At 61.1% G+C, this 57,671-nt stretch carries 52 protein-coding genes (1 of these 52 cut by a window edge); 31 read left to right on the forward strand and 21 right to left on the reverse strand.

From position 1 onward, the window contains the following. From LVD11_RS10085 to LVD11_RS10110, 6 genes are all read left to right on the forward strand, one after another. Positions 1-1,020, forward strand: partial view of a VacB/RNase II family 3'-5' exoribonuclease gene (locus LVD11_RS10085; protein ID WP_237058621.1) — the 3' portion only. 963 nt of this gene lie to the left of the window's left edge; the window shows 1,020 of its 1,983 coding nt (coding positions 964-1,983); the start codon falls outside the window, past its left edge; its stop codon occupies positions 1,018-1,020. Positions 1,021-1,187: 167 nt separating this feature from the next. Then, positions 1,188-2,663: an aminoacyl-histidine dipeptidase gene (locus tag LVD11_RS10090; protein ID WP_237058623.1), complete on the forward strand. Its 1,476-nt coding sequence runs from the start codon at positions 1,188-1,190 to the stop codon at positions 2,661-2,663. A gap of 105 nt (positions 2,664-2,768) precedes the next feature. Then, a complete protein-coding gene (locus LVD11_RS10095) occupies positions 2,769-3,449 on the forward strand; it encodes a zinc metallopeptidase (protein ID WP_237058625.1) in 681 nt (226 codons plus the stop codon). Between the two features lie 549 nt (positions 3,450-3,998). Then, positions 3,999-6,389: a TonB-dependent receptor domain-containing protein gene (locus LVD11_RS10100; RefSeq protein WP_237058627.1), complete on the forward strand. Its 2,391-nt coding sequence runs from the start codon at positions 3,999-4,001 to the stop codon at positions 6,387-6,389. A gap of 281 nt (positions 6,390-6,670) precedes the next feature. After that, a complete protein-coding gene (gene rdgC / locus LVD11_RS10105; RefSeq protein ID WP_237058629.1) occupies positions 6,671-7,663 on the forward strand; it encodes a recombination-associated protein RdgC in 993 nt (330 codons plus the stop codon). A gap of 310 nt (positions 7,664-7,973) precedes the next feature. After that, positions 7,974-8,528, forward strand: coding sequence for a DUF4136 domain-containing protein (locus LVD11_RS10110; RefSeq protein WP_237059062.1), 555 nt, complete (start codon positions 7,974-7,976; stop codon positions 8,526-8,528). A gap of 44 nt (positions 8,529-8,572) precedes the next feature. Here LVD11_RS10110 and gnd read toward each other — a convergent pair whose 3' ends face one another. Continuing rightward, the gene (gene gnd / locus LVD11_RS10115; protein WP_237058631.1) at positions 8,573-10,099 is read right to left on the reverse strand and encodes an NADP-dependent phosphogluconate dehydrogenase; all 1,527 of its coding nucleotides are present in this window, start codon (positions 10,097-10,099) and stop codon (positions 8,573-8,575) included. Between the two features lie 294 nt (positions 10,100-10,393). Here gnd and LVD11_RS10120 point away from each other — a divergent pair, with 294 nt between their 5' ends. From LVD11_RS10120 to LVD11_RS10130, 3 genes are all read left to right on the forward strand, one after another. Further along, entirely contained in the window at positions 10,394-10,699 is a 306-nt protein-coding gene (locus tag LVD11_RS10120; protein WP_237058633.1) for a hypothetical protein, read from the forward strand. 119 nt (positions 10,700-10,818) lie between these two features. Then, positions 10,819-11,943 carry a hypothetical protein gene (locus tag LVD11_RS10125; protein WP_237058635.1) on the forward strand — a complete coding sequence of 375 codons (1,125 nt, stop codon included), beginning with the start codon at positions 10,819-10,821 and terminating at the stop codon, positions 11,941-11,943. Between the two features lie 352 nt (positions 11,944-12,295). Further along, complete coding sequence (locus LVD11_RS10130) at positions 12,296-13,633, forward strand: erythromycin esterase family protein (protein ID WP_237058637.1); 1,338 nt, start codon at positions 12,296-12,298, stop codon at positions 13,631-13,633. Between the two features lie 26 nt (positions 13,634-13,659). On the opposite strand, the gene LVD11_RS10135 is transcribed toward LVD11_RS10130, so the two are convergent. Beyond that, a complete protein-coding gene (locus LVD11_RS10135; RefSeq protein WP_237058639.1) occupies positions 13,660-14,955 on the reverse strand; it encodes a Xaa-Pro dipeptidase in 1,296 nt (431 codons plus the stop codon). Between the two features lie 423 nt (positions 14,956-15,378). Here LVD11_RS10135 and LVD11_RS10140 point away from each other — a divergent pair, with 423 nt between their 5' ends. The 7 genes from LVD11_RS10140 (at position 15,379) to LVD11_RS10170 (ending at position 22,609) form a co-directional block, all read left to right on the forward strand. Further along, entirely contained in the window at positions 15,379-15,603 is a 225-nt protein-coding gene (locus tag LVD11_RS10140) for a hypothetical protein (protein WP_237058641.1), read from the forward strand. Between the two features lie 191 nt (positions 15,604-15,794). After that, positions 15,795-16,019: a TFIIB-type zinc ribbon-containing protein gene (locus tag LVD11_RS10145; RefSeq protein ID WP_255775540.1), complete on the forward strand. Its 225-nt coding sequence runs from the start codon at positions 15,795-15,797 to the stop codon at positions 16,017-16,019. Between the two features lie 109 nt (positions 16,020-16,128). Next, positions 16,129-17,232 carry a PaaI family thioesterase gene (locus tag LVD11_RS10150; RefSeq protein WP_237058645.1) on the forward strand — a complete coding sequence of 368 codons (1,104 nt, stop codon included), beginning with the start codon at positions 16,129-16,131 and terminating at the stop codon, positions 17,230-17,232. A 415-nt stretch (positions 17,233-17,647) separates the two neighbouring features. Further along, on the forward strand, positions 17,648-19,372 hold the full coding sequence (locus LVD11_RS10155) for a carbohydrate-binding module family 20 domain-containing protein (RefSeq protein ID WP_237058647.1): 1,725 nt from the start codon (positions 17,648-17,650) through the stop codon (positions 19,370-19,372). Between the two features lie 408 nt (positions 19,373-19,780). Continuing rightward, positions 19,781-21,382, forward strand: coding sequence for an AbgT family transporter (locus LVD11_RS10160; RefSeq protein ID WP_237058649.1), 1,602 nt, complete (start codon positions 19,781-19,783; stop codon positions 21,380-21,382). Between the two features lie 111 nt (positions 21,383-21,493). Continuing rightward, positions 21,494-22,030 (forward strand): DUF2058 domain-containing protein, encoded by a 537-nt coding sequence (locus LVD11_RS10165; RefSeq protein ID WP_237058651.1) that lies wholly within the window; start codon positions 21,494-21,496, stop codon positions 22,028-22,030. A 6-nt stretch (positions 22,031-22,036) separates the two neighbouring features. Next, positions 22,037-22,609 (forward strand): DUF1415 domain-containing protein, encoded by a 573-nt coding sequence (locus tag LVD11_RS10170; protein ID WP_237058653.1) that lies wholly within the window; start codon positions 22,037-22,039, stop codon positions 22,607-22,609. On the opposite strand, the gene LVD11_RS10175 is transcribed toward LVD11_RS10170, so the two are convergent. Further along, positions 22,573-23,499, reverse strand: coding sequence for a patatin-like phospholipase family protein (locus LVD11_RS10175; protein WP_237058654.1), 927 nt, complete (start codon positions 23,497-23,499; stop codon positions 22,573-22,575). The genes LVD11_RS10170 and LVD11_RS10175 overlap by 37 nt on opposite strands. Positions 23,500-23,692: 193 nt before the next feature. Between LVD11_RS10175 and LVD11_RS10180 the strand changes: the two genes are divergently transcribed. The 6 genes from LVD11_RS10180 (at position 23,693) to LVD11_RS10205 (ending at position 28,424) form a co-directional block, all read left to right on the forward strand. Beyond that, complete coding sequence (locus LVD11_RS10180) at positions 23,693-24,199, forward strand: PH domain-containing protein (RefSeq protein ID WP_237058656.1); 507 nt, start codon at positions 23,693-23,695, stop codon at positions 24,197-24,199. A 155-nt stretch (positions 24,200-24,354) separates the two neighbouring features. Next, positions 24,355-25,281 (forward strand): alpha/beta fold hydrolase, encoded by a 927-nt coding sequence (locus LVD11_RS10185; protein ID WP_237058659.1) that lies wholly within the window; start codon positions 24,355-24,357, stop codon positions 25,279-25,281. A gap of 287 nt (positions 25,282-25,568) precedes the next feature. After that, positions 25,569-26,003, forward strand: a complete 435-nt coding sequence (locus LVD11_RS10190; protein WP_237058661.1) for a hypothetical protein — start codon at positions 25,569-25,571, stop codon at positions 26,001-26,003. A gap of 33 nt (positions 26,004-26,036) precedes the next feature. Next, positions 26,037-26,825, forward strand: coding sequence for a hypothetical protein (locus tag LVD11_RS10195; protein ID WP_237058663.1), 789 nt, complete (start codon positions 26,037-26,039; stop codon positions 26,823-26,825). A gap of 3 nt (positions 26,826-26,828) precedes the next feature. After that, complete coding sequence (locus LVD11_RS10200; protein ID WP_237058665.1) at positions 26,829-27,050, forward strand: hypothetical protein; 222 nt, start codon at positions 26,829-26,831, stop codon at positions 27,048-27,050. Positions 27,051-27,098: 48 nt separating this feature from the next. Beyond that, complete coding sequence (locus LVD11_RS10205; protein ID WP_237058667.1) at positions 27,099-28,424, forward strand: tetratricopeptide repeat protein; 1,326 nt, start codon at positions 27,099-27,101, stop codon at positions 28,422-28,424. Positions 28,425-28,474: 50 nt separating this feature from the next. Here LVD11_RS10205 and LVD11_RS10210 read toward each other — a convergent pair whose 3' ends face one another. Further along, the gene (locus LVD11_RS10210; protein WP_237058669.1) at positions 28,475-28,954 is read right to left on the reverse strand and encodes a BLUF domain-containing protein; all 480 of its coding nucleotides are present in this window, start codon (positions 28,952-28,954) and stop codon (positions 28,475-28,477) included. Between the two features lie 148 nt (positions 28,955-29,102). Between LVD11_RS10210 and LVD11_RS10215 the strand changes: the two genes are divergently transcribed. The 4 genes from LVD11_RS10215 (at position 29,103) to LVD11_RS10230 (ending at position 33,121) form a co-directional block, all read left to right on the forward strand. Beyond that, on the forward strand, positions 29,103-30,410 hold the full coding sequence (locus LVD11_RS10215; RefSeq protein ID WP_237058671.1) for a hypothetical protein: 1,308 nt from the start codon (positions 29,103-29,105) through the stop codon (positions 30,408-30,410). Positions 30,411-30,552: 142 nt separating this feature from the next. Then, positions 30,553-31,287 (forward strand): esterase/lipase family protein, encoded by a 735-nt coding sequence (locus tag LVD11_RS10220; RefSeq protein WP_237058673.1) that lies wholly within the window; start codon positions 30,553-30,555, stop codon positions 31,285-31,287. 267 nt (positions 31,288-31,554) lie between these two features. Beyond that, complete coding sequence (locus tag LVD11_RS10225) at positions 31,555-32,559, forward strand: mechanosensitive ion channel family protein (RefSeq protein ID WP_237058675.1); 1,005 nt, start codon at positions 31,555-31,557, stop codon at positions 32,557-32,559. A gap of 94 nt (positions 32,560-32,653) precedes the next feature. Further along, positions 32,654-33,121: a GNAT family N-acetyltransferase gene (locus LVD11_RS10230; protein ID WP_237058677.1), complete on the forward strand. Its 468-nt coding sequence runs from the start codon at positions 32,654-32,656 to the stop codon at positions 33,119-33,121. On the opposite strand, the gene LVD11_RS10235 is transcribed toward LVD11_RS10230, so the two are convergent. The 5 genes from LVD11_RS10235 to LVD11_RS10255 all read right to left on the reverse strand — a co-directional run bounded on the left by LVD11_RS10235 (position 33,122) and on the right by LVD11_RS10255 (position 37,215). Beyond that, positions 33,122-34,636, reverse strand: coding sequence for a PepSY-associated TM helix domain-containing protein (locus LVD11_RS10235; protein WP_237058679.1), 1,515 nt, complete (start codon positions 34,634-34,636; stop codon positions 33,122-33,124). A gap of 17 nt (positions 34,637-34,653) precedes the next feature. After that, the gene (locus LVD11_RS10240; RefSeq protein WP_237058681.1) at positions 34,654-35,226 is read right to left on the reverse strand and encodes a hypothetical protein; all 573 of its coding nucleotides are present in this window, start codon (positions 35,224-35,226) and stop codon (positions 34,654-34,656) included. 180 nt (positions 35,227-35,406) lie between these two features. Then, positions 35,407-35,736: a DMT family transporter gene (locus LVD11_RS10245; protein ID WP_237058683.1), complete on the reverse strand. Its 330-nt coding sequence runs from the start codon at positions 35,734-35,736 to the stop codon at positions 35,407-35,409. A 68-nt stretch (positions 35,737-35,804) separates the two neighbouring features. Further along, positions 35,805-36,026 carry an AbgT family transporter gene (locus tag LVD11_RS10250; protein ID WP_255775569.1) on the reverse strand — a complete coding sequence of 74 codons (222 nt, stop codon included), beginning with the start codon at positions 36,024-36,026 and terminating at the stop codon, positions 35,805-35,807. A gap of 181 nt (positions 36,027-36,207) precedes the next feature. Further along, the gene (locus LVD11_RS10255) at positions 36,208-37,215 is read right to left on the reverse strand and encodes a tryptophan--tRNA ligase (protein WP_237058687.1); all 1,008 of its coding nucleotides are present in this window, start codon (positions 37,213-37,215) and stop codon (positions 36,208-36,210) included. A gap of 277 nt (positions 37,216-37,492) precedes the next feature. On the opposite strand from LVD11_RS10255, the gene LVD11_RS10260 reads away from it, so the two are divergent. The 4 genes from LVD11_RS10260 to LVD11_RS10275 all read left to right on the forward strand — a co-directional run bounded on the left by LVD11_RS10260 (position 37,493) and on the right by LVD11_RS10275 (position 40,263). Further along, on the forward strand, positions 37,493-37,957 hold the full coding sequence (locus tag LVD11_RS10260; RefSeq protein WP_237058689.1) for a CYTH domain-containing protein: 465 nt from the start codon (positions 37,493-37,495) through the stop codon (positions 37,955-37,957). Between the two features lie 132 nt (positions 37,958-38,089). Continuing rightward, positions 38,090-38,647 (forward strand): NUDIX domain-containing protein, encoded by a 558-nt coding sequence (locus LVD11_RS10265; RefSeq protein ID WP_237058696.1) that lies wholly within the window; start codon positions 38,090-38,092, stop codon positions 38,645-38,647. A 45-nt stretch (positions 38,648-38,692) separates the two neighbouring features. Beyond that, on the forward strand, positions 38,693-39,373 hold the full coding sequence (locus LVD11_RS10270) for an SOS response-associated peptidase family protein (RefSeq protein WP_237058698.1): 681 nt from the start codon (positions 38,693-38,695) through the stop codon (positions 39,371-39,373). Beyond that, on the forward strand, positions 39,370-40,263 hold the full coding sequence (locus LVD11_RS10275) for a M90 family metallopeptidase (protein ID WP_237058700.1): 894 nt from the start codon (positions 39,370-39,372) through the stop codon (positions 40,261-40,263). The genes LVD11_RS10270 and LVD11_RS10275 overlap by 4 nt, the downstream gene beginning before the upstream one ends. A 170-nt stretch (positions 40,264-40,433) precedes the next feature. Here LVD11_RS10275 and LVD11_RS10280 read toward each other — a convergent pair whose 3' ends face one another. The 4 genes from LVD11_RS10280 to LVD11_RS10295 form a co-directional block, all read right to left on the reverse strand. Next, on the reverse strand, positions 40,434-44,417 hold the full coding sequence (locus LVD11_RS10280) for a translocation/assembly module TamB domain-containing protein (protein ID WP_237058702.1): 3,984 nt from the start codon (positions 44,415-44,417) through the stop codon (positions 40,434-40,436). Between the two features lies 1 nt (position 44,418). Beyond that, on the reverse strand, positions 44,419-46,206 hold the full coding sequence (locus LVD11_RS10285) for an autotransporter assembly complex protein TamA (RefSeq protein WP_237058704.1): 1,788 nt from the start codon (positions 46,204-46,206) through the stop codon (positions 44,419-44,421). Between the two features lie 137 nt (positions 46,207-46,343). After that, complete coding sequence (locus LVD11_RS10290; protein WP_369413312.1) at positions 46,344-46,652, reverse strand: hypothetical protein; 309 nt, start codon at positions 46,650-46,652, stop codon at positions 46,344-46,346. A 232-nt stretch (positions 46,653-46,884) separates the two neighbouring features. Beyond that, on the reverse strand, positions 46,885-48,858 hold the full coding sequence (locus LVD11_RS10295; RefSeq protein ID WP_255775545.1) for an acetoacetate--CoA ligase: 1,974 nt from the start codon (positions 48,856-48,858) through the stop codon (positions 46,885-46,887). Positions 48,859-49,018: 160 nt separating this feature from the next. Here LVD11_RS10295 and LVD11_RS10300 point away from each other — a divergent pair, with 160 nt between their 5' ends. Then, positions 49,019-49,903, forward strand: coding sequence for a LysR family transcriptional regulator (locus tag LVD11_RS10300; RefSeq protein ID WP_237058708.1), 885 nt, complete (start codon positions 49,019-49,021; stop codon positions 49,901-49,903). A 28-nt stretch (positions 49,904-49,931) separates the two neighbouring features. On the opposite strand, the gene LVD11_RS10305 is transcribed toward LVD11_RS10300, so the two are convergent. The 8 genes from LVD11_RS10305 to thiC form a co-directional block, all read right to left on the reverse strand. Next, the gene (locus LVD11_RS10305; protein WP_237058710.1) at positions 49,932-50,402 is read right to left on the reverse strand and encodes a Dps family protein; all 471 of its coding nucleotides are present in this window, start codon (positions 50,400-50,402) and stop codon (positions 49,932-49,934) included. A gap of 413 nt (positions 50,403-50,815) precedes the next feature. Beyond that, positions 50,816-51,244 carry a c-type cytochrome gene (locus LVD11_RS10310; protein WP_237058711.1) on the reverse strand — a complete coding sequence of 143 codons (429 nt, stop codon included), beginning with the start codon at positions 51,242-51,244 and terminating at the stop codon, positions 50,816-50,818. Positions 51,245-51,394: 150 nt separating this feature from the next. Further along, positions 51,395-51,625 carry a ThiF family adenylyltransferase gene (locus LVD11_RS10315; RefSeq protein ID WP_439651290.1) on the reverse strand — a complete coding sequence of 77 codons (231 nt, stop codon included), beginning with the start codon at positions 51,623-51,625 and terminating at the stop codon, positions 51,395-51,397. A gap of 29 nt (positions 51,626-51,654) precedes the next feature. Continuing rightward, positions 51,655-53,184: a thiamine phosphate synthase gene (gene thiE, locus LVD11_RS10320; protein ID WP_237058713.1), complete on the reverse strand. Its 1,530-nt coding sequence runs from the start codon at positions 53,182-53,184 to the stop codon at positions 51,655-51,657. Between the two features lie 214 nt (positions 53,185-53,398). Continuing rightward, entirely contained in the window at positions 53,399-54,205 is an 807-nt protein-coding gene (locus LVD11_RS10325; protein WP_237058714.1) for a thiazole synthase, read from the reverse strand. Position 54,206: 1 nt separating this feature from the next. After that, on the reverse strand, positions 54,207-54,419 hold the full coding sequence (gene thiS / locus LVD11_RS10330; protein ID WP_237058716.1) for a sulfur carrier protein ThiS: 213 nt from the start codon (positions 54,417-54,419) through the stop codon (positions 54,207-54,209). A gap of 78 nt (positions 54,420-54,497) precedes the next feature. After that, on the reverse strand, positions 54,498-55,580 hold the full coding sequence (thiO, locus tag LVD11_RS10335) for a glycine oxidase ThiO (RefSeq protein WP_237058718.1): 1,083 nt from the start codon (positions 55,578-55,580) through the stop codon (positions 54,498-54,500). Positions 55,581-55,632: 52 nt separating this feature from the next. After that, positions 55,633-57,576, reverse strand: a complete 1,944-nt coding sequence (gene thiC / locus LVD11_RS10340; RefSeq protein WP_237058720.1) for a phosphomethylpyrimidine synthase ThiC — start codon at positions 57,574-57,576, stop codon at positions 55,633-55,635. Between the last annotated feature and the right edge of the window lie 95 nt (positions 57,577-57,671).

A 57,671-nucleotide genomic window follows, 5' to 3' on the forward strand; every position in this document is an offset into this window, starting at 1 on the left:
AGCCGCTTTATCGAGGGTGACAACGACGCTGTGCCCGAGGACCAGCAGGAAAGTCTCCGCAACCTGGCTGCCCTCAGTGAGGTACGCGCAAATTACCGCGCAAGCCACTCACTGATCATGGAGGACCGCCCGGATTACGACATCCACCTCGATGACAAGCGCAAGATTGCGCGCATCGAAAAGCGCGAGCGCAATGTGGCCCAGCGCATGGTCGAAGAAGCCATGCTGGCCACTAACATCGCCATGGGTGCTGAGCTCGCCACCCTACAGCAGGGCTGTTTCTCGGTGCATCTGGGCTTCCGCGATGAGCGTATGGGTGAAGTCAAAAGCCTGCTCAAGGAACTGCTGCCGGAGCATGCGGAAAAAGACCTGCACCAGCTGGACAACTACCTGGCACTGGTGAAGTACCTGGAGACCCACGACGAGCCGCAGATGCAGAACCTGCTGGCAGTGCTCAAGCGTATGTTGCGCCCGGGCCAGCTGGCCAATACGCCGGGCGCACACCTGGGCCTGGGCCTGGAGGCGTACGCCACGGTTACCTCACCGATCCGCAAGTACAACGACCTGCACAACCACCGGGTGCTGCAGGCTGCCGCCGCGGGACAGCAGGGAGAGGCGCTGGACGACGACAAGATCGCGGCACTGCAGGACAGCCTGCTCCGCGGCCGCCAGGCCAACCGTGCCCTGGAGCAATGGCTTTACTGCCAGTTTATGCAGGATAAGGTGGGCCGGGAATTTACCGGCAGGGTCACGCTGGTCAATGGTGCCGGCCTGGGTGTTCGCCTGGACGACTTCGGCATCGATGGCTTTGTGCGGCTGAACACCGACAAGAAAAACCTGCCGGACTTCGATGGCAAGCACCTGACCCTGGCCCACAATGACCTCTCCTACCGGTTAGAGCAGCCAGTGACGGTGAAGATCGGCAGTGTCGACGTCGACAAGCGTCGCATCGCCCTGGAGATCGTCGGCGGCGGCACCCCGGTGGCCACTGCCGCTGCCACCTCTGCTGCGGACGAGTAATACACCGGCGCGCCCCTCCAGGGGGCGCGCCTGGCTGTCACTCTCCCGCCTCCAATCTTATAATTGCCCCGCAATTTCCCGGGCCGGGCCACAAGCCCGGCCGGCCTATACCCGCGGCCAGCCTACCCGGCCGGGACCGCACAAAAATTAAGTAAGAAGGACGCGATATGTCATCCATTGCCGAACTGAGCCCGACCCCACTGTGGAAGCATTTCTCACGGCTGTGTGAGATTCCCCGCCCCTCAAAACACGAAGAAAAAGTGGTGGCTTACATCCTCGATTTTTGTAAGGAGCGCGGGCTGGAAGCCAGGCTGGACCAGATCGGCAACATCATCATCCGTAAACCGGCCACCCCAGGGATGGAAGACCGCAAGACGCTCGCCATGCAGAGTCATGTGGATATGGTGCCGCAAAAAAATGCCGACACCGACCACGACTTCCTCAAGGATCCAATCCGCCCGCAGATCGACGGTGACTGGGTTACCGCCACCGGCACAACGCTGGGGGCCGATAACGGTATCGGCGTGGCCGCCATACTGGCCCTGCTGGAAAGCACTGATATCCCGCACCCGCCGCTGGAAGCCCTGCTGACCATCGACGAGGAAGCCGGCATGACCGGCGCCAAGCACCTGCAACCGGGACATTTTGAGGCCGAACTGTTACTAAACCTGGATACCGAGGACGAGGGCGAGCTGTACGTGGGCTGCGCCGGGGGCGTGGACATCAATGTGGAGCTGCCCTACTCTGCGGAAGCGGCTCCGGCTGGCCACAAGGCGTTCAAGCTCAACGTGCGCGGCCTGCGCGGCGGCCATTCCGGACTGGACATCGACAAGGGCCGCGGCAACGCCAACAAGATCGCCAACCGCATCATCGATATCGCCACGCGGGAGATTGAAGAGCTGCGTATCGCGGCGCTCGACGGCGGCACCCTGCGCAACGCGATCCCGCGAGAGTCCTTCAGCACCCTCACCGTGCCTGCCGACAGCGCTGCCCGCTTGATGGAAATCGTCCTGCAGGAGGCCGCCGTGATCAAAGCGGAGCTCGACAACGAACCGAAACTGGACATCGCGGTAGAGGAAACCGAAGCCCCGGCATCTGTCATGGACCGGGAGAGCGAGCGCAGGGTCATCCGCATGCTGCGTGCCTGCCCCAGTGGCGTGGAGCGCATGAGCACGGACCTCGAGGGCATCGCGGAAACCTCCAACAACCTGGCCCGCGTGGTGACAGAAGAACAGGATGGCAAACACCTTTTACGCATCCAGTGCCTGGTACGCAGCCTGTCAGACAGCGCCCGCGATGACCACGGTCTGAATGTTGCTGCCACCTTCGAGCTGGCCGGCGCACAGGTATCACTGGACAATGCCTACCCGGGCTGGACGCCGAATGTGAAATCCCCGCTACTGGCATTAATGAAGGATGTCTACAAGGATATGACTGGCGCCGAGCCGGAAGTAAAAGTCATCCATGCCGGCCTGGAGTGCGGCCTGCTGGCCAAGCCTTACCCCCACTGGGATATGGTCTCCTTCGGGCCCACTATCCGCCGGGCCCACTCGCCGGAAGAGCGGGTACATATCGAGAGTGTGGGGAAATTCTGGGACTACTTCCTGAAGGTGGTACAGGCCATCCCGGCGCGGCATCACTGAGACCCCGGGACACGGCGGCTCCCGCTGCTCATTTAGCGGGAGCAAATTGCCGGGCGACCCCGGCACCGCCAGACACTCACCGGCACAGGCTACTGGATAGCGGAAATGATCTACGGACTGGGAGCACTGCTCGTCGTATTACTGGTATACGGCCCCTCACTTTGGGTGCGGTTCGTGATGTGGCGCCATGCAAAGCCAATAAAGGACATGCCCGGTACCGGTGGCGACCTCGCCCGTCACCTGGTCGAGCGCTTCAGCCTTGCCGGTGTCTCTGTGGAGCGGGGCCAGCCCAATGGCGACCACTATGATCCGGTAAAGAAAGTTGTTTCCCTCAGCCCGCGTGTGCACGATGGCAAGTCACTGACCGCCGTCGCCGTGGCCGCGCACGAAATCGGGCATGCCATCCAGTTTGTTCGCGATGATCCAGTCAGTCATCTACGACAAAAACACCTGGGCAAGGCATTTTTTATCCGGAAGGTCGGTACCGGATTGATGCTGGCCCTGTCGGCGCTCGCCATGGTCCTGAAAATCCCCCATGTGATCGCCCTTGCCATCGCTCTGGGCGTTATTACCATGCTGGCCTCGGCATTGATGTACGCCGCCATCCTACCGGAGGAATATGACGCCAGCTTCAATAAGGCTCTGCCGATACTGGAAGAGGGCTATGTGCCGCCCGAACACCTCCCCGCCATCCGCTCCGTCCTGAAGGCCGCAGCGCTCACCTACTTCGCCGGTGCCCTGGCAGAGCTGCTCAGCCTGTGGCGGTGGTTGCGGTTTCTTCGCTAGGCCCAGGTGGTAAACGCCAATTTACCCCCCCCTGACATTCCCGGTAGAGCCTGCAGGTCTGAGAATGGCCTCACGTTTTTGGCATTTTCTGCAGGCCAATTCTTGTTTCCGTCTAGCGGTCGTATTTTTCCCTTCGACAGTTGGGGTATCAATACACGAGTCAGTCGCGCAGCACAGCGTTGGAAACGCACCATGCTAAATGGGTTCTGCTGAAGTAACTCCCTCCCCCACCCTATGGGCCGCTCCATGAGCGGCCTTTTTTATACTTGCTCCTCGAATAACATCAATTAAATGGCCGGCTTAAAGTCCCGAGAAACCAGGTGCCCGAAATATCCGCCGGGAAAACCTGAGCTATGCCGTAAAACCTGAATACCGTAGCCACATTAATTTCATATTCCTGTAAATCCCGGTTCATCAGGGGGGCGCTATTGTAGCCCCGCCAAATAAGAGCCGCATGAAAGAAAGAACCCGGAGCGCCCTTCATTGCAAAAGAGGGCAAATATTCAGCGGCCCGGTTTCATACCTACTGATTGACAAGGGAACAAAGGAATGAACAGTTCAAGGAAACACCTATCCGCAGCCGTCTCCATGGCTACAGCGATTGCTGCGGCTGGCGCGACAGCACAGGACAACAACAATGGCCATAACAGTAACAGTAACAGTAACAGTAACAGTATCGAGGAACTGGTAGTACTCGGTAGCGGCGAAACTTTCAACACCAGTAGCGTCACCGATGCTATGCGCAGGCAACAGTCCACCATTACCAGCATCAATGCACTGATCGACAACCTGCCCGGTGTTTCCGTCAACGAGGGAGACACCTACGGCTTTGATGATTGGTCCACCAATATCACCGTACGCGGTTTCACCACCAGCCTGGATGAACAGCAGGTCGGCACCACCATTGACGGTATCCCCAACGGGGGCTCCAATTATGGTGGGGGCTCCAAGGCCAACCGCTTTATCGACCCGGCCAATATCGGCGGTGTCGCCGTGTCCCAGGGCACAGCGGACATAGCCTCGCGCTCCACCGAGGCCCTGGGAGGCACCATCGACTACCGCACCGATGACCCTACCGAAGAGCGGCGTACGCGCGTCGAGATGTCCGGCGGTGAGTTCGATGCGCAGCGCTATTATCTGCGCTACGACACCGGCAGCTTTGCAGAAGGCAGCACCAGGGCCTGGATCTCCTATTCGAACCAGGAGGCGACCGACTGGATCACCGAGACCGCCGAAAACGAACGCGAGCATGTTGCAGCCAAGCTGGTGGCCACCGTCCCGGCCGGCACCCTCTCGGGTTATGTCTCTTACGATGATATCCACGAAGACAACTACCAGCGTATTTATTCCGCTGCCCAGTTCGAGCAGTTCCCCGAAAACGACTTTCTCAACGGAGAATGGAGCGGTGTACCCTATATCGACCAGTTATATCGTCGCGGCTGGTCCACCCTGCGGGAGAACCTGCTCGGCTATGCCCGGTTCAACCTGGACCTGGCGGAGAGCCTGAACCTGGAAGGCAGTGTCTACTACCATACCAACGAGGGTCGCGGGGACTGGGTCCCGCCCTACCTGGTGGATGTCACCGATGACGGCGACAATGGCCAGTCCGAGTTCCTCGGTGGCACCACTGCCAGGACCAGCCGTAGTGCCGGCCAGTTCTTCTATGTGGACGCCGATGGCAACGCGCTGCAACCGATTGACGACTGTACTTCCAGCATTGTCACCATCTATGGCCAGGCCGGTGCGCAGTACGACCCGGCATGCTATGAGGCCGGCGCTATCCCGGTGATGTCCTACCGCCACACACACTATGAAAAAGAGCGCAACGGATTCACCCTCGACTTTACCCATAATGGTGAAATCGTGGGCCTGCAGAATGAATTCCGCGGTGGCTTCTGGTACGAGGACGCCACCCGCGACGAGCACCGGGACTGGCACCGGATCACCGACACCACCAGCGGACCGAAGTTCGACGGCACGCCCTACTGGGAGCAGTACCGTCGCAGCTATCCGCAGCAGACCAAAAAGTGGTACCTGCAGGATGCTCTGACTGTCGACACCGTCACCCTGAGCCTCGGCGCCAAGCAGTTCCTGGTGGATGTGAAGCGCGAGGACCTCTTCTCCGAAAGCCTGGATGCGGATCTCGAATCTGATTCCGACATCCTGCTGTCAGCCGGCCTGGTCTGGGATGCCCCCGTGGATGGCACCGAGGTATTCGCGGGCTATGTCGAAAACTTCAAGGCCATCGGCGACAGTGTCCTGGAACGGCCGGAGTCCAATCTCGACAATCTGGACCCGGAAACATCCGAGACCATCGAGATGGGCCTCCGTTACACAGGCGATACACTGGCCACCACTGCCACCCTGTTCAGGAATGAATTCGACAACCGCATCATTTTCCTGGACAACAACACCGCGGCGGGTCCCAACTACCTGATTGGCACCAATGGTTCCTATTTCAACGCCGGCGGCATAGAGTCCAATGGACTGGAACTGCTGCTGGACTATGACCTGAACCAGGGCCTGAACCTGTACGCTTCCTACACACTCCTTGATGCCAGCTATATCGGCACTGGTGATGCCGCGGTTGACGCCACCCAGGGACTGGTGCCGGGCAATGAAGTGGTGGGCATTGCCGGCCAGCTGTTCGTGGCCGGACTGGACTGGCGTTCTTCGGTGTTCTACGGCGGCCTGTCAGCCAAGCTCACCGGCGACCGCTACGTGGACCTGGCAAACACCTGGGAAGCAAATTCCTATGTAGTCGCCGACGCTTACCTGGGCATCAACCTGGCGGGCGTCAGCCCGGCACTGCAGGGCATTAACCTCAACCTGGTGGTGAACAACCTGACGGACGAGGACTACCTGGGCACCGTGGTCTCGGGCGGCGCCTGGATCGGCGCACCTCGCACCGCCTCCCTCTCCGCTACCGTGGATTTCTGACCGGTTGTTGCAAGCCACCGGCGGGCCCGCCTGAGGCGGCCCGCCGCACCCTGGCAGCCAGGCAGTACCCAGGCCTGGAGCTGGAACACCGGATCATCGAGGGTGCTGACCATGAGACAGACTTCCCACGTGACGGCCATCCAGGGGCCTTACAGGTTGCTCAGCATTTAACCTGCGCAGCCCACTCCAGCGACAAATCTGCGGACGGCGCACTGGTTGTGGCCGACCGCTTCACGCATAATTGCCGGCCGCTTCCGAAAACAGAATGAATGGCCCGTTGTATGTGGTTCAAGAACCTGCGCGTATACCGCCTCACCAAAGAATTCGACCTAACTGCTGAAAGATTGAACGAACTGCTGGAACCAGGAACCTTTGTCCCCTGCGGCAGCCAGGATGCGGCCCGCTATGGCTGGGTACCGCCGCTCGGTCGCCACGGTTCCGAACTGGTCCACAGCACTAACGGCTACCTGATGGTCTGTGCCAAGAAGCAGGAAAAGGTCCTGCCCGCGGGCGTGATCAATGAGAAAGTCGAGGAAATGGCGCAGGCCATCTCCCAGAAGGAAGGCCGTCAGGTGGGCCGCAAGGAGCGCCAGAACCTCAAAGACGAGGTACTGATGGAGATGCGCCCCAAGGCGTTCGCCCGCTCCCGCCTGCACTACGCCTACATCGCTCCCAGGGACGGCTGGGTGGTGGTGGATGCTTCATCGGCGTCGGCAGCCGAGGAACTGCTGGAGAATCTGCGCGAGGCAATCAGCAGCCTGGCGGTAGTACCCCTGTCAGCCAAGAACCTGCCGCAGCAGACTATGACCCACTGGCTGCATGCCCCCGATGCACCGGAACAGTTCGAGTTCGGCCATGAGTGTGAGCTACGTGACCCCAAGGACAGCGGCAGCGTGATCCGTTGCAAGAACCAGGACCTGTGCGCCGAGGAGATCCACAACCACCTGGTGGCAGGGATGCAGGTGCACAAGCTGGGCCTGACCTGGCGCGGTGGCGTGGAGTTCATGGTCGATGACCAGTTATCCCTGAAACGGGTCAAGTTCAGTGATGAACTGATTGAGAAGGCCGACAGCGCTGACGCCGATAACGCGGCACAGCGCTTCGATGCGGATTTCTCGGTCATGACCATCGAGATCTCGGCCCTGCTCACAGACCTTCTCGCGGCATTCGGTGGCGCGAACACGGAGACCGCCAGCGTAGAGGAAATCGTCGCCCGCGCCTCCCGTGCCGAGGCGGAGCAGCAGTCTGCAGAGGTCGAGGAAGTGGTATTCTGATCTCCTGGCCAGCCCCTCATCGGGGGGGGCTGGCTCTGCGTCACTCGATCGGGGCCAGGCTTGCGCTTGCAGTCGCACTGGCCCCGCGGGCAGCGACCGTCCCCGCGCCTTATCCGCGCGGTCCATTCAGGCTGCCTCCCTCCCGTGTCATGCATCTTCAGTTCCACTGACGCAGCGCGAAGTCCCGACGGAATTTGCCGCCACATCCCGCACCTTACTGGACTATGCTCACTGACTGAGTCCCCGCCGGACCTGAATGCGGAAAAGCGCCGCCCGGCAATCACCCCCAATGGAGCAATGGGTGTTCAGCATGAAATACCGCCATGTCAGCTTCTTCATCGCCTCCCTGCTGCTCACAGGCTGCGAGGCGCCGCAGAGATTCGAGATGCCGCAGATATTCTCCTCTCCTGGTAGTGAGGGGCAGTGGGAAAAATACGACACCTTTAACTTCGTGCCGTCGGGGGGCAGTGATGGCCGCGTGGTGTCGATCCTTCATGCAGAGGTTTCGCGGCAGATGAACGCGCGCGGCATGAAGCGCAGCCGCAACCCGGATGTCCTGGTCAATATCGCGGTACACGCGAGACAGCGATCGAAAACGCGAGTCGGGACCACCGGCTTCGCCGCGGCACGCTATCCGTTTTTACAGGAGTATTACCGCGAACTTTCGGAAAAGCACGTGACCGACATCGATGGGGAAACCGAGGGCCGGCTGACCATCGACGTGCTCGATGTAGAACAGGGCGAGATGGTCTGGCGCGGCCGGACCGGGGGCCGCATCACCACATCGATGATGCAGGAACCGGAGGAGACGTTGGCCACGGCGGTGGATGAGATTTTCCGGGAGTTCCCGAAAGCCGGGGGCTGATCACCGGGGGTCGGGCCACCGGATAAGACGCGCCCCGGGATGTATCAGACCTTTACCATCGGCCGGCCTTCCCGGCTCCAGAGCACGTGATACTTCTCATTTTCCGGACGGTCAGTACGGGAAAACGTATGGGCACCAAAGAAGTCCCGCTGTGCCTGCAGCAGATTGGCAGGCAGGGATTCGCGGCGGAAGGCATCGTAGTAGTTCAATGCGGATGAGAGCGCCGGTACCGGAATGCCCCGCAGGCTGGCATCCGCCACCGCCTGGCGCCAGTTGCCCTGGTTGGCCGCAATCTGCTCGATAAAGAAATCGTCCAGCAGCAGGTTGGACAGCTTGTGGTCGCGCTCGTAGGCATCACTGATCGACTGCAGGAAGACCGCCCGGATAATGCAGCCGGCGCGCCAGATGCGGGCAATCTCGGCGAAGTTCAGCTGCCACCCCTGTTCACGTGCCGCCAGCTTCATCAGGTCGAAGCCCTGGGCGTAGATACAGATCTTGGCGCAGTACATGGCATCGTGCAGCTGGGCAATCACGTTCTCCCGCTGGTCGGCTGGCACCGGACTCACTTCCGGGCCCAGCAGTTTTTTTGCCGCCCGCGTACGCAGTACCTTGCGTGTGGACAGGGAACGCGCAAAAACCGCCTCGGCAATACTGGGGGCAGGACACCCTACCTCGAGACTGCTCACCGCCGTCCACAGCCCGGTGCCCTTCTGGCCGGCACGGTCCAGGATCACGTCCACCAGCGGCTGGCTGGTCTCTGCGTCGACGGTGGCCAGTACTTCCGCGCTGATATCAATCAGGTAGCTGTTGAGTGGTCCCCTGTTCCACTCGCGGAATACCGCCGCAATCTCGGTGGGGGTCATATCCAGGGCGCTGCGCATCACGTCATACGCTTCGCAGATCAACTGCATGTCGGCGTACTCGATGCCATTGTGCACCATCTTCACGTAATGCCCCGAGCCAATGGGGCCAATATAGGCGGCGCAGGGTTCGCCTTCCTTGACCGGGTTGCCGGGCTCGAAGCGCTCGATTGGCTGGCCGCTTTCCGGATCCACTTTGGCGGCCATGGCGTGCCAGACCGGCTCGATCCGGGCCCAGGCATAGGGGTCGCCACTGGGCATCAGGGACGGCCCGAAACGGGCCCCCACCTCACCGCCGGACACGGCGGTGGTAAAGAAGATCAGGCGTCCCTCGTAGCGCTTGCAGCGCTCGACGGAGTCGGTCCAAAGGCTGTTACCGGTGTCCACCACGATATCGTCAGCCTTGAGGCCGGCATCCAGTAACTTGTTGCAGACATCGTCGACCGGGGCGCCCGCGGGAACCGACAGGATCACCAGGTGCGGCGCCTTCACCCGTGCCAGCAGCTCAGTGTAGGAGTTGCAGGTCTCGATTCGCGCCGGCTGGCTTCCCCGCTCCAGCCGGTCCTGCTCCAGCAGGGCTTCGAGGCGACTGTGGTCCAGGTCAAAGGCACAGACCCGGTAGCCGTTATCGGCCAGGTTCAGGATCAGGTTCTTACCCATCACCCCCGCGCCAATAAAACCAATGTCGCACAGTGAGTCGGTATCAGCCATGGATCGCTCCGGAAATCGTGAAAATGAAGCCTGGCGGGCGCCAGATTGGGCGCGAAGTATAACAACACGCCGGCGTGACCGGGAGGCCAGCTTGCCACCCATACCGACCCACTTGCGGGCAAAACCACCGGACAGAGTATTCTGCTGAAAAGATAGCAAGTTACAGACATTGCCTCTCATGATGGTGTCAATTCAGGTACCATACCCCGGCCCAACAGACACATCAGACTGGCAGGCAATGGGGCTTGAATGGCCCCAGGCCTGCCAGGGACAGACAAGAACCCACGGAGCCCCATGGACAAGCAGGCACTGATCGAATTCTATCTTGCGCACCAGTGGCTGGTGCTGCCGATGTTTATCCTCCTGGTCATCGGCGTGGCACTGCTCTGGTTCGGCGGGCTGATCGCGGCCCTGGTCGCTCTGGGAAACAGGCAGTGGTTCTGGGGCATTCCCACTATCATCCTGGGCCCGTTTACCGGCCTGCCCTATGCCCTGCGCTACCCCGGGCGCGCGGAATACGCCAGGAGCCTGATGTTGCGCGGGCTTGCGCTGGCACTGGTTTCCCTGACCATCCTGTTGTTGATCTGGCTATTCGCCTGAACCCGGCGAGAGAGTCAGCAACCCTCAATGTAATCATCTGTAATGCCGTGCGCTATTGGCAGTCCAGGCATGATGGTAGTCTCGGCGGGTTTCTATGGAAAAGAACAGGTCGAGTCACTATGGCCCCCATGTCCCAGCAGTTGTCCCGCATCCTTTTATTGCTCTCCTTATTCCTGGGTCCCGGAATAGAGGCAGCAACGCTGCCCGGTGGTGAACAGTCGCCGCGTTACATTTGCCCGCCGTGCAAACACGAGGAAAGCCTGTTCCAGGCCAGCAGCGTCACTGAAGCCGGCGCATGTAAAGTATGTGGCATGCAACTGGTGGAAAAGCCCCTGGGGCCGGGGAGTGACGGTTTGGCGCTTCACGAGGGTTCCGGCAGTTTCCTGATCGACAGTAACACTCCCGACGCCTACCCCCTGGCGATCTTCTACCACCGCCCGGAGAACCTGCGTGAGGATGCGCCGGTGGTGATTGTTATCCCGGGGGCCGGCCGCAACGCCTGGCGCTACCGGGATACCTGGGTGGACGCTGCGGAGAAGTATGGCGCACTGGTACTGGTCCCGCATTACTCGGAAACCTACTACCCGGAATTCTGGAATTACAATATTGCGGGCATGATCGACAATGTTCGTATCAACGAAACGCGCACCCGTGTAGAAAGTTACGATATTAACCGGGTGCCGGATACCTGGCTGTTTAACGATTTCGACAAGATCTTCGACGTTGCCGTTGAAGCACTGGGCCTGAGTACCAATGCATACGACCTCTTCGGCCATTCCGCCGGCGGGCAGGTCCTGCATCGTTTTGCCCTGTTTGCCGGCGACAGCAAAGCCAGGCGAATCCTCGCCAGCAACTCCGGCTGGTACACCGCGCCCCGTTTCGACAAGCCGTTTCCCTACGGCATAGGCAGCGATATGCTGGACAGGGCCCAACTGAAAAAGGCCTTCAGCAGGGAACTGGTGGTCTTCCTCGGAGAGCTGGATAACGCCGATGAATCCCGTGGCCACCTGGTGCGCACGCCAGAGATCGACTGGCAGGGGGAACATCGCCTGTCGCGGGGGCAGTATTTCTTCGCCCAGGCGCAGGAACGGGCCGATGAGCTGGACACAGACCTTCGCTGGAAACTAAAGGTCATCACCGGGGTTGGGCACGATTATACAGCCATGGGAGAGGCGGCAGCCGCTTACCTCTATGCCGGGAAGGAAAGCCACCAGGCTGGCCCCGGGGCCAGCCATCGCCGATAGTCCGCACCGGCTCGTCAATTGTCGCCACCGCTGGTAAATACTGCGACCCGCAGGCGCTCATCAACGGCAAAACCTAAAACCGCTTCCCGCAATGCCGTGGCCGTTATCCTGTCCACCCCGTCGCACCTTTCCGGGCGACGGACAATGATCATAGGGATGTCACCCTCAGCGCCGGTGCAGACCGGAGCTTCACCGGATATCCCCCTCTCCATGCTCGAGTACTGACTTCCGGTCCATCTTATTCGCCGCAGGCCGGCATGCACGCCCATTCCATCACTGTGACGCCGTTGTGGGGAGCCTACAATCTCCCGGTAATGAACCGTTTTGGCCGCAAGTTGTGAGTGCCGCAACAATGCCCAGGATTGACGCCCAAAGAACGCTCGAGCAGGTAAATGCTGCTTCCCTGCCCCTCGCGGGCAATGATACTGATCTCGATCCCCTGCTACGCAAAGCCGCCGGCCGGAGTGTCATCCTGCTTGGTGAGGCCAGCCACGGCACCCATGACTTCTATTCGATGCGAGCGGACATCACCCGTCGCCTGATCGAAGAGCAGGGCCTCGACGGGATCGTGATCGAAGGTGACTGGCCGGATGTCTACCGGATCAATCGCTTTATCCGTGACGAGGATGGCGATACCAGCGCCCGCGCCGCACTTGGGGACTTCGAGCGCTTTCCGCTCTGGATGTGGCGCAATACCGTGATCGAACCTTTTATCGACTGGCTGCGGGACTGGAACCGCGCACATGCACCGGAAGAGCAGGTGGGCATCTACGGCATGGATCTCTACAGCATGTATCGCTCCGCCGATGCAGTGATTGCCTACCTGGAGCAGGTGGATCCAGCCGCAGCTCAGCGGGCGCGGGAGCGCTATGCATGCCTGGACCAGCACGGCGATCCCCAGCGCTACGGCTACCAGGCTGCCATGGGACTGAGTGAATCCTGCCAGAAGGCAGCGATCGAACAGTTGCTGGAAATGCTGCAGGCACACAACCAGTTGCTGCAACGGAATGGCTTGCGCGGAGAGGACGAACTCTTTTATGCCGAGCGCAATGCGCGGGTGGTCCACCACGCCGAGGCCTACTACCGGGGCATGTTCTTCGCCGGCGTCAACACCTGGAACCTGCGCGACCGGCATATGGTCGACACCCTGCTGGACCTTCGCCACCACCTAACCCAACAGCGTGATCGGCGGGCGCGCATAGCGGTCTGGGCCCACAATTCGCACCTGGGCGACGCCCGCGCAACCGACGCAGCGCTACACGAAGAGGTAAACGTCGGCCAGCTGGTGCGCGAGAAACTGGGTGACGATGCGCTGCTGCTGGGATTCACCACCTATAAGGGCCATGTGACAGCAGCGACCGACTGGGACCGGCCCGCAGAGCACCGCTGGGTGCGGCCGGCACTGGACGGCAGTATTGAGGCACTGTTCCACCGTGCAGAACGGAAACGGTTTTACCTCGACATGGCTTCACTGCCACCGGAAACCCTCGGCCATCCGCTCCTGGAGCGGGCCATCGGCGTCATCTACCGGCCGGAAACGGAGCGCCAGAGCCATTATTTTCGCACCCGGCTACAGCACCAGTTCGACGCAGTGATACACCTCGATGAGACGACCGCCCTGGAGCCGCTGGATATGACCGAGGGCTGGCAGGAGCGGGAGCCCCCGGAAACCTGGCCCTATGGCATCTGAACCCGGCCCCGCCTCGCCATGGCCGATCAGAAATCGCGACTATCGTGCCTGAACACCTGCCCATCTTTCATTACGAAATTAACCCGTTCCATCACGCTGATGTCCTCCAGCGGATTCCCCGGCACTGCCACCATGTCTGCCAGTTTGCCCGCGCGGATACTGCCCAGCCTCGCCTCCTGCCCCAGCAGCCTGGCGGAATTGATGGTGGCTGCCTGCAGCGCCTGCAGCGGCGTCATGCCGAATTCCACCATACGCGAAAACTGGCGCGCATTCTGGCCATGGGGGTAGACGGAGGCATCGGAACCAAAAACCATCCTCACCCCGGCTTCCACTGCCTCGCGGAAGCTCTCGCGCTGGCGGCCACCGACTTTGCGCTCCTTCTCGAGGCTCTCCGGGAGGATACCGGCCCTTTCCCCCTCCGAGAGAATATATTCAGTGACGTAGATATCCATGGACAGGACAGTGTCATTTTTCTTTGCCAGCCGGATTGCCTCGCGATCGAGGAAACTGGCGTGCTCGATGGAGTCCACACCGGCACGGATGGCCGCCTTGATCCCTTCGGTGCCGTGGGCATGGGCAGCTACGATTGCACCGCGCCTGTGGGCCTCAATCACCGCCGCCCGCATTTCCTCCCCCGTCAGCTGCTGGGCACCGGGTTCGGTATTTTTGGACAATACGCCACCGGTAGCGCACATCTTTATCAGGTCAGCGCCATACTTGAAGTTCTCCCGCACCTTGGCCCGCACCGCCCATGGACCATCGGCGACACCTTTCCCGCGGGCCTCGTACTCATGGGTTAACAGGTTGTTGTCACAGTGCCCCCCGGTGATCCCGATTGCCGGGCCGGATACAAACAGTCGCGGCCCGGGCACGTCACCGTCATTGATAGCATCGCGCAGCGCAATATCCGCGTATCCGGACGCCCCCAGGTTGCGCATGGTGGTAAAGCCGGCTCTGAGCGAAGTGCGCGCGTTCTTCACCCCGGTGATCGCCGCACGCTCGGATGTCACTGCCAGGCGCCGGTAACCGTGCTGGTCGGAGGACCCTGTCAGGTGCACATGCATATCCATCAGGCCCGGCACCAGGGTCATGCCAGCCAACGCCAGTGCTCCCTCCGGGACCTGGGCATTGGCCTCGACCGACACGATTCTGTCGCCATCGACAGCCACGAGCGGGGATTCAATGACCGCTCCACTCTCCACATCGATCAGGCGATCCGCTGTGATATAGGTAACGGCCATCGAGGCCTGGGCGAAGATGGCACTGCCGACGCCCAGCAGGATGGCCATGAGGGATTTCCTATTGTTGGTTTTACGATGCATTCCTTCTCCTAATGGGTTCGATTGCAGTTGGCGGGTTGAACTACGCTCCCCGGGGGGGCACTGAAGACGACACCCGGTTGTACCCTATTTGCCAGGGAGGTGCCAGCCGCTGCGACGAGCCGCAAGCCTGGAGGGATGGCACGCAGGAAGAAGGGGAAGGCACCTGCCGGAAAAGAAAAAATACGGCGCGGGAAAACATAATGTGTATTCGATACAGAGTGGGGCAGGATTATTCCACGCACTCGCCAACCGCACCGGTAACGGGACACCGCACCAGACGATGGACAATCGGCCCGGAATCCATGTGCATTACAGTTTCACCTGCCCTGAATACCGCGCCGGGATCAACCTCAGATAAGGCGAATGTCGGGCTGTGAAGCTGACAGTAAGGACGTGTACCTGCATAACCCATTAGCAAAAGATTTGAGCGATAATCTGGCGCAAAAGCGGGAGCAACTGTACGTGATTGACGAGCAAGGCGCGCCACAAGTGGATATGGACGCCTTTATTACCATCCAGGGCAACTCGCCGGGCGAAACCTGGCAATCCAGGCTTGCCAGCCTCTCCCTGCTCCGTTCGCTACCGGGGAAGTCCTACAGGCTGTTTAACCGCGAACTGTACCGCCGGAACCGCGTACTGAACCACTGACAGCCATAACCACATCCCCGTCCAGCAACGAGCGCCAGCCACTAACGGCGGTTTAAAGCACTGTCCCTGAATCACCGGCCAAACCCGCCCGGATTGGTATAGGCTGTTTACAGGAAGACAGGGAATTTCCCCTGCCCATACAACAGCAACCGACAAGCTGGCGCAGCCGTCAACCTTCATGGAGGATCCCAATGAAGTGCCCTTCCTGCCAAGATTCCGGCATGATGACCATGGATCGCAATGGTGTACAGATCGATTATTGCCCCACCTGCCGGGGTATCTGGCTCGATCGCGGTGAGCTGGAAAAGATTATTGAGCAGTCCCAATCCGGCAAGCCCGCTGAGGCTGGTGGGGAAAACGACCAGGAAGCGCCAAAGCGGAAGCGCAACCTGATCACCGAATTATTCGATTTCTGATACCACACCCCGGTACCATCGACCGAAGCCGGAGGTGACACCGGTCGGCACCGGCGCGCTGTGACCTTAAAATCGACAGGCATGACGGGCGTTGTCACGGGAGAAGCGGATGAAAGCCGTAATCGATGAGCCCCGCCGGGGCGCCATCGGGGATCTCCGCGCCCTTCAGCAACCGGGGCTGGACACCTTTCGCCGTTTTACCCGCGGGCAACTGCCGGGCCCACCAATCTGGCGACTCACCGGAATGCGCCCCACCGAAGTGACGCTGGGCAAGGCGACATTTTCCATGCCGGTCACCACCTGGCTGGCAGATGGCAGTGGCATCTACTGGGGTGGGATTTGTGCCCTGCTGGCCGATGCACCACTGGCCTCGGCCATCTGGACCACCCTGCCCGCCGGCAAGGTGCTCACCACCTCCGAACTGAACATCAGTTTCGTACGGCCAATCACCAACTCCACCCAGAAACTGGTCGGGCGCGCGGAGACGGTGCATTCCGGCAGGCAGGTTGGCCTGTCCATGGCAGAAATCACCGACCAGGATGGGCGGCTGCTGGCATTTGCCAGCAGCCGCTGCATCATCGCGGACATGGATGTGGATCCGGATGCCAAGCTGCCTGAACCGGACCTGGGGCCCGAAGACTCTGAAGATTCACCCGATCCATTCCGGCGCGCTCCCCCCGACGCAGAGCTGTGCGACCTAAGGGCATTCGCCAAACTAAAGCCGTTGGAACTGCAGCGGGCCACCATCGCCGACGAACGCACCCAGCCCATATGGCAGCTCACCGGCTACCATCCGCAGCAGGCAGAAGAAGGCTGTTTCCGCGGCACCCTGCCCACCTCGGAGTGGTTTTCCAATGGCAGCCTGTCAGTCTACGGCGGCATGCTGGCCTGGGCCGCCGACTTCACCATGGGCGCCGCAGCCTATTCCACATTACCCGCCGGTGACCTGTTCGTAACCCTGGATATGCATATCCGCTTCACCCGGCCGGCAAAAATCAATAGTGGAGATCTGAGCTGTATCGCCCGGGTAAGACACCTGGGACGGCAGTTGCGGGTAACCACCTGCAATATTGACACTGCCGACGGCAAGCGCGTGGCCATGGCAACGGCCTCGGCACTGGTTATCAAGGGCGCCGCGCGGGATCTGGCGGCAGGCGGGGACCCCGAGGACATTATCGCGCATGCCAACCACAACCGCGATCAATCGAATTGACAGGGCAGTCTGAAATTCAGGGTCCAGATTGACATGCAATACACGGCAAATTTTCAAATATTTTTTATCAGCAGAAAAATAATAACCCTCGGGCAAGTGAAGTTGTCATCGTGAACGAAGAAAACCCGCACTCCAGGGCAGTCCTTCCATCTTTTTAACCGGTTTCCATTCCAGAAGTGAACATTGTGTCACCTGCTTACTCTCCCCCTGCCCTACGCCCCCAATAGGGCTGATGCACCATTTCAGAGAGCGGCCATAACCTTGATGCTGCGATCACTCCCTGGGTAACCGGGATATGCCTCCGACCTCGTCATGCTCGAGTGCCGTGTTGTGAGGCGTTATTGTTCTTCCAGCGGCCTACCTGTGAGTGAAAGCATTGATCAATTATAAAAATCCAACCAATCGAGGTACTCCGATGAGATACTTCAGTGCGATGATATTTCTGTCACTGGCGCTCGCCACTGCAAGTCCGGCTGCCCAAGCCGTACCCCGCACCGCTTTTGTTCACCTGTTCGAGTGGCAGTGGGACCAGGTGGCGGCGGAGTGCGAAAACTTTCTTGGCCCCAAAGGGTTTTCGGCGGTACAGGTCTCCCCTCCGCAAAAATCCATCAACGGCAGCCAGTGGTGGACCCGCTATCAACCAGTAAGCTATTCGATCGAGGGGCGCTCCGGCAGCCGCCAGCAATTTGCCGATATGGTCAGCCGCTGTAATGCGGCAGGTGTCGATATCTATGTGGACGCAGTGATCAATCATATGGCGGCCTGGGATCGCGACTTCCCCGAGGTTCCCTACGGACCCAATGATTTCCATACCTGCACCGACAATATCGACTATTCCAGCAAGTGGTCGATCCAGAACTGCGACCTGGTGGGGCTCAACGACCTGAAAACGGAATCGGCCTATGTGCAGGGCAAGATTGCCGATTACCTAAACGACCTGATTTCTCTGGGTGTTGCCGGTTTCCGTATCGACGCGGCCAAGCATATGCCAGCGGCCGATATCAACGCGATCGTCCAGCGCCTGAACGGCGAGCCCTATATCTACCAGGAAGTGATCGGCGCTGGCGGGGAACCGGTGCAGGCCAGTGACTATACCTGGGTCGGCGACGTAACCGAGTTCAACTTCACCAATACCCTGGGCCACTACTTCAAGCTACGTGGTCCCCTGAAGGAAATCAGCAATATCGGCAGCTGGCAGGGCTGGCTGCCGACAGAGGACGCCATCACCTTCGTCGCCAACCACGACAACCAGCGCCAGAACACGGACAACACCGTCACCCATAAGGATGGTAACAATGCCAACAATATGGCCCATGTGTTCCTGCTGGGCTGGCCATATGGATACCCGAAGGTGATGTCCAGCTACGACTGGAGCGACCATGACCAGGGCCCGCCCGGAAGTGCGGCCGGCAACTGTGACAATGGCTGGCTGTGCGAGCACCGTAACCGCGCCATCGCCAATATGGTGGCCTTCCGCAACAACACCGCCGATTATTTCGGGGTAACCAACTACTGGGATAACGGTAACAACCAGCTCGCCTGGGGGCGCGGTGGCCTGGGCTTTGTGGTGATCAACATGGAAGGCAGCGACCTCAATCGCAACTTCCAGACCGGTATGCCGGCCGGCACCTACTGCGACATTATCCAGGGCGACTTCGACTACGACGCCGGCACCTGCAGCGGGCCAACCATTACCGTGGACGGCAACGGCAATGCCAGTTTCAGCGTCTATTTGCGTAACGCCTCCGCAATCCATATGGGCGCCCGTGTGGGTGTGCCCTGCCCCAGCTGCGGCGGCAATCCCCCGGGCGGATCCGGTGGAGGAAGCTCCGGCGGCAGCGATCCGGTGAACGTCTCCTTCAGCTGTGCAAACGGCTACACCTACTGGGGCCAGAGTGTCTACGTGGTGGGTAACCAGGACGAACTGGGCAACTGGGACCCGGCCGGGGCCCGGGTCCTGGATGCCTCCAATTACCCCACCTGGACGGGTACCATCGAGCTGCCCGCCACTACCGACGTAGAGTGGAAATGCCTCAAGCGTGAGGAAAACAATTCCGGCGCCGGTATAGAGTGGCAGTCGGGCTCCAATAATACTTTCAACACCGGCACATCCGACTCCAGCCAGTCGGCCGGCTTCTGACCCTCACAGGCTGGAGATAGAAGGGCGGGCCCTTACGGCCCGCCCTTGCCCTTCCCGGGCCGCAATCCTGCGGCCTTCCCAACCGCCATGGCAGGCCCGCCACCCTCTGGATTTCTGCGGCCCTGGCAACCGGAACGGCAGCCCGGTGTCACCATCGGCATGGTCCGAGGCCCCCTCACCCGGGAGGCTCGGGAACCGCAGCAGCCCAGTTGCTGCAGAGGAACTGGCAGTATGGAGCCGCCCACGAGCTGCCCGGGGGGCAGTTCCCGCAGGCCCGTTTTCAAGACGGCCGTTCAGCCATAGCCCCGTTTTGTGTATCATCGACAGCTTTAGCCCATTTTTTGATCAACCTTTGGCCAATAGCCGGCGCTGGCGCCAGTAAGGCGATTAAGGCGATAGAGAACAACCATGACTACAACCAGCTCCCCCAGCGCGGAGAACACCCAGGCGACTGGCAGGAAAACCGCATTCACCCGCTTCCTGGACACCGTCGAGTGGCTGGGCAACCTGCTGCCCCACCCGATCACCCTGTTCGCCCTGTTTGCGGTAGGCGTGGTCTTTATCAGTGGTATCGCCTCCTGGTTCGGCCTGGCGGTACCGGACCCACGCCCGGTGGGCGCTGCCGGCCGGGACCCGGACGGTATTATCGAGGTGTTTAACCTCCTGTCGGGGGACGGTTTGCGGCTGATCGTGACCAGCCTGGTGACCAACTTTACCGGCTTTGCGCCCCTGGGCACCGTGCTGGTGGCCCTGTTGGGTGTCGGTGTGGCGGAGCACTCCGGACTGCTGAGCGCCGCCGTGCGGGGCCTGGTGATGCAGGCATCCACGCGCACCGTGACCGTGATCGTGGTCTTCGCCGGCATTCTCTCCAATACCGCCTCGGAGCTGGGCTATGTGGTGTTAATCCCGCTGGCGGCAATGATCTTCCATTCCCTGGGACGCCACCCTCTGGCGGGCCTGGCCGCGGCTTTTGCCGGGGTATCCGGCGGCTACAGTGCCAACCTGCTGATCGGCACCGTGGACCCGCTGCTGTCCGGCATCACCGAGTCCGCCGCCCATATGATCGACCCCACCTACGCCGTGGGCCCAGAGGTGAACTGGTTCTTCATGATGGTCAGCACCGTGCTGATTACCCTGGTGGGCAGCTGGGTGACCATCGCCATCGTCGAGCCCAAGCTGGGCAAGTACGATGTATCCGAGGCCTCTGTGGACCTGTCGCAGGACAAGATGGGCGAGCTCACCGCCGATGAGAAACGCGGCCTCAAGTACGCCGGCCTGGCGGTACTGGCGGTCTGCGCACTGTTCGCGCTGTCCATCGTTCCGGAGTGGGGCGTGCTGCGGGATCCGGAGACCGGGGCAGTGGCCGGCTCCCCGTTCCTGAAGGGCATCGTGGCGCTGATCGTGGTGTTCTTTGCAATACCAGGGTTTGTCTTCGGCCGCGTCACCGGCACCATGCGCGACGACCGTGACGTGATCAACGCCATGTCCAGGAGCATGGGGACCATGGGCATGTACATTGTCCTGGTGTTCTTCGCCGCGCAGTTCGTGGCGTTCTTCAAGGTCACCAACCTGGGCACCATCTTCGCCGTGGTGGGCGCCGACACCCTGCAGAGTATTGGCCTGACGGGCCCGCTGCTGTTCCTGTTCTTTATCATGATGTGCGGCTTCGTCAACCTGATGCTGGGCAGTGCCTCGGCCCAGTGGGCAGTCACCGCGCCGATCTTTGTGCCCATGCTGATGCTGCTGGGCTACGCCCCGGAGGTGATCCAGGCGGCCTACCGGATCGGCGATTCGGTCACCAATATCATCACCCCGATGATGAGCTACTTCGGCCTGATCGTGTCGTTTGCCACCCGCTACAAGAAAGACCTGGGCATCGGTACGCTGATCTCCACCATGATCCCCTACTCGATCTTTTTCTTTGTGGGGTGGTCGTTGCTGTTCTTTATCTGGGTGTTCGCACTGGGCTTGCCGGTCGGCCCCGGCGCCGCGACCTACTATTCAGGCTAAGTCGGCTCATAGGCCCCCTGGACGGCCCCCCGGGGCGTCACCAGGGGTGCCATTCGCACCCGAATCAGTTTAAAGTCGCCGGAAAATCCCAGGACTACGCACGGAATTCACATGAGCTCTCTCCAGGACCAATTACTGAAAGCCGGCCTCGTCGACAGCAAGAAGGCGAAACAGGTCAGCAAGGAAAAACGCAAGCAACAGAAAGTGGCCAAGAAGTCCGGCCAGCAAGTGGAAAACGAAGCACGCGCGGCAGCGGAGCAGGCCCGGGCCGAGAAAGCGGCCCGTGACCGGGCGCTGAATGCCGAGCGCGAGGCCGCCGCCCACGAAAAGGCCATTGCCGCCCAGATCCGCCAGATGGTGGCCGGCAACCGCCAGCCCCGTGGCCGCGAGGACGTGGCCTATAACTTCACCTTTGAGCGCAAGATCAAGACCATCCATGTCAGCGAGGCGGTGCGCGACCACCTGGCTGCCGGGCGCCTGATGATCGTCGGCCTGGACGACAAGTTCGAGCTGGTACCGCGGGTCATCGCCGAGAAGATTGCCGAACGCAATCCGGACGCGGTGGTACAACCCCCGGCAGACAGCAGTGCCGTGGATGAGGACGATCCCTACGCGGACTTCCAGATCCCCGACGACCTGATGTGGTAACCGCGCGTGGGCAAGCCCGAGGCGGTCGTCGCGGCCGTGGAACAATGGTTAAGTGAAGTGGTGGTGGGCCTCAATCTCTGCCCTTTTGCCCGCCGCCCCATGCGCGCGGGGCAGGTCCGCTTCGCTGTCAGCGAGGCCCGCGACGACGCGGCATTGATGGATGCATTGCAGGCTGAACTGGAAAAGCTGGATGCCCATCCGCCATCGGAGCTTGAAACCACACTGCTGGTTGTGCCGTTGCACCTGGCGGAGTTCGGGGACTTCAACCAGTTCCTCGACCTGGCAGAATGGCTCCTCGAACGTCAGGGCTACAGCGGCACCTACCAGCTCGCCAGCTTCCACCCGCACTACCAGTTTGCCGGAACACAACCGGGCGACGCGGAAAACCTGACCAACTGCGCCCCCTACCCGATCCTGCACCTGATCCGCGAGGCCTCGATCGAGAAAGTGCTGGCCAACTACCCGGACCCGGAAGCCATCCCCGAGCAGAATATCCGCAAGGTAACCGGGCTCTCCGCGGGCGAACGACGGAGGCTCTTTCCCTACTTGTTGTCCAGTGGAGCCCCGCCAGCAGGCTGACCGGGCGAACTGGTAGGTGATGGGGACGCCAGGCCCAGGTGCTCCAGTGCTTCCCGGCGGCCCATCTGGTAACCCTGCTCCAGCAGATCAGGCTCGCGGGTGAAACGCTTGACCGGAAATTCAGCCGGTGGAGCGATCACTGAAATCCGGCAGCCCGCCGGCGGGTTTGCAAGAAACTCCAGTGCCCGGTTGTAGCGCTCTGCACGCTCAAGCACCGATTCGAACAGTCGCGAGTGCTCGTGGAAGACCTGCTTGAGCAGCCGTGGTGTGGGAGTCATCCGCTTGCGATAACCAAGCGGGCGCGACAGCACCACGGTGATATCGGTAGCGCCCATCTGGTGGGCCCGGATCACCGGAATGGAATCGGCCAGGCCCCCATCAGTCATCGGCTCACCATTCACCTGCGGGAACTCGCGATAGACGAAGGGAATTGCACAGGATGCTGGAAACACCTCGTGCATGTTCTCGGCCGACACTTCCAGGTAGCAGGCCTCACCGGTGTTGACGTTGGTGGTCACCACATACAGGGGAATGGCGTTGTCATAGTAACGCTGGACATTCAGCGGCACTTCGTCAAAAGACGCGTGCCAGAGCCAGCTGACATCGCAGAAGTGCCCACCCTTCAGGTAACGGCGCCAGTTGATGAAGTCGGAGCGGCGCGCGTGGTCAAGGAGGATCCTGCGGCTGCGGCCCCGGTCCCCCGCCAGGAAGCCAATCAGGTTGGTGGAGCCGGCCGACACACCAATGGCAAAATCGTAGGGCTGGTAATCGGCATCGATAAACGCATCGAGCACGCCGGCGGCAAAAATCCCGCGCATTGCCCCGCCTTCCACAACCAGTGCGGACTTACCGGACTGTCCGGTGTCCCCGGCCCTGTTCTCTGCGGCCATAGCCTCTCCCAAGCAAAGTGAAACTGCGGTAATCAGGTCAGTCGCGATTGTATAATCCCTGTCAACAACCGCGCCAGCCGAATGCAGGATGTGGAACTGACCGATGCGCCACATCCCCTGTGGCTTGTACCCATGTTGCGATACCATGGACTGGCGATAACCCCGTCGAAGTAATACCGGACAGATCCCGTACATGCCTTACGAACAGAAATTCAATGCCCCATGGAGCCGACAGCTGAAATGGCTCACCGCGCTCGCCACGTTGCTGCTACTGGCCATTCCGGCGATCCTGATGGCCCGCGCACCGGCCGACCCGCCCACTATTTACCAGGTTTCCATCTGGCTGCCGGTGGCAATACTGGCACTCTCAACCCTGTTTGTGATCCGTGGCTATACACTCAATGGCAATACCCTCTACATAATCCGCCCACTCTGGAAAACCCGCCTGTCGCTGGACGGCCTGCAGGAAGTGTTCGCAGATCCGGAAGCCATGCATGGTTCCATTCGCATATTCGGTAACGGCGGACTGTTCGGTTATATCGGACTCTTCCAGAACAAGACTATCGGCCGCTACCGGGCGTTTGCCACGGACCAGCAGAGAGCGGTGGTGTTACGATTCCCTGAACGCAACCTGGTGGTAACGCCTGGCAGGCCTGAAAAACTGGTCGCACTACTGGAAGAGCATATCCGCAGTCAGTGACTGGCGGCTTCAGGGGACCTTCGGGTTTGTCTAGCCCCTCAAGCGGTTCGGTCAATCCACCGGTGACAGGACCGTGCTAACTTGGCCTGACTACCATTGGCGCAGTACAACAACCAATAAAATAATAACTGCGAATTCCGCAAAGGAGCCCGGCGATGGAAGAACCACCCTTTTCCGAGGCACCTCCGCTGCCAGACTGGCTGGCGGAGCAACTTCCCTACCGCCGCCGCATGTTTACCAGCGGCGGGTATCGCATGCATTTTATCGATGAAGGCTCTGGTCCAGCGGTCCTGATGCAACACGGCAACCCCATGTGGTGTTTCCTGTGGCGCAAGGTAATCAGGGAACTATTGCAACAACAGGTGCGAGTGATTGCTCCGGACCTGGTCGGCATGGGCCTGAGCGACAAGCCCCGCGATCCAGGCGTCCACACCCTGGCATATCATGGGCGCCAACTCTCCGAATTGATCCGCGCCCTGGACCTGCAGGAGATCACCATCGTTGGTCAGGACTGGGGCGGCCCGGTCAGTGGACTCGCCGCAGCCCTGAACCCGGAACGTGTCGCCGGCGCAGTGTTTGCCAACACCTCCCTGCGACTACCGAGAAAGCAACCGCGGGTGACCCCCTTCCACCGGTTTGCCAATCGCCCGGTGATTTCCGACCTGGCTTTCCGCCTGTTCAATTTTCCCATGCCCATGCTCCCAAAGGTCCAGGGAGACCCGTCAAGCCTGGGACCCGCTGAAATGCGCGCATATCGCTACCCACTGCGCCGCTTTCGCGATCGCACCGCGCCCCTGGCCCTCGCGCGCATGGTGCCCACCAGGCTCGAACACCCGAGTATCGGGCAGTTGGTGAAGATTGATCGCTGGGCAAGGCAGTTCGGCGGTCCAGTGGAGCTGGTGTGGGGCTGCCGGGACCCGATTCTCGGCCGTGCCCTGCACGGCAACCTGGAGCTGTTCCCCGATGCCCGCGTAACAAAAACCGACGCCGGACATTTCCTGCAGGAAGAGGTACCAGTCAACCTCGCCGCCGCCATCCTCCGCGTGATTTTCAGCGGGACGACGGAGAAGTCCCCGCTATAAGGGACCGGCTGTCGCTGGTCCCGCCGCCGCAGAACACCGTCATCGTTTTGTGGTGTTGGCGCCAGATTGCCAGTCTGCTGCCTGTCATCCTTTTTGCGATAGTCCCGGACCGTAGCGGCCCCCGGGGCTGGAATATCTCCGCAGGGAGGTAACGTCAGGGCAACCGCCCTCTCTACCTGGCAATCACTCACAACGCGCCAGAAAGATCCAGTGCCAGCATTTACCGGCCGGCCGGACTGGCAGTAGTGGATGTGCTTAACTGCTGTAAACCATCAGAGTAACGGGCCATGAATGAAGCCATGCCACCGGACCTGATCACGGCAGCTGCCACGGAGGCCACGTGGTTGCGCTGGTGGTTCCGGATAATGATCCTCACCAACCTGGCAGCAGTGTTCTTTATTCTCAGGAAGAGGCTCTCCGGTGGGCTGACCGCCAGACCCGAGGCACTGGCCATCCTGGTGGCCTTCGTGGCGTCTGCGGTAACCATGAACTGGCTGTATGACTGGGTCGGTTACGTCAGGCTCCTGGGAGTCACGCACCTGGTATTCTGGACTCCTGTGTACTTCTGGCTCCTGGGCAAGTTCCTGCGCGATGCATACACAGGGCCTTTCAGGGTTTATGCCTTTATCTACCTGGTAGTGGCGGGTACCTGCCTGTTGACAGATGCAGCAGACGTAATCCGCTTTCTGCTGGGCGATCACCAGCCCCTGCACATGAATTAGACTGAGAGAATAGCGTCATTCGGAAACAACGGAATGCTCCATGAATCCTGTTGGCCAGGGCGCCTGTTGGGCGAAAGCAGGCCACACCGTCGCCTGTTTGCCTCTGCCGTGCTGGGGTTACTTGCCTGTGCATTGATGCCCTGTGTGCAGGGAGAAGACGCCGCGGATAAAGTAATCCAGTTCGAGCCGGGCCACAGCGGGGCAACGGTGGAGGGCACCATCACGGGTCGCGATTACAACCTGTATAAAGTCCAGGCCAACGCCGGGCAGCGCATGACGGTGGAAATGCAAACCGATAACGCCGCCAGTTATTTCAACATCTTCCCCCCGGGCAAGGGTCCCGGGGAGGCCGCCCTGTTTATCGGTTCGACCAAGGGCAATCGTTTCTCCGCGGTGTTGCCCGGCTCAGGCGTCTATACCATCCAGATTTACCTGATGCGCAGTGCGGCACGTCGTGACGAGACAGCCAATTTCAGCCTGGATGTGTCGGTGACCGGCGCAACACCGGCGTCACCAGTTGCCGGCGGGGCGGAATGGCCGATTGACTATGACGCCTCCGGCAAACTGGCCTGTGCCGTCGACGGCACCACGTTCCGTCTCGCCTGCCCGTTTCGGGTCAAGCGCCATCATCCGGAAGCTACCATCTGGACCATTTCGCCGGCCGATCCGGCGACACTGCGCATCCTATATTTTCGAACGGATCGGTTTTCATCGGACGACGCCGCCAGAGTGCAGTGGAAACGCCAGGGCGACAGCTGGCGGGTTGATATTGGCGACCGTGAATATTACCTCGTCCCCGATTCCATATTGCAGGGAGACTAGAATATGAGACCTGCTCCCAGGCCCCTGCGGCTCGCACTGGGCGGTGCCGCTGGCGGTATATTGGTTGCCCTGTTGATTGACCTGCTGGGCGCAGGAGGGGGCGCGCTGCCTTATATCATGTACCCGGTGGCCGGTTTTATCGGTGGCCTGCTGGGTAGCCGGATACGCAGGACAAAGGACAGCCACAGTAATGGCCGCGACAACAACGGCGACGACAATCATTGAGGCGTTATCCCCCAGACACTGAATTCCATGGAACAACCGGAGCGGAACATGCTCAGCGACGAACAGGGGTACCCGGTTTCCGGTGCCACCGAAGAAGCCATGATGGCCTACCGGGAAGGCCTGCGTGCATTCAACCTCTATCACGGCGACCCCTTCGCGCCGCTGCAGAGAGCACTCGGTTCAGCGCCGGAGTTTGTCCTGGCCCACCTGCTCCAGGCAGGACTGTATGCGGTAGCCACCGAACCCGAGGCCAATATCGCCGCACAGAAATCACTGCTGGCTGCCCGCGACCTGCCCATGAACGAACGGGAGGTTTCACTCTTCAACGCCCTGGAAAAGCTGGTCATGGGCTACTGGACCACAGCGGCGGAGGCCCTGGATTTCCACTGCGCCCGTTTTCCCCACGACCTGGTGGCGCTGCAGTGCGGGCACCTGGTGGATTTCTACCGGGCAAACAGCCGCGACCTGCGCGACCGAATCGCCCGCGCCCTGCCCCTGTGGTCCGCTGAGATCCCGGGATACTCTTTCCTGCTGGGAATGTACGCTTTTGGCCTGGAGGAATGCGGGGACTACCTGCAGGCAGAGGAATACGGCCACAGTGCTATCGAACTGGAACCCTTCGACTGCTGGGCACACCATGCGGTTGCCCATGTGCTGGAAATGACCGGCCGCCCGGAAGTGGGGATCGAGTGGATGAAAAGCCGCGAACCTTTCTGGGCGGCGGAGGAAAACTTCTTCAAGGTACACAACTGGTGGCACCGGGCCCTGTATCACCTGGACCTGGACGAACAGGACGAGGCCCTGGCCCTCTATGACGGCCCCGTGCGCGCCGGGAAAAGCAGTATGGCCCTGGATATGGTGGACGCATCAGCCCTGCTATGGCGACTGTCAATCAGCGGCTGTGACGTGGGAAACCGCTGGCAGGAGCTGGCATCCGCCTGGGGGCAGCACGCAGACGGCAGGCTATACCCCTTCAACGACTGGCACGCGGTCATGGCCTATCTCGGCGCCGGTGAGGACAGCAAGGCCGAGGATATCGCCAACAGCCTCCGCGCAGGGCGGGACAATGAAGCGGAGGTGTCCCATTGGGGCTGGCAAACCGGCCTGCCGCTGGTAGAGGGCTTCACCGCCTTCTGGCGTGGTGACTACCAACGGGCCACAGAACACCTGCACAGCGCACGCTATATCGCCAACAGCTTTGGCGGCAGCCATGCACAGCGGGATATCATCGACTGGACCCTCACCGAGGCCGCCATTCGCAGCGGCCAGCGGGAAATTGCCGAAGCCTTTGCCAACGAGCGGCAGGCCCTCAAGCCCGACAGCCGGCTAAACCAGGCGTTTGTCGCGAGGGCCGGTGCACTGAACCGTCCCTAGTGCGGCATGGAGCGAGCGAATGCCGAAGATTATTATGGCAACACCCGATATCAGAATTTCAGCAACCTCCTCCAGCTGAACCCCCTGTCGTTGCCCTGGCCGGTTTGCTGTCGATGGAAGAGACGCGCCAGGTCCTCTGCTTCCGACTCGCTGAATTGCAGCGGGACAAAACGCAGGTAATCCCGCGCGGCGAGGAATTCGCGCACGGACTGTTCCGCGGGGACATATTTCATTGACCAGTCCTCAAACAGGCGCTGCCCCGCCTTTTTCACCGAGAGAATGGTCAGTTGCCGATGCCGGGGGTCGCCGCTGATCCGCCGGTAGGTCTCATTGACCGCGTCGCGCTCCCCCTCGAGCACCTGAAAGAAGTGCCGGTCGCCGAAATACAACACACCCCCAATTCCGCCACGCTTATTGTTGCGGCGGCTCTGCATCAGGATTCGGCCTACATTCGGCTCTACCCCCTGGATAGGATCGGCCGGCTCGAATTCAGCGCGGCTGGCATAGATCAGCCGGATCAGTTCAGACATTTGACGCCCCCTGCTTGCCCAAAGAAACGTTTTACGACCACACCCGACCACTGGATCACCCAAATTGGCGTAAACCTCTTTCCTCACTCTTTACAGGCTGCACTGGTGCACTAAATTGCAGACGGAAAACCTTACACGGAGACAGAAAGTGTTTTCACTGCCTTCGCGGTTCGTGGCCCCTGCTGTCGCGCTCGCCTGTTTTCTGGTGAGCCTGGATACCTGCGCGATTCCGGTGTTTGCGCGCCAGTACGAAATGAGTTGCGCGGCCTGCCACTCCGCCTTCCCCCGCCTCAACACCTTTGGCAAGGAGTTCGCCAGCAATAATTACCGCCTGCCCACCTGGCGCGAGAAGACCGTTGATACCGGAGATAAGCTGCTCGCATTACCGGATGAAGTCCCTTTCGCCGTCCGTGCGCAGGCTTATATACAGGGGCGTGAAGGAGAATCAATTGATCCTATCAATGGCGACCGTGTAGAGGCGGACTCGGACTTCCAGGCCCCATACCTGGTCAAGCTGCTTTCCAGTGCACCACTCAGCGAGCATCTCACCTATTACTTCTACGGTATATTCGCCGAGAAAGGCGAAAATGGCGAAGTGATCATTGAAGATGCCTGGATCCGGCACAGTGACCTCGCATGTACGGGTGTCGGGCTGCAGCTGGGCCAGTTCCAGGTATCGGACCTCATGTTTCCCCGCGAGCTCCGCCTGACATTCCAGGACTTCATGGTCTATCGCATGGCGGGCATTACCTATGAGCGAGGCATGATCCTGGACCGGGCGTGGGGCCCGGCCGACCTGGCCCTGGGCCTCGTCAACGGCAACGGCATCACTGACAATTTCAACGTCAACAGCCCGGGCTATCGTCGCCCGGACAACCTGTTCGATGACAACAACTCCAAAAGTGCATTCGGTCGCATTGGTGTTGATATCCCTCCCGTCGCTGCAGGCATTTTTGCCCTGTCGGGAAAGCGTGACAGTGCAACCGGCCCGGCCGGTTTGTTGAATGGCGAGCGCGACTCCGATGTCGGGATGGTCGGGATCGATTTTTCCGGCAGTATCGGTGACAAGGCACACTGGTTCGCGCAATACCTCTGGACCAGCTGGGATGATTTCCTGCAACCGGAAATCGGCGATACGGTCCTCTGGCCCGGACGCCAATATGACTGGCACGGGGGCTTCCTGGGCGTGGACTATATCGCCAGCGATCGCTGGGCCTTCTCCCTCCTGTATAACAGTGCCGATTCCAGCGACCTCGCCCACACAGACACGATTTATGAGGGCATCGAGATAGATACTCTCACACTGACGGCCAGCTACTACTTCATGCGCAATGCCAAGGGCATTATCGAGGTAAATGCCGATTTTCTCGGTAGCAATGACCAGGAAGGACTCTATTTTACGGGGCACCTCGACAAGGAATCCTACATCCTGATGGGATTCGATGTGGCTTTTTGATTCCGGTCACCTCCCATGGACAGGTCTTGTGGACCCGGGCGCAGCAAACCGGGAGCCGGTTGGCAATTTCGCCAGCGCGCGTTAGATTACTCTTTTCTCCACCTGCATCACTCACCTGCGAGGAACCATGCACAGAGGCCGCTTGACCCGGGTACGCACACTGCTGCTGGTAATGCTCACCCTGCCCTTTTCCCCGGTATCCAAGGCCGGGGATGCCTGTGTGATTCTCCTGCACGGCCTGGCAAAATCTGACAGCTCCATGGCGAAGCTGGAGCGCGCCATCGGGGATGCCGGGTACCGCACCGTCAATGTGGATTACCCCTCCACCGAACGCCCCATCGACCAGCTGGCCGGCCCTGCCATTGCGCCGGCACTGGACCAGTGCTCGGAAAGTGACGAAATCAATTTCGTCACCCACTCCATGGGCGGGATCCTGGTACGCCAGTATTTCAGCAAGGTCTCAGTTGCTAACCTGAACCGGGTCGTTATGCTGGGCCCGCCCAACCAGGGCAGCGAGGTCGTGGACCGGCTGGGGGAGTTCCCCGGCTTCCACTTCATGTTTGGCGATGCCGGGCTACAGCTCGGCACCGGTGAAATGAGCGTCCCCAACCAACTCGGCGCAGCCAAATTCGACCTGGGTATTATCGCCGGTAGCCGGAGTATCAACCCCATCCTGTCACAGCTGATCCCCGATGCCGACGACGGCAAGGTAGCCGTGGAGCGGACCAAGCTGGAGGGTATGAACGACCATATCACCCTGCCCACGACCCACGTGTTCATGATGAAAAATGAGCAGGTTATCGCCCAGGTGATCCACTACCTGCGCCACGGCAGGTTCGAGCGGTCGGCAACCGCGGCTTCCGGCAGGGAGCAGTAATTCAGGCCGACACCCTGCCAGGGCGGCAGACACAGCTTCGCCAGGTACAGGCTCACTGCCGCAGCCGCGCCTCCCCGGCCGGGATCCCCCTTATCCGCGCTTACGGTTCCCACAGTGACCGGGACACAGTGTGCGCCTTACTTTTGCCCACGGCATTCCCGGCGCGTCCCGCTGCCCGCCAAGCCTGCCTCTCGCGCCCGGGGGCAACTAAACTGCGCAGGACACCAGTGAAATTTCAACCCGCAACGGGTTTCAGGGATGAAAACCATGACGGCACAACGCCTGGCGTCCGCCCAGGAGGAGAGCTCGGAAGCTATCCGGGAGCTGCCGGAGCAGGTGGATCGTGGATTTGCAATCGCACTGGACAAGGTTGACGGATGGATCGCCGATGGCATCCAGCACATTCCCAACTTCGCCGCGGCACTGGTCGTCGTACTGCTCCTCTACCTGCTGGGAATGCTGAGCGGATTCCTCACCCGCAAGCACCTGGCGCGCCGCCAGCGGGAAAATCTGGGGGAAGTGCTGGGCGGACTGGTGAAATGGGTACTCTTCGGCATCGGCTGCCTGCTGGCAGCGACCATCGTAATGCCCACCCTCAGGCCGGGCGACCTGGTGGCAGGCCTGGGCGTGGGCTCGGTAGCCTTTGGCTTTGCCTTCAAGGATATCCTGCAAAACTGGCTGGCCGGCCTGCTGATTCTGCTCAAGGAGCCGTTTCACGTAAACGATCAGATTCGCGTGGGGGAATTTGAGGGCACCGTGAAGAAAATCGAAAACCGCGCGACGTTTATCCGCACCTATGATGGCCAGCGCGTGGTGATTCCCAACAGCGATATCTATACCAACGCGGTAGTGGTAAAAACCGCACACCCTTTGCGTCGCAGCGAATACGATGTGGGTATTGGCTATGGCGACGGCATCGACCGCGCCTGTGAGGTACTGGTCGAGGCGGTAAGCAGGGTCGAGGGGGTAGAAGGCAAAGTGCCGGTGGAAGCCTTGCCATGGGAGCTGGCTGCAAGCTGGGTCACTATCCGCATGCGCTGGTGGACCCTCAGTCGCCAGACTGATGCCAACCACATCGGCTCTGCCGTGGTCCGCGCCATCAAGCTGGCTCTGGACGAGGCTCGGATCGATATGCCGTTCGAGACCCGCGTGCAGCTGTTCCACGACCAGACCGAGGAGAACGACGGCGACCGTGATCGCCAGCGCGAGGGCTGGCCAATACCCGAGGGCGGGGCACCCCGGCCGCGCTGGCGGGCCCGGGCTGAGGATTGACTGGTCACCCGGCACAAAGCCAGGCGCACGTCGATTCAATCCTGGCGCCGAAAACGCTATGCTCGACGGCAAACCGAAAAGCGGAGAGCCCCGAATGGCCGAGTGGCAATGGTCACGCCTTGACGACCTGGACCGCCAGCAACTCTATGAAATCCTGCGGGAACGCCAGGCGGTATTTACCGTGGAACAGGACTGCCCCTACCAGGATGCGGATGGGCGGGACTGGACCGCCTGGCACCTGTGTAGCTGGGACAGCGGGGTACCCCAACCGCGACTTCTCGCCTATCTGCGCCTGGTGGATCCGGGCCACAAGTATACCGAGCCCTCCATTGGGCGCGTGCTCACCACAGAGTCCGCCCGGGGAACCGGCCTCGGACGGGAATTGATGCGTCGTGCGGTGGCGCTCTCTGACCGGGTTCACAATCATGCAGCTATCCGTATTTCAGCCCAGTTGCACCTGGCTGACTTCTACCGCGAATTCGGCTTCGAGCAGGTTTCCGAGCCTTATGATGAAGACGGCATCCCGCACATCGAGATGTTGCGCCAGGCCGGGGAGCCCTGATCAACCGGCCCCGGCCAGGATGTCACGACGTGCCCCTGACTCCTCGCTGGTAACCGCGCGCCGGCCATCCCGGTACCAGCAGGACAGGGCCAGCCCGAGCGCAGAAAGCAGCCAGACACTATTGGCCACCAGGGCACCTCCCTGGATGGCACCGCCACCAAAGCGAGCCACATGCACTGCAACCACCCCTGCTGCACTGGCAGCCACTGCCAGCCGCAGGTACCACGACCAGCCAGCACTACTCCCCCGGAACACCGCCGCCAGCCCCAGGACCAGCACCCCGCCCCAGAATAGCGGCACTGGCGCCATTCCCAGTGCCAGTTGCCCGATGGCAGCGGCCGCAATCATCAGGGGTACGCCCCAGACCTGTGCTGCCCAGACTCGCTCCAGCCGCTGCCGTGGGAAGCCCCGCTGACGCTGGCGCAACAGCCAGATATTGATGCCCGAGACCACCAGTGCACACATGCCCAGGCCCAGCAGGAAGTAGGCAGCCTTCAGTGGCAAGCCACTGTAATGGCCGAAGTGCAGGCGAAAATTGGAGGCGTAGATCTGCTTCCCGGCACTGCCATCAGACCAGCCATCCCGCCCCAGGGGAGCACCGTCGGCACCGAAGAAATACCGCTCCCCCCAGACCAGCCGACCCGGGACCCGCGTGGTGAATTCAAACAGCTGTTGATCGGTACCCGGATTGTGCAGGGCAATACTGAACGGCTGCTGGCCCGGTGCGACACGGTACAGCGCCTCGAATGCCGGCGCAAAGTCGGGCACCGGTATTTCACCTGCCTCCGCGGTTGCCTCCGGCACATCGCTGAACAGCAGGTGATGTACCTTTTCCACATCGCCAGCGTAAAAAACCTGGGCGATAGCAAGCGCAAAAACCGTGGAGAGACCGATAAATGCACCGGTGGCCGCAATCATGAAATGAAAGGGGGCCGCCCACACCCCCAGGCGGTTATGCAGGTCCACCTGCCGCCGCCGGGCCGGGCCACGGCCACGAAAGGAGAAGGCTTCGCGCACGATGTTCGGGTGGGCCAGCAGGCCGGAAAGGATCAGCGCCGCCATCAGTATCCCGATCAGGCCCACCACCGGCACACCCAGCGCAACCGGAAGGTTCAATGCGAAATGCAGGTACACAAGAAAGTCTGTCCACGGGTGTGTCACTTCGCCCAACAGGCCGCCATCGTCCGCAACCAAACGCTGGATGTCTCCCACGCTGACCATTGACCGAGGCATGTCGACAGTGGGCACGGTAAAGCGCACAACCCCTACCTGCTCACCGGCAGCCGCTGCCAGGGCCAGCGCCTCCCCGGCCGCCCGCCTGTAGGTTGCCGGGTCGACCGCAAGGCCCTCCCCCGCCGCAGGCTGCTCCCAACGCTCGAACTCCGGGTAAAACACCGCCAGCGTACCGCTCAGGCAGACGATATAGAGCAGGATGGACAGAGCGAGTCCCAGTGCCGAGTGGCCGCCGATCATATCCCGCACAAAGCCCGGGCCGGGCCTGAATGATAGCTTCATCGGTACTTCCCTCTCGATCACTGCAGCGTCAGCAGCAGGCCACTGGTGGCATTGACCAGCAACAGGCCCAGCACCACACGCACCAGCTTCCTGTCGGCCATAACCCATATCACCGCCAGTTTCCAGGCCAGCAGACCGATAAAAACCGCGATCGCGAGGCGGGTACTCTCCTCTGCGTGGCTCCAGCCAAAGTACTGCAGGGCAGCTCCCACAGCGGTTACCGCCGGCAAAAACGTCGCCGCGAAAAATCGCACCATCCTGCGCAGGCGCTGCCGCCCGTCAGCGCCCACCCGTACCCGGGTCTTTCGTGAGGGGAGCCCCGTCTCCAGATCCTGCCTCCGGGGCAATGTTCCCCCTCCGGCGACCACCGTCCACGCCACCAGTGCAGTGAGAATCACGCTGAAACAGAGACCAAGTTCGAGGCTGAAAGCCGTGGACCAGCACCAGACTGACAGGCCCAGTAACGCCCATCCGGCCAGCGCAACGGAACGCAGTGATGCCCTGCGCCGCCACGCGGCGTACAGGCAGGCAACACCGGCGAGGATACAGAAACCGGCGGCCAGGCCGGCAACAAGCGGGGAATCCATCATTGGCATCCCGGGCTGCGGTAACCCGGCTCCTGTTCTTATGTCCCTGGGATAGCGAGCTGTCTACCGGGGCCACAGCGCCTCAGCGCTCCCGCCACCGGGGGCCGGCCGCATAAAAGAACGATAATGCGATAGATTCTTATTTGCAAGAGCAGTTGAAGTGAAGGCTGGTGGACGGGACTCTCAGTGACGGACGTTGCCGGAAAAGAGGTTGATGATCACCACCCCGGCGATAATCAGGGCCATGCCAATCACCGCAGGCCAGTCCGGTATCTCGCGATAGATTACAGCCCCTGCCACGGCCACCAGCAGGATTCCCACCCCGGCCCAAATCGCGTAGGCGATACCCACCGGAATCGTGCGCAGCACCAGCGCCAGCATGTAAAACGCGAGTCCATAACACACCACCACCACCAGGGACGGCAGCGGCCGCGTAAACTGCTCTGACGCCTTGAGGGCGGTAGTGCCGGCAACCTCGGCCACAATGGCGATGGCCAGGTACAGGTAAGCCATATTCTCTCTCGACCCGGTGGGGCAAGCGGCGGCGCCGTCTCCAGGCACCGCCGCTACCCTGTTCGACTTCAGGGATAGGTATCACTGGATTGCAGCCCCAGCGGCAGGCCGATCCACCAGTAAACTACCAGGAAGATAGACCAGTACAGCAGGAAGGCCACTGAAGAGGGCAGCATCATCGACACCAGCGTGCCGATACCGGTGCCCTTCACATAGCGCTGGCAGTAGACCACCAGCGGGAAATACGGCATCAGGGGCGTAATGATATTAGTGGAGGAATCCCCCGCCAGGCAGGTGGCCCACCCTCCACACCGGGGACAGGACTCGCCTCAACTTCACTCATGACAGGTCTCCCTGTAGTTTCTGCTGTAGTTATTGTGCTTGCTTGTTGTTCTTGTGCATCTTTCCGCGGGCACCATGGGCCCGCGGATTACTACATTGAGCGAGTGCGCCGGCGAGCCGGCAGTGCGGTCAGCCGATCTTGCGGATACCCACCGCCTCGCGCAGCCGCTCGATAAAGGGCGCGGAATAGGCGCGGGCCTTCTCGGCACCCTTCTCCAGCTCTGCCTCGATCTCCGACGGGTTGGCCAGCAGCTCGCTGTAACGCTCGCGGGCGTCACCGATCTGGCTATTGACCAGTTCGAACAGTTGCTTCTTGGCCTCACCCCAGGCGATGCCCTCCTCAAAGGCCTTGCGCATCTCGGCGGTCTGCTCCGGGGTGGCAAACGCCTGCCAGACCTGGAATACGGTGGAAGTGTCCGGGTCCTTCGGCTCGCCCGGTTCCAGCAGGTTGGTCTTGATCTTGTTGATATGCTTCTTCAGCTGTTTTTCCGTCAGGAACAGCGGGATGGTGTTGCCGTAGCTCTTGCTCATCTTGCGGCCATCCAGGCCCTGCAGTACCGCCACATGGTCATCCACCACCGCCTCCGGCAGGGCAAAATGCTCGCCATAGTGGTGGTTGAAGCGCTGGGCGATGTCCCGGGCCATCTCAATGTGCTGGACCTGGTCCTTGCCGACCGGCACCTTGTTGGCGTTGAACATGAGGATATCCGCGGCCATCAGGATCGGGTAGCTGTACAGCCCCATGTTGATGCCGAAATCGGAATCCTCGCCATCGGCGCGGTTGGCATCCACCGCCGCCTTGTAGGCGTGGGCGCGGTTCATCAGGCCCTTGGCAGTCATGCAGGTAAGCAGCCAGGTGAGTTCCGGGATCTCGTGGATATCGGATTGGCGGTAAAAAACCACATTGTCGGTATTGAGCCCCAGTGCCAGCCAAGTGGCGGCGATCTCCCTGGTGGACTGGTGTACCTGGTCCGGGTCCTGGCACTTGATCAACGCGTGGTAATCGGCGAGGAAGTAAAAGGACTGGTTGTTCTCCTCCTGGCTGGCCGCGATAGCCGGGCGGATGGCGCCCACGTAGTTGCCGAGGTGGGGAGTGCCGGTAGTGGTGATGCCGGTCAGGACACGCTGCTTGCTCATAAATCCTTGGGTTTCCATGCTACATACGGGTACAAATCTCTGCGACATGATAACCGTTTCAGGCCCGCGGTTGTATGCGGGCAGGCAGCAGCAGCTGTTCTCTACTCAAACAGAACCGCGCCCATTCCGGTCATCGGAGACCTCTGGCCGGGCAAGTGGGCAGCGAGATAGAAGTTCGGGGGGCGGGAGAGTACTATTCCACCAGCGTGCGGCCGGCGTTGTCGGCGACACTGTATGAAAAATGGCCACCACCGCCCGAGCAGCTGTAGAGACACATATGGCGAAGGAAATTGAAAGGAAGTTCCTGGTTGAACCGGGGTTTGCCGAAACCCTGGAAGACGGGACCAGTATCGCCCAGGGATACCTGCCGGTGTCCGGAACAGCCACGGTGCGGGCGAGGATCTACGGTGACCGTGGCTACCTCACCCTCAAGGGGCCAACCCACGGCATCACCCGCAGCGAGTTCGAGTACGAGATTCCGGTGGAGGACGCCCGCGAGATCCTCCAGTCGCTATGCGAGGGCCAGGTCATCGAGAAAACCCGCTACATCGTAACCGTGGGCGGGCACCAGTGGGAGATCGATATCTTCGCGGGCCGCAATCGGGGCCTGGTCGTCGCGGAAATCGAGTTGACGGCGGAATCCGAGGAATTCGAGCGCCCGGTGTGGGTCACAGAAGAGGTGACGGGGGAATCCCGATACTACAACGCAAACCTGGTCAGCAAGCCTTTCTGCGAATGGTGACAGGCTCCGGTGATGGTACTGGTACCCGTAGGAGCAAAATCCCGTGGAGGCCAAATGCCCGCGGCCGGCAGCCGTCGCGCCCAGTTTTCCCCGTGGTCGCCGCGGCGATCGGATTGAGGTAGTCGAGCGTCAATGATCAAGAAGACCTTCGCTTTCACCGCCCTGGCGATTGTTGCGGCCATTGCCGCCCTGCTTGCCTTTCCCGGCCTGAAATACACTATCTACCGCGAGTTGCCGGTGGACCTGCGGTGGAAAATTTCGTACCTCTCTTCGGACAAGTTCCTGGTAGGTATGGTGTTCCTGATCGAAAGGGAGGACTCACTGTTACTGGTCCGCCACAGTTACCAGGATGCCTGGGGCCTGCCCGGCGGCTGGCTCGAGCACGGCGAGACGGTTGAGCAGGCGGTCCGGCGGGAATTGCAGGAGGAAATCGGGGCCGAGGTACTTTCCACCCGCGTGCTGGAGGTACGCAAGCCCGCTTACACCCCTGTCGTGGACATCGCCATCCAGTGTGAAGTCGCCCCGGGAGATATGGTTTTCAACGACAGTGAGGTGGTGGAAACACGGTTTTTTCCACGGGATGGGCTACCCGACGATATTCTTTACACACACAAACCCTACATCCAGCGCTATATGGCCATGTCACGATTGACTTCAGCGAGCCAGGTGAGCGGGCCTGCGCCAAACTGATACACTGCTGCCAGCCAATTCTTTCCATCCTGGACCGCTAACGCCATGTGCAGCCTGTTCGATGCAGATGACCATGCCGGCATAGAGCGCTTTCTCGAGCAGACCGGCGTCGGCCATCCCGAGCGAATGATTTTTGGTCGCCGCCGGCGCCCAACCGCGGAAGTCAGCATTGTCACCGCCCGCCATGGGGAACCGGAGCTGGAAAATGCAATCTGGCACCTGTACCTGCAACGCGAGGGTGGCCAGTTCAGGCCCCATAAAAAATACTGGTCCATCAACAGCAACTGGCGCAAACTTCCGCAACGGCCGGAATACCGGCATTCCCGCTGCCTGATCCCGGCGAATGCATGGGTTGAGAGCCAGCACGGTGAAAACCCGGTGGAATTCTCCTTCGGCTTGCCTTTTTTCTTTTGCGGCCTGTACAAGGGCTGGGATAATTGCAGGCTCTTGAGCTGCTCCATCATTACCCTCCCCGCACATCCGCTGACCGAGCGATTCCACGACAAGAGCCTGCCCATGATTGCCCCCCCGAGCAGCGGGTTTATCCATCGGTGGCTGTCAGGCGAAACCGATACCACACCGTTTGCACCTTACCTGGAGCCCCGGGTGGAATATGCTGGCCACCCCCTGCAATACCGGCCGCTAAAACGGGCAACCGCCACCGACTACACCGGACCCGCGGCGCCCGTGGCCGATGCGGGAAAACCCGGGGAGCAAAACACATGAAAACCTTCCTGGCGGTTATCGCCCTGGCAGTACTGGTCTGGGTATTGCCCATCTACTGGCAGAAATGGCGCCGAAGCTACCTGCGCGCCCGTCCGCTCTCACCATCCCAGTACCGGCTGGTGCAATCCGCCCTGCCCTTCTATTCGGCCCTGGCACCGGAAGCCCAGCGGGAACTCTGCGCCAACCTGAGCCTGTTCCTGCATGACAAGGAGTTCGTCGGCTGTGACGGCCTGCGGGTCACGGACGAGATGCGAGTCTGTGTGGCTGCCTGGGCCTGCCTGCTGCTGACCGGGCGGCAAAATCGCTGCTACCCGGCACTGCGCACCGTCCTGCTGTATCCCGATACTTACATCGCCCGGGAAACCCATTTCGAGGGTGCAATCGAGATGACAGCCGACAGTGCCCGGGAAGGGGAATCCCACTACCTGGGGCCGGTGGTACTGTCCTGGGCGGATATCGAGGAAGACCTGTTTCACCCGGAGCAGGGGCGCAACGTGATCGTGCACGAATTCGCCCATAAGCTGGATGAAGAGGATGGCGTCTACGACGGACGCCCACTGTTCACTGACAGTGAATCCGGCGGGAGCTGGGCACCGGTCTTCCGCGAGGAGTTCGAGCGGTTGCGGGACAAGGTGCTCACACGGCAGGAAGGTCACGGTACCAAAGGCGGATCAACCCCGGCACGGGAGGCAAAGGCCTCGGTCCTGGACCCCTATGGCGCCCAGTCCCCGGCAGAGTTCTTTGCCGTGGCATCAGAGTCGTTCTTTTCAATTCCGGTAGCGCTCAGGCAGCACCATGCGGCACTGTATGCAGAACTGCGCGCCTTTTACCACCTGGATCCCGCCTCATGGCACGATGGAAGTCAACAGGGTAATCAATATCCTCGTTGACGCCCATATCATTTACGGGCACCTCGCGGAGTGCGGCAGGGTTATCGTGCATCACCCACAGCCAGTCCTGCCTGGCGCTTGTCACTACCAAAACGGCGCGAATAGCCGGCAGCCAGCAGGATGGCGGCATATTTCATAAGCCTTCCCGGGAAAGCCCTGGCTTTTCCGTACTAGTAGTCCTTTTTCCACTGCAGCTCCACACTGCCGGCGCCACTTTCATTGCTGCCTGCAGATTTCAGCTCCAGGTTGAGATTGCGGCGCAACTCGATCTGCATTTCCGCCTCCCAGGGGTTCAGGGGGTCCGTACTGCGCTGCAACTGGATAAAGATACGGCTGGTAATATATTTCCCCAGGCTGAGCGCATAGCGGTCCTGGCCCTCTTCGCCCTCTTCACTCTTGATATCCAGCGTATCCACGCCGAGAAGCTCCCGGGTTTTCGCCACCGGGTCAAAACCGCCACCATTGCCCTGCAAGGTGCGCACCACAGTCACCAGCCGCACTGCCTGCAGCGGCGAGATATCCTGCAATGACTTGCCGAACAGCAGCTGGGCGAAGATTTCGTCCTGGGCCGCCTCGGGGGTGGAACTGAACTCAATATTGAGGTCGTCCGCTGTGCCGGAAATCTCCGCAATGATCTCGCCATCGCTGTATTCGTGGCGCCCCTTGACGAAAATCGCAGCCTCGCTGTTCTCGAACAACACACGCCCTTCCAGCAATTCGAAACGCTTGCCCAGCAGGTCGAAGTCGCCGCGCACAATGGTCAGCTCACCGGACGCGTCGGGCTGGGCGGCGGTACCGGCGACATTCACCTGTCCCTGCAATTCCGAGTTGAGCCCCAGGCCACGCACATAGGACTGCTGGTCCAGCACCACCTGGATGGCCAGCGCGATATTTTCCAGTATGGGCGGTCCGCGTCGCTGCGCAGGGCCATCCACCTCCACTTCCACAACCTCGATTTCCGGCACACTGCTGCCAAACAGTTGCTCTACCTGCACTTCCAGTGGGCGCAGGGTCAGGCGGCCTTCGAGCCGCGCATCCTCAGTGGTACCGGTCAGGCCGAGCGTCCCGGAAACCGCGCCACGCACGGCAGGGGTATTCAGCAGGTGCAGTCGTCGTGCGCGCAGCTCGAACGCCAGCTGCGGTGCCCCCACTGCCGGGAAAGCCACGGCTCCACCGATATTGATCTCGCCGTTCTCCCGGTCTTCCGCCCGCGCCTGCTCTATCACCCAGCGATCCGGGGTCAGGCGGGCCTGTAAGTTGATACGACGCAGGCGGGTATTGCTCGGGCGGTGCTCGTAAGCGCCACCCTCCAGGCTGAGCTCTCCCTGCATCTGCGGCTGTTCCACCGTACCGTCCGCATCCAGGTTGAACCGTAATTGCCCCTGCATGGCATGGATCTCGGGATCGAGTAACGCCGCAATCACACTCAAGTCAGCAGTGCCCCTACTTTCCAGGGACAGGGGCAATGGCGGGCGCTCGCTGCCGGGCGGACGCTCCGCCAGGACTATTTCGAGTATCGGCGCCACCGCCAGCTGGGCGGTGGCTTCGGCCGCACGGCGCGCACCGCGGTCCGCCTCCAGTACTATCTCCAGCAGCGGTCCGCTTGTCTGCCAGCGGAGTGCCGCCGTCAGCGACTCGCCACCTGAGGCACTGTTGAGGCGCACTTCGCCCTGCAACTGCGGTTTGCGGGGGCTGCCGGCTGCTGTCGCCTGCAGGGTGATCTCCCCGCGTTCGTTCAGTTCGGCCGGTAGCCCCAGCTCCAGGTCGGCCAGCATCGCATTGCCCCGCAGCTCCAGGTCCAGCTCTTTTTCATTCAGGCTGCCATCGGCCACCAGGCGGTTGCGTCCCACCCACAGAAGCTCGACGCCGGACAGGGAAATACTGCCCCGGCGATACCCCAGGTCCCCCTGCAGTCGCCAGGGTTCCTCGCGAAAACTGCCCTGCGCCAGGATATTGACCCGCGCCTCGGGGCTTGCGAAAGGCCCGGAAAACTCCCCATCGAGGCTCACTTCACCCTCGAGACTGGACGACAGTGAAACACCCGCCAGCTGCGCCAGGGACACGGGAATATTGCGTCCCGCCACGGTTCCCCGGGCGCGCTTTTTACCCGGTTCCACAACACCATCCAGCTGCAGCCAGGCCGCTCCCTGCCAGGCCAGCTGTCGCGCTTCCCGCGCCAACTGGCGTGCCCGCGCGGGACTCTGCTGTGGCGCATTCGGGTCCTCGCCGGTTTCATCGACCCTGATGACCGGTGACTGGCGCCCCGCCAGCGAGGTTACCCCGAAGCCCCGCCCCGGATCGAGGCTGGAAAGCTCCAGCCGGATCCCATCCAGCTGCAGGCGATCCATGTTTCCGGCAACGCTACCCTCAAGGGAGTAGCGGTAGTCCCGGTACTTGCCATCGGACGCAACACGGGCCTGCAACTGCGGCTTGCGCCAGGGCCCACTGACAGAGAGGTCGGCGTCGAGATTGACCGCGATACCGGCCAGCTCGGGTAAATCCACCAGAAGCCGGGGCGGAAACTCATCCGCTTTCGCCGCCACCTGCAACCGCATGGTTTCTTTTTCCAGTGAGATGTCGCCGTCACCAAACAAGCGGAAGCGCTCCCCCGCCAGGGAGAACTCCTTCAGGCGGATTGCCTTCGCGTCTCCCTGCAAAGCGGCCCGCAGCTCCCCCTGAAGCTCGCCATATCGCGGGCTGGCCTTGATGTCGGCAGTAAATTGCGGATTGCGCCACGGGCCGCGGGCTGCAACCTGCACGCCGTCGATTGTGCCGGATAGCTCGGGGGGCAGCTCCACCTGGCTCTCCTCCGGCAGAATGGCCAGCAACCCGCGGATATCGTCCACCTGCAGCCGCGCCAGCTTTCCCTCCAGGTCAATGGATTCCGCGGGAATATCCACCTCCCCGGCCAGCTCCATCTGCGCCCCGGCAAATTCCACCGTCGCCGCTTCCAGCTGGATCACTTCATCCCGGGTCTGTACCCGCCCCTCCAGGTGCACCGGTTGCTGCCGGTAACTGCTGCGCAGCTCCAGCACCCCGGACACCGATGGCAATGACAGCGGTCCCTGCAGCGACAGGTCAGCACTGAGCCAGCCGCCACGCAGGAAATCCTGCCACGGCTGGGAAATAGACACTGGCAGCCGGTTGAGGCGGACATCCGCATCCACCTGTTCGCCACTCACAGAGCCGGAAATTTCATGGCGTGTGTCATCGACCTCCAGGGCCAGTCCTCCGGACTCGACCAGCCATGGGGACAGCGCCACCTCGAGGGGACCACTGAGCTCGAAGCGGTGGGAAACCAGCGGCAGCGAGAATTCCTCGATGATGATTGCCAGCCGGTCACCGGACTCGCGCAGCGCAATCCGCCCCCGCGCATCCAGCGCCTGGCCGGCAGGCAGTTGCAGCAGTTTGCCAGCGAAACCGCCACTGTCCTCGCGCGCCACGAGTTCTACGGCGTACTGCCCATCACCGGTTTCGCTGGCCGCCAGGCTGACCAGCAACCCCGCGCCATCCAGTTCCCGCACTTCCAGGGCGGCCCCGGTTTCCCCCTGCTTCCAGCGGAAGCGCCCGTTCGCATCCACTGTCACCACAGGCAGGTCCGGATAGCGCTGGTCAATCACCTGCAGGCGATCGAGATCCAGCTGTCCCAGCCTGATTGCGGGTATCTCCAGCGGTTCTGCGGGCCGGTCCTCCACCTCAGCCTCAGCCTGTTCCGCACTGGCCTCCAGCATGGACTGCAATACATCCATATCCAGCAACAGCTCGGTGGCAACCACGCGCTCTATATCCACCCGGCCGGCAAAAAGCCCCACCAGGTCGACGTCCAGCCCCAGGCCACGCGCCTGCAGCAATACCTCGCCGGCGTAATCGACTTTCAGAGTGGAAAAGGACCAGGCGCCCAGTCGCTTACTGCCCAGCTCGCCAGTCTGGATGCGCAAATCCGGCACCAGTCTCTCGGCCAGCGCCAGGCCCCCGTGCGTCAGTGCTACGCGCCCGGGGTTGGTGCCAACGAAATACAGCAGTGCCAGCACCAGTACCAACAGGACACTGGAAACCAGCGCCCCGCGGCCACTGAGGGAATGCCAGAAACTGCGGAGCACCGTGGCGATCGCCCGTACGAATCCCGACGCCAGTGCAGAGAATGACCGCCCCATATCAGAACGCCTGCCCCAGGCTCACATAGACCTGGAAGTCGTCATCGAGGTCTTCACGCTTGTCCAGTGGAAAGGCAATATCGAAACGTACCGGCGCAAACGAGGTGAAATAGCGCACCCCAAACCCCGCCCCCCAACGCAGGGAATCGAACCGCAGTTCCGGCTTCAGGAAGGCGTTGCCGCCGTCGACAAACAATACCCCGCCCCATTTCTCGGTAATGCGCAGGCGGCCCTCCAGGGAAATCTCACTCAGTCCGCGCCCGCCAATCGGGTCGCTCAAGCGGACTTCCCCACCGGTTTCTTCCGGAGGAAGGGGAACCCTCGGTCCCAGTGCCTGATAGGCATACCCCCGCACGGACCCGCCGCCACCGGCATAGAAACGCTCATCGGCTGGAACCTTTGAAACCTCGTCGACACCGGAGATCACCCCCGCCTTGACCCGCAGGGCAACGGTGGGTTCATACCGGGCTTCCGCGAAAGTGTGGTACCCGCTCATCACCAGGATGTTTTTGACAAAATTGGTGTCGCTGTTTCTGAGATCGATATAGGGCCGTACCTCAAGCGCGGCGGTCGCGCCCTTGCGGGCATCCAGCGGGGCATCGGTGGTATCCCATTTGAGGCCCAGGGGGAATGACAGCAGGTTGTAATCCTCCGGGATCGCACCCTCCTCATCCACCTTACTGAATTTCAGCTCGCTACCGATGCTCGCTGTGCGGTGCTTGCTCAGCTTGCGTGACACTGTGGCCCCGACGCTCAGGGACTCGGCCTCATAGCTGTCACGCTCCTCATTGGACAGTTCCACCCTGCCGGTCAGGTCCTGGTCATCGCGGAGGAAGCGCGGCACCAACAGCCTGGCCCCCAGCTTCTGTTGCACCGGGTTGGCCTTGCCCTCGATATCGATTTTCTCACCACGATGGAATACATTCCGGTGTTCCCAGCCCGCCGACACCCCGGCGCCCTCACTGGAGGTGTAGCCGACACCCAGCTTCACCGTGCGGTGCTTGCGCTCCTGTACACGGAAAGTGATATCCACAATGCCGTTATACGGCTCGGAAACTTCACTGCCAACACCGGCAACCAGGTTAGTGCGCAGAAGCCTGAGCTGGGCTGCATCGAGCCGGCTGCGCTTGAAGCATTCACCGGAGGCCATCCCGACTTTATCCCGCAGGAACTCCTCATTGACCGTAGTCAGCCCCTCGATGAATACCTGGCCCACAACCACCTCGGGGCTGGGCGCCACACGGTAAACCAGTCGTGCCGCGGCCTCACTGTGGATGACTGTCGCCTCGTAGCTCACGTCCACATTCAGCAGGCAGGCGTTGTCATTGAGGTACTTCTCGATCACCGTCACCCCTTCCTTGACCTTCTCGGCATTGAGGGGATCACCAACCTGCAACGGCAACGCGCCGAGTCCCCGGCGCAACTGCGGGGGCATCTCTACCGAAATGCTCTTGATCAGGTAACGGGGACCGGGCTCGACACGGTATACGATTTTGCCATCGGTAACCGACTCGCGCACACGACTGTCGTAATAGCCCCGGGAACGCAACAGTTTGTCCAGGTTACCCCGTTCATAGCGGGCCACATCACGGGGATCCTCGTAGTTCTCCAGCACACTGCTGCCTTTGCGCAGCTCCTCCAGCTGCTCGCCCAGCCATTCCTGCAGCTCGCGGTCGCCCGCAACCCGCACCTTGAAATCCGGTAGCTGGTCAAAAAAGGGGATGGCGTGCGCGGCCCGCATGGAGCCGAACAGCACTGCCACCAGAAGAATTCCGATGAGTGCGCGCAAAGAACTGATCCATTATTACGTGGCGTTTGCGCCGGAGAGCCGCTGCAAACGCAGCCCGCCCCACAGGACGGGAAGAAACTCCGTTTAACCTTCGATCGTGATTCGCACGGGAAGTTGCGCAACCCGGCCTTTTCTGCCTAGCGGGTGCTGTCGCTGCCGGTACCAAGCAGTGGGTTGCAGTCACGGATGATCACCCGGCCCTCCAGCAGGTTGCCCTTGGAGTACTCGGTAAAAATACACTGGTTGGTCTGCGGATCGTAATTCTCAATCCACAGATTATCCTCTTTCCAGGTGGCGCCGATATGCCGGTGCCCCTCTGGCACGGAGATACGCATTACACCACCAAACCGCTTGACGAAAACCTGCTCAAAGTGAAAGTAATACGCAAGCCAGCCCGTCAGGAAAATAATGACAGCGAAAATCCCCCCCGCTTTCAGGCTACCCATACGGCTGCCTGCCAGGAGCGATAGAACGACAAGCGCGATAACTGCGGCCCAATAGAGATAAGTGATCATTGATGCTCTTCCGTGAAGATTATTGGAAGTTATAAAAAGCGTTTAGTGCGACTTTAGGGTAGCGCAGTTTGGCAGGATTGGTACAGCGCCATAAGGTGGGCTGACGCCGCGGCGGGCTCAGGCGCCGGACGGTTTTACCCGGCCGGCGCTGCGTGGGAAGTTATCAGTCGGACGCCAGCTCGGGCAGGTCCCGGTAGAGTTTCAGGGCCTCGGGATTTGCCAGCGCTTCCTGGTTCTTAACCGGCTTGCCGTGCACCACATTGCGTACCGCCAATTCGACGATTTTGCCACTGATGGTACGGGGTATATCGGCCACCTGGACCACCTTGGCCGGCACATGTCGCGGGGTGGTGTTGGCACGAATCGTGGTGCGAATTTTCTGCACCAGTTCATCATTGAGCTCAACGCCCTCGCGAAGCACCACGAACAACACCACACGCACATCGTCGCGCCACTCCTGGCCGATGCAGATACAGTCCAGGACCTCCTCGACTTTTTCCACCTGGCGATAGATCTCCGCAGTGCCGATACGCACACCACCCGGGTTGAGCACCGCATCGGAACGTCCGTAGATGATCACGCCACCGTGCCCGGTGATTTCCGCGTAATCCCCGTGGGCCCAGACGCCCGGCCAGTTTTCGAAATAGGCGCTTCGATACCTTGACCCATCTTCATCATTCCAGAAACCGATCGGCATGCAGGGGAAGGATTTCGCGCACACCAACTCGCCCTTTTCCCCGATCACCGGTTTTCCGTCATCATTCCAGACCTCAACAGCCATACCCAGTCCGCGACATTGCAGCTCGCCGGCATAAACCGGCAGGGCCGGATTACCCAGCGCAAAACAGGAGATGATGTCGGTACCACCGGAAATGGAAGACAGGCACAGGTCGGCCTTGATATCCCGGTACACATAGCGGAAGCCCTCGTGGGCCAGCGGTGAACCGGTGGACAGCAGCGCGCGCAGCTTCTCCAGCTTGTGGGTCTCGCGGGGTTTGCGGCCAGCCTTTTCCAGCGCGGCAATATACTTGGCACTGGTGCCGAACACACTGATACCTTCCTCGTCGGCCATATCCCAGAGACTTTCCGCCGCCGGGTAGAAAGGTGAACCATCGAACAGCACCAGAGTGGCGCCACAGGCAAGGCCACTCACGAGCCAGTTCCACATCATCCAGCCACAGGTGGTGAAGTAGAACAGGGTATCGTCGCGATCCAGGTCACAGTGCAGGCGGTGTTCCTTGAGGTGCTGGAGCAGCGTGCCCCCGGCCCCGTGCACGATGCATTTGGGCACCCCGGTGGTACCGGACGAATACATGATGTACAGCGGGTGGTTGAACGCCGTCTGGGCAAAGGCCAGTGGGCGTTCCGGGGCTTCCTCCAAAAAGGCTCCGATGGTGGTACCACCCGGCAGGTCGGTAACGGCCGCCGCAGTGTCGGCAGCGGAGCGCGCCACCGGCACCACCACAATTTTCTGCAGCGAGTCGATGCGCGCGGCAATTTCCCGGATCCGGGGCAGCGAGTCGATGGTTTTGCCGTTGTAAAAGTAGCCCTCACAGGCAAACAGGACCTTCGGTGCCACCTGGCCGAAACGATCCAGCACCCCGTTGATCCCGAAGTCCGGCGAGCACGACGTCCAGACGGCCCCCAGGCTGGCGGTTGCCAGCATGGCAACCACGGTATCCATGATATTGGGCATGAAGCCGGCAACCCGGTCTCCTTCCCCCACACCCTGCTCCGCAAGTGCAGCGGCGAGGCGCTCCACCCGGGCAAACAGCTCTGCGTAACTGAGCTGGCGCCGGCTGCCGTTTTCGAGCCGTTCCACCAGCGCAATGCGATCGTCGCGGTAGCGCAACAGATTCTCGGCAAAGTTCAGTCGCGCCTGTGGGAACCAGCGTGCCCCGGGCATCTCATCATTCTCGAGCACAGTATCGCCCTGCTCGCTGGCAATCACCCCCATCTCTTCCCAGAGCAGTTTCCAGAACTCCTCACGGTGATCCACAGACCACCGGTGCAGTGCATCGTAATCTGCCAGCTCGATTCCGAACCGTTCGTTGACCAGGCGGCGGAAACCATCCATCTGGGTGGCAGCGACGGCCTCGGGGGTGGGTTGCCACAGGGGCTGCTTGGCATTACTCATCTCGTCTGACCTTCTGGCTACATTATTCTCCGGACCCGAAACTTAAGGCCCGCTTCTCTCAGGCACAATCATGCCTTGGTCTAACACTTAATAAAATTTAAAATAATTTAACATCTATTAAACAAACCTTAACATTTAGCGCCAAACCGGGGAAACGCCAGTGACCGCCACACTCAAGCAGCTACGGGCCTTTACGGCTGTTGCAAGGACTCGGAGCCTGGCCCAGGCCAGCGCCCTGCTGCACATCTCCCAGCCGGCACTGTCCGTCGCCATCCGCAACCTGGAGGAGGCCCTCGGTGGAGCCCTCTTCAACCGTGACAGCCGCCAACTGGCACTGACTCCGGAGGGGCGTGAGTTTCTCGACCGCGCCGAACAGCTGCTCCATAACTGGGACCAGTCCGTCGACGCCATCCAGCAACGGTTCCGCCTGGAGCGGGGACAGCTGAACCTGGCGGTAATCCCGGCCTTCGCCCTCAACCGGCTGCCGGACCTGCTGGCCCGCTTTCACGGGCAACACCCCGACATCAATATCGTGATCGAGGATATCGTAATGGAGCGGGTCCAGCGTGCAGTCCGCGAGGGGCGGGCCGAAATTGGCATCACCTTCCGCCCCGACGACCTGGGCGGCCTGGAGTTCATGGGCTTTGGCCGGGACCGGTTTATCGCCGTAATCCCTGCCACCCACCCGCTGGCGGGCAGGGAGTCCGTCACCTGGCGCGAACTCTCCCGGGAGCCGTTTATCGCCATGAACCGGGGCTCCGCCGTGCGGCGCTGGACGGATGGGGCCATGGCGGAAAGCGGTTATGAGGGCCGGTTACTGTGCGAGGCCAACCAGTTGAGCACCATTGGCCAGCTGGTCCGGGCGGGGATGGGGGTCAGTGTGGTCCCGGAGCTTTGCCGGCCACAGATGGATGGTTACGGCCTGTGCAGTCTGACACTGCGGGCACCGGTGGTAGAGCAGGAAGTAGGGGCACTGGTGCGGCGCCGGGGAGCCATTTCCGCCTCCGCCGACGCCTTCCTGGAAATGCTGACCGCTGCGGGGTAACCCCGCATCACGGCAGCAGGCGACGAGATTATTTGGTGGTGGCGCGCAGCATCCAGGCAGTTTTCTCATGCACGCTCATGCGGTCGGAAACCAGCGCCATGGTGGATTCATCCTCCGCGTCCTGCGCGGCCTTGAGTACCTCGCGACAGGTTTTCACCACCTGCTCGTGCCCACGAGTCAGGATTTCCACCATTTTCTCCGCCGCCGGGACAGAGTCTTCCTCCTTGATAGAGCTGAGCTCTGCGAACGCCTTATAGGTGCCCGGGGCCTCCACATCCAGGGTGCGGATACGCTCGGCGATGTCATCGACAGCCTCGGCCAGTTCTGTGTAGTGTTCCTCGAACATCAGGTGCAACTCACGGAACAGCGGGCCGGTGACATTCCAGTGGAAATTATGTGTCTGCAGGTACAGCGTGTAGCTGTCCGCCAGCAAGCGCTTCAGGCCGTGGGCGACTTTCTCACGATTCTGCTCATCAATGCCGATATCGATCTTGGTCATAATCCACCTCTTGTTACTCTTTGAAAACTTTCCGAAAGCCGGATGACTTAACGAACTGACTCTATACTAACGCGCTGGTCGAAAAATAAAAATTTATTTAGGGAATAACTCCGATAAGCAAAAGCTATCAATCTCGGGCGCCGCAATAATGCAAGCGTAGCCGCGAATACAAAATTCGCGGCCGCAACGCCGGTTACTTCCGCCAGCCAATCCTGTAGCCCGTCCCTTCGTCGTCCGAGCCCACATGGCGCCGCGGCCAGGGCAAATGGCATCCACGACAGAATCAGGAAATCGACGGCTTCCTGTGCCCGGCATATTTTCAGCGCCTGCTCTCGCACACCACTCTTTGCATAAAGCCAGGCTCTTCCGGGCGCATTCCCAACTGCTGCGCCCGGGGCCAGGGCGTGGCGATCTCAGTCACCGGCACTCCCGGCGCCAGCGGTCTCCTCGCCGTTTGCCACGCCATCCAGGGCATCGCCTGCCATGTAGCGTATCAATCCGGCAAATTCGGCCTCGGTGCAATCGAAGCAAAGCCCTTTCGGAGGCATCGCCCTATACCCATTCATGGCGTTGGCAACCAGCATATTCAACCCCTTGGCTGCCCGCGGTTTCCAGGCTGCGACATCCCCGGTGCGGGGGGCACCGGTAACACCGGCTTCGTGGCAACTGTGGCAGGTGCGCAGGTAGGTCTGGCGAATGCCATCCGGCACGGGATTGCCGCTGGCCGGCGACTGCCCCGCGGGCCGGGATACTGTTAGCTCTTGACTGTCAGGGGCATCCTCACCGGGTGTGCATGCGGCCAGTACCAGGATGGCGGCCAGTATGGAAGTCAATTGTTTCATTATTTTTGTATCCGTATGTTCTATACGCGCACCTGGCGTACCGGCCTCCGGCAATGCGGCTAGAGGCGGGACCGCTGCGCTTTTGCCGGGCTACAGCCAGACCGGCGACAGAGCGGGAATAACGCGTCGGGGATTCATTGCAGCGGTAGGCTAACCGGCGCAAAACTCGACGCATTGATTATTACCCTGCAGCTGCAGCGACCGCAACTCCAGGGCCTGCGCCTTGAATATCTGCAGACGCGCAAGGCTGGGCACTGGCAGCCCCAGGAGGAGCTTGATCGCCTCGCTCGCCTGCATACTGCCCATGAGGCTCAGGACAGGCCCCAACACGCCCGCACTGGCACAGTTGGTCGTTTCCCACTGGACAGCGGGCGGGAACAGCGCTGGAGCTCCCTCTTACTGGGCATGGTTCAACCTTCGCAAATGACCTGCAGGTCGCGCACTGCCTGCCGGTAGTCTCCTGCCTGGGTAATAGCGCTCACGGCGGCGATACTGCCCACACCGGAGGCAACCACTGCCGGTGCGCGCTCGATACTGATACCTCCAATCGCCACCAGCGGTATATCTCCTACCAGCGCCGCCATCCGCGCAAGTTTCGCGGTTCCCTGGAGCTGGTCGCTCATATCCTTGGTGTCAGTGGCGAAGATCGCCCCGATCGCGAGGTAACTGGGGCGGTAGCGATAGGCCCGCAACAGTTCGTAAAAACCGTGGGTGCTGATACCAAGCCTCAGCCCGGCGGCCCTGATCGCCCGCAGGTCGGCGCTCTGCAGGTCCTCCTGCCCCAGGTGCACACCGTAGGCACCACAGTCGATGGCGAGTTGCCAGTGATCGTTGATAAACAGCCGCAGGGCGTGCTTGCGCCCGACCGCAACGGCCCGTTGCACCTCTGTTCGCAGGCCAGCAGCTGGCTGCTTGATGCGCAGCTGCAGGGTCTTCACGCCCTCTTCGGCAAGCTTCTCCAGCCACTCAACGGAATCCACCACCGGATACAACCCCAGCGCGGCAGTGCCGGTGCCGGCGAAGTCGCAGGCAAAAAGGCAGCTGCCGGCATCGTCAAAGGTGCCATAGGCTTTGGCTGCTTCCTCCTCGGGCAGTAGTACCCGGGGAAAATCCTGCATCTCGTCCGGCCAGCCACAGTGCCCTACAGGCCCCGGTCCACTGCCGACCCTATCGCCCTGCCCCAACCGCAGACCGCGCTGAACATAGGCTTTGGCCACCACGCAGGCATCGCGCAGTGGGTAGCCGAGCGCCATGCAGGCGGCGATGGCCGACGACAGGGTGCAGCCGGTGCCATGGGTGCTCCCCCCGGTCACCTTGTCACCGATAAACCAGTCGCTGCGCGTCCCGTCCCAGAACAGGTCGGCAATTTTGCCGGCCTGGATTTCACTGTGCCCCCCCGTAACCAGCACCGCGCGACAATCACCCGCGTGCAGGAGTCGCGTCGCATGCAGTATCTGCTCCGCGCCGTCTACGGGGGCACGCGACAGCCACTCCAGCTCGTGGAGGTTTGGCGTGACCAGGTCGCAAAGGGGAAACAGTTCCCGCACTACCAGCTCGCCAATTCCGCCCTCTGCCAGACTGTCGCCACTGCTGGCCACTGCCACCGGATCGTAAATAACAGGCACCGGTGCCAATGCTTTCAGCCGCAGGAGGAACTCCACCACGGCCAGCACCTGCCCGGCACTGGCGATCAGCCCAATCTTGATGGCGTCGGGGAACAGGTCTCTCTCCAGTGTCTCCAGTTGTCCGGTCAGAACCTCCCGTGAAACGGCATTGACTGCCGCCACCTCGACCGTGTTCTGGGCCGTATTGGCAGTGATTACAGTACAGCCATGGCAACCAAAATCGGCAAAGGTGAGCAGGTCGGCCTGGATCCCGGCACCACCGCCGGAATCGCTGCCGGCAATTGACCAGACAATGGGTTTGTGTTGCTCTCGCATAAACTCTTTACAGCCTTTTCCGGACACGAGTTGGCGGCGAATAGGCTAACCACGTGAAATTAAGTCCTGTCCCGTTCTTATTTGCTTGCAGTTCAATGCCTGGCGATTCAATTTTCGCTCGCGTACCCGCCGAGACCAGAGAGCCCGCACAATTCTGGATCGGAGTGACCCGACACCACGTGCATTCACACGTCTGAGAAAGAAATACGGGGTGTCAATCCTGTGTGACAGCGTCCGCCTGTTGCCAGAAAGGCATATCCAGGGTCGGGGTACTGGGGCTGGCGGTCTGGCGCTGAAGCATCAGGCCAGCAAGGAATGCTGCACGGCCGCTCTCAACAGCGAGTCGAAAGGCCCGGGCCATACAGGCCGGGTCCTGCGCCCTGGCGATGGCCGTATTCAGCAGGACGGCATCAAATCCCATCTCCATGGCTTCAGCCGCATGGGACGGCGCCCCGATCCCCGCGTCGATAATCAACGGGGTATCCGGCAGGCGCTCGCGCAGTGTCTGCAGGTTGTATTTGTTCATCAGGCCCAGGCCGGTACCGATGGGCGCGCCCCAGGGCATCAACACCTCGCAGCCCACATCCAGCAGTTTGCGACAAACCAGCAGGTCGTCGGTGCAATAAGGCAGCACGCGGAAACCACGCTGCACCAGTTCCCGCGCGGCTTCCACCAGGCCGTATGGGTCGGGCTGCAGGTTGTAATCATCGCCCACGACCTCAAGCTTCAACCAGTCGGTGCGGAAGATTTCCCGCGACATTTCCGCCAGGGCGATTGCCTCCGCGGGTGACTTGCAACCGGCGGTGTTGGGTAATAACGAGCAACCGGACTCCTGGATATAATCCCACAGCATCTTGCCCTGCTGCTGGGCCGGATTCTGCCGGCGCAGGGACAGGGTGATTATCTCGGCTCCCGCCTCCGCCACGGAGTGGCGCATGACTGCCGGCGACGGGTACATGGCCGTTCCCACCAGCAGGCGTGAGGAAAAAGTTTTGCCGTACAGTGTCAGCTCATCGTTCATATCAGCCTCCGACCACCGGCGCCACTACATCCAGGGCATCGCCGTCATTGAGTATTGCTTCCGCATAGCGGCCCCGCGGCACAAAATTCCCGTTAAGGGCCACGGCAAACGTATCACCCTCATAGCCCAGCTCAGACAGGAGATGATCGAGGCTATTTTCCTGTGGCAGCGACTGCACCTCGCCGTTAACCTGGATTTTTATCGGCTTGCTCATGGGATTCGCGTTTCACCTCGCTCTACGAGTTTCTGTTTGCCGGTCAATAATTGCTGTACAGCCCGGCCCGGCTATTCTTCATGCCAGCAGCTGGACCTGCCGCATCGCCAGCTGCTCCACCCGCTCGGCCAACGCCGGCGCCAGCAGGTAGCCATGGCGGTAAAGCCCATTGACACTGACCAGCCCCGGCTCGCCCTCGACCACGGGCAGGTTGTCCATGGTGGCCGGACGGCAGTTGACGCGGGTCTCAAGAATCCGCGCCTCGGCAAATGCCGGGTTCAGGGAGTACAGGGCCGAGGACAACTCCATACAGGAACGCAGGCTGGTCGGCGACATATCCTCGCTCTCGATTTCAGTGGCACCAATCACCGTCTGCCCGTTCTCCCGTGGTACCGCGTATAACTGGTAGCGGGGATGCAGCAGGCGCACCGGGCGCCGTAACTGCACCTCGGCCGTTTCCACCACCAGCACCTCGCCGCGTACTCCGCGCAGGCCCGGCACCCGGTCCCGCGCACCAAGTCCACGGCAGTCCACGACCAGCTCAAATTCCTGCCGGCGATCGCCCTCGAAAATTGTGAACGGTTCGCAGGCCACCGGGCACTCCTCGCGCAGGGAAACCCGCAGGCGACGGAGGACCTCCAGCAGGACCGGTAACAGGCGCCGGTTATCGATATCCCCCTCCGGGGCCAGGAACAATCCCTGCTCAAAGCCGGCCAGCGCCGGCTCCAGTTCGTACAACTCGGTGGCGGCAACAGCCCGCACCTGTCCCAGCTCCCCGGCGTCCAGCTTAGCCTGTAACTCGCGCTGGAAATGCAGCAACTCACTTCGATCTCGGCCATGTGCCACCAGCACACTACCGGCCTGGCGAAACCCCACCGGGGAACCGCAAAGGAGCTGCAGGCACCCGCTCCACTCCCGCCACAGCACCAGGCTGCGCAGGCCCAGCTCGTATACCGAGCGTTCGCTGTGCACCAGTTCTGAAAGCGGTGAAATCATTCCCGCAGCGGTCCAGCAGGCACCGCCTGGTCGCTCCAGGCTGCCCGCCTCAAACAGGGTGATATCCAGCCCACGCAATGCCAGGCGCCAGGCCAGCAGGCGTCCCATCAGGCCGCCGCCGGCGACGGCGACGCGGGGAGATTGCTTGGAGGCGGTCAAAGTCATCGGTATTCCTGTACCCGGGGCGCTCGATGCCCGGAATTGCGGTGTGCTGGCATCAGCCCTTGTGGTACAGCTCGCTGCCCATGTCCTTGAACTTGAGCGCCATTTCCTCCATGCCCTGTTCCGCCTCAAGCTTGCGGGAGTAGTCCCGCACATCCTGGGAGATTTTCATGGAGCAGAATTTGGGGCCGCACATGGAACAGAAATGCGCCACCTTGCCGGACTCCTTCGGCAAGGTTTCATCGTGGTAGGCACGCGCACGTTCCGGATCGAGCCCCAGGTTGAACTGGTCCTCCCAACGGAACTCGAAGCGGGCTTTCGACAATGCATCGTCGCGCTGCTGCGCCCGGGGATGGCCCTTGGCCAGGTCCGCGGCGTGGGCGGCGATCTTGTAGGCCATCAGCCCCTCTTTCACGTCTTCCTTGTTGGGCAGCCCCAGGTGCTCCTTGGGCGTCACATAACAGAGCATGGCGCAGCCGTAGGTACCGATCAGTGCAGCACCGATACCGGAAGTGATGTGGTCATAGCCCGGCGCAATATCAGTGGTCAGCGGGCCGAGGGTATAAAACGGCGCGCCGTGGCAGTGTTTGAGCTGCTCATCCATGTTTTCCCGGATCTTGTGGATGGCAACGTGCCCCGGCCCTTCAATCATGGTCTGCACGTCGTGGCGCCAGGCAATCTCGGTCAATTCACCCAGGGTATGCAACTCACCAAACTGGGCGTCGTCATTGGCATCGGCAATACTCCCTGGGCGCAGGCCATCACCGAGACTGAAGCACACATCATAAGCCTTCATGATTTCGCAGATTTCCTCGAAGTGCGTGTAGAGGAAATTCTCCTTGTGGTGGGCGAGGCACCACTTGGCCATGATGGAACCGCCACGGGAAACAATGCCTGTGACACGCTTGGCAGTCAGCGGCACATAGCGCAACAGTACGCCGGCGTGAATGGTGAAATAGTCCACACCCTGCTCGGCCTGCTCGATCAGGGTATCGCGGAAAACTTCCCAGTTAAGGTCCTCGGCGACACCACCGACTTTTTCCAGCGCCTGGTAGATTGGCACTGTGCCGATCGGTACCGGTGAGTTGCGCAGGATCCACTCCCTGGTCTCGTGAATGTTCTGGCCGGTGGACAAGTCCATGACCGTGTCAGCGCCCCATCTGGTGGACCACACCAGCTTTTCAACTTCTTCCTCAATCGACGAAGTGACCGCCGAATTGCCGATATTCGCATTCACCTTGCACAGGAAATTGCGCCCGATAATCATCGGTTCGAGTTCCGGGTGGTTGATATTTGCGGGTATGATCGCGCGGCCCTCAGCCACCTCGCGACGGACAAATTCCGGCGTGATCTGTTCAGGGATATGGATACCGGCACGGGCCCGCTGGTAATCGTTATCCCCTTCAGCCCCGGAAACCGCCGCGCGCCCCATATTTTCCCGCACCGCGACAAATTCCATTTCCGGAGTAATGATGCCGCGACGTGCGTAGTGCATCTGGCTGACGTTCTGCCCGGAAATGGCACGCCGGGGCGCCGGCAGGTTGTCGAAGCGGATATGGTCCAGTCCCTGGTCCTCCATACGCTTCTGACTATAAGCCGCCTGGCGGGTGGTCAGTTTCTCGGTGTCACCTCGCGCCTCGATCCAGGACAGGCGCAGCCTCGGCAGGCCGTCGCGCACGCTGGGCCTGTAATCCGGGTCCGAGTAAGGCCCGGCAGTATCGTAAACACGTAATGGCTCATTGCGCTCCAGTACCGGGTTGTCTTCATCACCGCCCACGGCGCTGTCGCCCAGGCAGATTTCACGCGCACCTACACGAATCGCTGCCGTTTCGCCCTCAAGGTAGATCTTGCGGGAATTCGGGAAGGACTGGACGGTGAGGCTGTCGAGGAACGCCCTGGCCGACTCGCGGTTTTCCGCACGGCTATTACCGGCACTGCTTGCAGAACATGCGCTGGCTTCCGGCTTCGATTTCAACGGCGTATCGGTATCATGAGACATGCGAACCCCTTTTATTTCCTTAAGCACGCTAGCGCACTTTTTTCGGAGAATGGCGTCTGAACGCCCGGGGATAGCATCAGCAGAGAGGGAAGTCG

The sequence above is a fragment of the Microbulbifer sediminum genome, from assembly GCF_021729035.1.
GTDB classification, from domain to species: Bacteria; Pseudomonadota; Gammaproteobacteria; order Pseudomonadales; family Cellvibrionaceae; genus Microbulbifer; species Microbulbifer sediminum.

What these genes read in the sequence shown, in the direction of transcription:
- LVD11_RS10270 (WP_237058698.1), top strand. Translation starts at nt 38,693, where the DNA reads ATGTGCAGCCTGTTCGATGCAGATGACCATGCCGGCATAGAGCGCTTT.
- LVD11_RS10240 (WP_237058681.1), bottom strand. Translation starts at nt 35,226, where the DNA reads ATGATGGATTCCCCGCTTGTTGCCGGCCTGGCCGCCGGTTTCTGTATC.
- LVD11_RS10280 (WP_237058702.1), bottom strand. Translation starts at nt 44,417, where the DNA reads ATGGGGCGGTCATTCTCTGCACTGGCGTCGGGATTCGTACGGGCGATC.
- LVD11_RS10275 (WP_237058700.1), top strand. Translation starts at nt 39,370, where the DNA reads ATGAAAACCTTCCTGGCGGTTATCGCCCTGGCAGTACTGGTCTGGGTA.
- thiS (WP_237058716.1), bottom strand. Translation starts at nt 54,419, where the DNA reads ATGAGCAAGCCGATAAAAATCCAGGTTAACGGCGAGGTGCAGTCGCTG.
- LVD11_RS10160 (WP_237058649.1), top strand. Translation starts at nt 19,781, where the DNA reads ATGACTACAACCAGCTCCCCCAGCGCGGAGAACACCCAGGCGACTGGC.
- LVD11_RS10205 (WP_237058667.1), top strand. Translation starts at nt 27,099, where the DNA reads ATGCTCAGCGACGAACAGGGGTACCCGGTTTCCGGTGCCACCGAAGAA.
- LVD11_RS10150 (WP_237058645.1), top strand. Translation starts at nt 16,129, where the DNA reads ATGAAAGCCGTAATCGATGAGCCCCGCCGGGGCGCCATCGGGGATCTC.
- LVD11_RS10225 (WP_237058675.1), top strand. Translation starts at nt 31,555, where the DNA reads ATGACGGCACAACGCCTGGCGTCCGCCCAGGAGGAGAGCTCGGAAGCT.
- LVD11_RS10110 (WP_237059062.1), top strand. Translation starts at nt 7,974, where the DNA reads ATGAAATACCGCCATGTCAGCTTCTTCATCGCCTCCCTGCTGCTCACA.
- thiC (WP_237058720.1), bottom strand. Translation starts at nt 57,576, where the DNA reads ATGTCTCATGATACCGATACGCCGTTGAAATCGAAGCCGGAAGCCAGC.
- LVD11_RS10230 (WP_237058677.1), top strand. Translation starts at nt 32,654, where the DNA reads ATGGCCGAGTGGCAATGGTCACGCCTTGACGACCTGGACCGCCAGCAA.
- LVD11_RS10095 (WP_237058625.1), top strand. Translation starts at nt 2,769, where the DNA reads ATGATCTACGGACTGGGAGCACTGCTCGTCGTATTACTGGTATACGGC.
- rdgC (WP_237058629.1), top strand. Translation starts at nt 6,671, where the DNA reads ATGTGGTTCAAGAACCTGCGCGTATACCGCCTCACCAAAGAATTCGAC.
- LVD11_RS10190 (WP_237058661.1), top strand. Translation starts at nt 25,569, where the DNA reads ATGAATGAAGCCATGCCACCGGACCTGATCACGGCAGCTGCCACGGAG.
- LVD11_RS10090 (WP_237058623.1), top strand. Translation starts at nt 1,188, where the DNA reads ATGTCATCCATTGCCGAACTGAGCCCGACCCCACTGTGGAAGCATTTC.
- LVD11_RS10125 (WP_237058635.1), top strand. Translation starts at nt 10,819, where the DNA reads ATGGCCCCCATGTCCCAGCAGTTGTCCCGCATCCTTTTATTGCTCTCC.
- LVD11_RS10200 (WP_237058665.1), top strand. Translation starts at nt 26,829, where the DNA reads ATGAGACCTGCTCCCAGGCCCCTGCGGCTCGCACTGGGCGGTGCCGCT.
- LVD11_RS10255 (WP_237058687.1), bottom strand. Translation starts at nt 37,215, where the DNA reads ATGAGCAAGCAGCGTGTCCTGACCGGCATCACCACTACCGGCACTCCC.
- gnd (WP_237058631.1), bottom strand. Translation starts at nt 10,099, where the DNA reads ATGGCTGATACCGACTCACTGTGCGACATTGGTTTTATTGGCGCGGGG.
- LVD11_RS10180 (WP_237058656.1), top strand. Translation starts at nt 23,693, where the DNA reads ATGCCTTACGAACAGAAATTCAATGCCCCATGGAGCCGACAGCTGAAA.
- LVD11_RS10135 (WP_237058639.1), bottom strand. Translation starts at nt 14,955, where the DNA reads ATGCATCGTAAAACCAACAATAGGAAATCCCTCATGGCCATCCTGCTG.
- LVD11_RS10145 (WP_255775540.1), top strand. Translation starts at nt 15,795, where the DNA reads ATGAAGTGCCCTTCCTGCCAAGATTCCGGCATGATGACCATGGATCGC.
- LVD11_RS10165 (WP_237058651.1), top strand. Translation starts at nt 21,494, where the DNA reads ATGAGCTCTCTCCAGGACCAATTACTGAAAGCCGGCCTCGTCGACAGC.
- LVD11_RS10210 (WP_237058669.1), bottom strand. Translation starts at nt 28,954, where the DNA reads ATGTCTGAACTGATCCGGCTGATCTATGCCAGCCGCGCTGAATTCGAG.
- thiE (WP_237058713.1), bottom strand. Translation starts at nt 53,184, where the DNA reads ATGCGAGAGCAACACAAACCCATTGTCTGGTCAATTGCCGGCAGCGAT.
- LVD11_RS10245 (WP_237058683.1), bottom strand. Translation starts at nt 35,736, where the DNA reads ATGGCTTACCTGTACCTGGCCATCGCCATTGTGGCCGAGGTTGCCGGC.
- LVD11_RS10195 (WP_237058663.1), top strand. Translation starts at nt 26,037, where the DNA reads ATGCTCCATGAATCCTGTTGGCCAGGGCGCCTGTTGGGCGAAAGCAGG.
- LVD11_RS10235 (WP_237058679.1), bottom strand. Translation starts at nt 34,636, where the DNA reads ATGAAGCTATCATTCAGGCCCGGCCCGGGCTTTGTGCGGGATATGATC.
- LVD11_RS10290 (WP_369413312.1), bottom strand. Translation starts at nt 46,652, where the DNA reads ATGGGTAGCCTGAAAGCGGGGGGGATTTTCGCTGTCATTATTTTCCTG.
- LVD11_RS10120 (WP_237058633.1), top strand. Translation starts at nt 10,394, where the DNA reads ATGGACAAGCAGGCACTGATCGAATTCTATCTTGCGCACCAGTGGCTG.
- LVD11_RS10100 (WP_237058627.1), top strand. Translation starts at nt 3,999, where the DNA reads ATGAACAGTTCAAGGAAACACCTATCCGCAGCCGTCTCCATGGCTACA.
- LVD11_RS10305 (WP_237058710.1), bottom strand. Translation starts at nt 50,402, where the DNA reads ATGACCAAGATCGATATCGGCATTGATGAGCAGAATCGTGAGAAAGTC.
- LVD11_RS10130 (WP_237058637.1), top strand. Translation starts at nt 12,296, where the DNA reads ATGCCCAGGATTGACGCCCAAAGAACGCTCGAGCAGGTAAATGCTGCT.
- LVD11_RS10185 (WP_237058659.1), top strand. Translation starts at nt 24,355, where the DNA reads ATGGAAGAACCACCCTTTTCCGAGGCACCTCCGCTGCCAGACTGGCTG.
- LVD11_RS10260 (WP_237058689.1), top strand. Translation starts at nt 37,493, where the DNA reads ATGGCGAAGGAAATTGAAAGGAAGTTCCTGGTTGAACCGGGGTTTGCC.
- thiO (WP_237058718.1), bottom strand. Translation starts at nt 55,580, where the DNA reads ATGACTTTGACCGCCTCCAAGCAATCTCCCCGCGTCGCCGTCGCCGGC.
- LVD11_RS10325 (WP_237058714.1), bottom strand. Translation starts at nt 54,205, where the DNA reads ATGAACGATGAGCTGACACTGTACGGCAAAACTTTTTCCTCACGCCTG.
- LVD11_RS10265 (WP_237058696.1), top strand. Translation starts at nt 38,090, where the DNA reads ATGATCAAGAAGACCTTCGCTTTCACCGCCCTGGCGATTGTTGCGGCC.
- LVD11_RS10310 (WP_237058711.1), bottom strand. Translation starts at nt 51,244, where the DNA reads ATGAAACAATTGACTTCCATACTGGCCGCCATCCTGGTACTGGCCGCA.
- LVD11_RS10295 (WP_255775545.1), bottom strand. Translation starts at nt 48,858, where the DNA reads ATGAGTAATGCCAAGCAGCCCCTGTGGCAACCCACCCCCGAGGCCGTC.
- LVD11_RS10155 (WP_237058647.1), top strand. Translation starts at nt 17,648, where the DNA reads ATGAGATACTTCAGTGCGATGATATTTCTGTCACTGGCGCTCGCCACT.
- LVD11_RS10175 (WP_237058654.1), bottom strand. Translation starts at nt 23,499, where the DNA reads ATGGCCGCAGAGAACAGGGCCGGGGACACCGGACAGTCCGGTAAGTCC.